Genomic DNA, 53,987 nt, shown 5'->3' with positions numbered 1-53,987 from the left:
GATCTGGGTCGACAGCCGAGCGCCCTTGGTGCCGATCGGGTCCTTGATGACCTGCACCAGCAGCGACTGGCCCTCGAACACCTGCTTCTCGATCGGCACCATGGCGCCGCCGTTGCGATGGTCGCGCTCGGGCGCCTGCGTGCTCGGCCGCGAACCCGGCGTGAAAGGCGCCACGATGTCGGCCACGTGCAGGAAAGCCGTGCGGTCGAGGCCGATGTCGATGAAGGCCGACTGCATGCCCGGCAGCACGCGCGACACCTTGCCCAGGTAGACGTTGCCGACCAGCCCGCGTTCCAGCGTGCGCTCCACATGGAGTTCCTGCACGGCGCCGTGCTCGACCAGCGCGACGCGGGTCTCTTGGGGGGACCAGTTGATCAGGATGTCTTGCATGTTGCTCTAGATCTCGAAGCCGGCCTGGCGCAGCAACGCCGCAGTCTCGAACATCGGGAGTCCCATGATGCCCGAATGCGAGCCGCTGATGTGTTCGATGAAGGCCGCGGCACGGCCCTGGATGGCATAGGCCCCGGCCTTGCCGAGGGGTTCGCCGCCGGCGACATAGGCAGCGATCTGCGCCGGGCCGATCGCCGCGAAGCGGACGTGCGAGACGTTCAGCGCGGCCAGCCGCCGGTCGCCATGCTGCAATGCGATGGCGGTCATCACACGGTGCGTGCGGCCCGCCAGCAGCGCCAGCATGCGCTCGGCATCGGCGCCGTCCTCCGGCTTGCCGAGGATCGTGCGGCCGATCGCCACGGTGGTGTCGGCACACAGGATCGGAGCCGCCAACAGGCCGCGGCGCTCGCGCCGCAACACGGCGGCATCGAGCTTCAAGGCCGTGACGCGCTGCACGTAGGCGGTGGGCGATTCGCCGTGCTGCACGGCCTCGAGCGACTCGGTGTCCTCGTCGGCCATGGCCAGCAGCAGTTCATGCGACACACCGAGTTGCCCGAGCAGCTGGGCGCGGCGCGGACTCTGCGATGCGAGGTAGATGAAACGGAAATCGGCGCTCACGGGAGTACCTTCGTGCTTCGCACTGCGGTGCGAGCGCCTTCGGGCGGCCGGGCGGCGCTCATAAGGCAACCTCCGTGCTGCGCACTGCGGTGCGAGCGCCTTCGGGCGGCCGGGCGGCGCTCATTCGCGGTGGTACGGATGGCCGGCATTGACCGACCACGCGCGGTACAGCTGCTCGACGAGCAGCACGCGCGCCATCGCATGCGGCAGGGTCAGGTCGGACAGCCGGATGCGCTCGTGCGCAACGGCCTTGAACGCGGGATCGAGCCCGTCGGGCCCGCCGATCACCAGCGCGACGTCATCGCCCTCGCCTTGCCAGGCCTGCAGGCGCGCAGCCAGCGCCTTGGTGGTCAGCGCCGTGCCGCGCTCGTCGAGGACGACGATGCGCATGCCCTTGGCGATCGCCGCCTCGATGCGCTCCCGCTCGGCGGCATACAGCGTTTCGAGGGTCTTGGAGCCGCGCGGCTCGGTCTTGACCGCGCGCAGTTCGAGCTTGAGTTCGGGCGGGAAGCGCTTGGCGTAGTCGTCCCAGGCGGTCTGCGCCCAGTCGGGCATGCGTTGCCCGACCGCGACCACCAGCAGCTTCATGACCTCGACGAGGTCGTCTTGCGTGCGGCCTTCTTCGCTGCGGGAGCGGCCTTCTTCGCGGCCGCCTTCTTGGCCGGCGCCTTGTTGACCACCACGGTCTTCACCGGCGTCTTGGCCCCGGCGGTCTTGCGCGCCGCGATCTTCTTGGCCGCGGGCTTCTGCTTCTCGAGCTTGGCGGCCTGCTCGGCGGAGCGGATCGCGGTCTTGGCGGCGCTGGAGCGGCGCAGCGAGGTGGGCGCCTTCTTGGCGGCAGGCGCTTTCTCTTCGCTGGCCTGGACAGCGGCCACCGGCTTGGCGGCGCCGAGCCTGGTGCGCACCGGCTTGTCGCCCCAGATCTCCTCGAGGTGATAGTAGCGGCGGATGGCAGGCTGCATGATGTGCGCCACGGCCGCACCGCAGTCGACGATGATCCACTCGCCGTTGGCCTCACCCTCCACCCGCGGCTTGTGGAAGCCGGCATCGCGCACCGCATCGCGCACGCTGGAGGCCAGCGCCTTGGTCTGGCGGTTGGAGGTGCCCGAAGCGACGATCACGCGTTCGAACAGGGGCGAGAGATGTTCGGTGTCGAAAACCTGGATGTCCTGCGCCTTGACGTCCTCGAGCCCGTCGACGATGGCCCTCTGGAGTTTCTGGATGTCTTTTTTTGCGGCGGCTTCAGTGGTCATCAGGCGGGTCGGTAGAGGTGGTGTCTGTCAATATAGCGTGCAACCGCCGTCGGAACCAGACCACGGAGGTCCTCGCCACGCGCAGCGCGCGCCCGGATATCGGTCGCGCTGGTGTCCATCGGCTGGATTTGGAGTTGCTCGAATCGCGCGCCGGACGGCAGGGGTGCCAGCATTCCGGGATCGAATGGGCCGGAGGGGCCCGTGGCAGTTGCGCGATTTGCTACCGAAATTATAGCGGTCGCGAGAATCGCCTCGAAACCGTGCCAGCGCGGCAGCGACAAGGCCTGGTCGGCCCCCACGATCAGAACCAGTTGAGCGCCGGGCAGGTCCTGCTGCAGTTCCCGCAGCGTGTCCAGCGTGTAGGTCGGGCCGGGACGCAGGATCTCGCGGGCGTCGACCATCACGCCGGGGATGCCGTCGAAAGCCAGTCGCGCCATGGCGAGACGGTCGTCGGCAGCGCTGAGCGTACGTTCCTTGTGCCACGCCTGCCCGGTCGGAAAGATGCGCAGCTCGGCCAGGCCCAGCTGCGCCAGCGCCGCCCGCACCAGGGCCACGTGCGCGTCGTGCGGTGGATCGAAGGCCCCGCCGAAGACACCGACGCGCGGTGGACTCAGAGCCATTCGCGCCGGATGATGAAGTCGCTGTACAGCGACGCCTCGGGGCTGCCCGGCTCGGGCTCCTGGCGATAGGCCCAGCTGGCCAGCGGCGGCATCGACAGCAGGATCGATTCGGTGCGTCCGCGCGACTGCAAGCCGAAGTGCGTGCCGCGGTCCCAGACCAGGTTGAACTCGACATAGCGGCCACGCCGGTAGAGCTGGAAGGCGCGCTCGCGCTCGCCATACGGCATGTCGCGGCGCCGCTCGACGATCGGCAGGTAGGCCGGCAGGAAGGCATCGCCGACCGAGCGCAGCAGCGCGAAGCTCTGTTCGAAGCCTCCCTCGGAAAAATCGTCGAAGAAGATGCCGCCGACACCGCGCTGCTCGTTGCGATGCTTCAAGGTGAAGTAGTCGTCGCACCAGGTCTTGAAGCGCGGGTACTTGTCATCGCCGAAAGGCGCCAGCGCATCGCGGCAGCCGCGATGGAAATGCACCGCGTCTTCCTCGAAGCCGTAGCACGGCGTCAGGTCCATGCCGCCGCCGAACCAGCAGACCGGCGCGGAATCCTTCGGCAGCGCGGCCAGCATGCGGACGTTCATGTGGACGATCGGCACGTAGGGATTGCGCGGATGGAAGACCAGCGACACGCCCATCGCCTCGAACGGTGCGCCGGCGAGTTCGGGCCGGTGCTGGGTCGCCGAGGGCGGCAGGCGCGGCCCGCGCACCTGCGAGAAACCGCAACCGGCCCGCTCGAACAGCGCGCCGCCCTCGAGGATGCAGGTCAGGCCGCTGCCCTGCAGCGGCTCGCCGGCTTCCTTCTGCCAGGGGTCGCGAACGCAGCGGCCGCCATCGGCCGCCTCGATCGCTTCGACGATGCGCTGCTGCAGGCCGCGCAGGTAGGCCGCCACCGCTTCCGGACGGGCCTCACCGGTGTCTGCGCTGCCTGGCATCAGGCCTGGGGGCCGCGTGCGTGGACCGCGCGGTGCCCGATGTCCTTGCGGTACTGGGCGCCGTCGAACTGGATGCGCGCCGCCACCGCGTAGGCGCGCTGCTGCGCCAGCTTGACGCTGTCGGCCAGCACCGTGACGCACAGCACGCGACCGCCGCTGGTGGTGAGCTCGCCGCCATCGAGCGTGGTGCCCGCATGGAACACCACGGCGTCGGGCGCCTCGGGCGGAATGCCGCTGATGCGGTCGCCCTTGCGCGGCGCCAGCGGATAGCCGTGGGCGGCCATCACGACGCCGAGCGCGACACGGCGGTCCCACTCGAGCTCGACCTGGTCGAGCGTGCCGTCGGTCGCGTGCCAGAAGACTTCGAACAGGTCGGACTTGAGGCGCAGCATGATCGGCTGCGTCTCCGGGTCGCCCATGCGGCAGTTGAACTCCAGCGTCTTCGGATGGCCCTTGGCGTCGATCATGAGGCCGGCGTAGAGGAAGCCGGTGTAGGGAATGCCATCCTTCTCCATGCCGCGGATGGTCGGCAGGATGATCTCGCGCATCGCCCGCGCATGGACCTCGGCCGTGACAACCGGCGCCGGCGAGTAAGCGCCCATGCCACCGGTGTTGGGTCCCTCGTCGCCGTCCAGCAGGCGCTTGTGGTCCTGGCTGGTGGCGAGCGCCGTGACGTTCTTGCCGTCGCACAGCACGATGAAGCTGGCCTCCTCGCCCGTGAGGAACTCCTCGATCACGACCCGCGCGCCGCCCTCGTTGTGCGAGACGCCGAACTTGTTGTCGAGCAGCATGAAGTYGATCGCCTCGTGCGCCTCGGCCAGCGTGGTGGCGACCACCACGCCCTTGCCGGCCGCCAGCCCGTCGGCCTTGACCACGATCGGCGCGCCCTTGACGTCGACGTAGGCATGGGCCGCCGCGGCGTCGGTGAAGGCCTCGTATTCGGCGGTCGGAATCGCGTGGCGCTTCATGAAGGCCTTCGAGAAGGCCTTGGAGCTTTCGAGCTGCGCCGCGGCCTGGGTCGGCCCGAAGATGCGCAGGCCGTGGGCGCGGAACTCGTCGACCACGCCGGCCGCCAGCGGCGCCTCGGGGCCGACCACGGTCAAGCCGATTTTTTCCTTCTGGGCCCAGGCCCGGAGCTCGGCCGGCGCCGTGATGTCCACGCATTCGTAGCGCGCGTCGGAACGCGTGCCGCCGTTGCCCGGCGCCACGCAGACCCGGCTGACGCGGTCGGACTGCGCCAGACGCCACGCCAGTGCGTGCTCTCGGCCGCCGCCCCCAATCACCAGTACCTTCATTCGCGGGCTTTCGTTCGCCGGGCCGTCATTCGGACAACGCGGCGTTGTGATAGACGTCCTGCACGTCGTCCAGGTCTTCCAGGACGTCGAGCAGCTTCTGCATGCGGGCGGCTTCTTCGCCCGCGAGCTCGATGGTGTTCTCGGCCCGCATCGTGACCTCGGCCACCTCGGGCTTGAGGCCCGCGGCCTCGAGGGCGTTCTTGACGGCCTCGAAATCAGCGACCGCGGTCAGCACCTCGATCGCGCCGTCGTCGTCGGCGACGACGTCCTCGGCACCGGCCTCGAGCGCCACTTCCATGACCTTGTCCTCGCTGGTGCCGGGCCCGAAGACGAACTGGCCGCAATGCTTGAACTGGAAGGCCACCGAGCCTTCGGTGCCCATGTTGCCGCCATGCTTGGAAAAGGCATGGCGCACTTCGGCGACGGTGCGCACGCGGTTGTCGGTCATGGTGTCGACGATGATGGCGGCGCCTCCGATGCCGTAGCCCTCGTAGCGGATCTCCTCGTAGTTGACGCCTTCGAGGTTGCCGGTGGCCTTGTCGATGTTGCGCTTGATGGTGTCGATCGGCAGGTTGACCGCCTTGGCTTTCTCGACCGCCAGCCGCAGCCGCGGATTGGCGCCCAGGTCGCCGCCGCCGGTGCGCGCGGCGACCATGATTTCACGGATGGCGCGGGTCCAGAGCTTGCCGCGCTTTTCGTCCTGACGGCCCTTCCGGTGCTGAATGTTCGCCCATTTGCTATGTCCGGCCATGGCTCTATCTCTCGCAATATTGTGTTTTCAATCCAGGCAGCGAGTTTACTGTCCGGCGGGCGCAACTGCCGGGTCCGTCCGACAGGAGCGCCGATGCCTTTTTGGGATAATCCCCGCTTGATGCGCCTCCTGCGCGACCCATTTCCCAGCCCACGCGCATGAACAATCCCCCGACGATTCCCGAATCCGCTCTGCCCGCGAGGGAAACTTGCGACGTGCTCGTGATCGGCGGGGGTGCCACCCACCCGCACCCGACCTGCCATGCCTGGCAGCGGCGGCGGCGCAACATCCGAGATCTCGGGCCGCTCGCCGGCGAAAACACCGTCGAGGCCCAATGACCGCACGAATCCCTCTTGGCGCACCGCCGCTGCGCGTGCAGCGCCTCAGCCTGACCGACAGCCTGGCCCTCGCGGCCGGCGCCGTTGCCCCTTTCGGTGCGCTCGGCTACGGCACGCCCCATGGCCTGGCCTGGATGCCGACCGTGAACGCACGCGTACTGACCGGCGGCGCCGCGATGGCCGATGTCTGGCATGCCGGCGAGCACGTCGAGTCGGGCACCACCGGCGTGGTGCGCTGGCGCAGCGACGGCCACTGGACGCTCGGCGCCATCGACCTCGACGAGAGCGTCGAGCGGACCGGCGTCGCTGCGCTGGCGGAGCGCGCTTACCGCGATCTGTTCGCTGCGCTGGATGAAACCGGCTGCAGCCATCTGCTTCGGATCTGGAACTACCTGCCGCAGATCAACGGCGATGGCGGCGGCATGGAGCGCTACCGGCAGTTCAACACCGGCCGGCAGCAGGCCTTCGTCGATGCCGGGCAGTCCGCCTTCGACGGCGCCCCGGCCGCCTGCGCCCTCGGCATCCACCAGGGCGCGCTGAGCATCCGCTTCCTGGCCGGCCATACGGCTGCGCTCGCGGTCGAGAACCCGCGCCAGGTCTCCGCCTACCGCTACCCGCCTGCCTACGGGCCGCGGGCGCCGACCTTCTCGCGCGCAGCACTGGCCGAGATCGGCGGCGGCGATGTCGCGCTCTTCATCTCGGGCACGGCGAGCATCGTCGGCCACGAGACCATGCATGTGGGCGAACTGCTGCCCCAGGTACACGAGACGCTGCGCAACCTTGCCTCCGTGATTGCGGCGGCCAACGCGCGCACCAGCGCCAGCTTCGACCTGGCGGCGCTCGACTGCGTGGTCTACGTGCGCCATGCCGCGGACGCCCCCCGGGTGCGGCAGGCCCTCGAAGAGGCGCTGGGCCCGGCAGCGCACACGGTGAGCCATGCGGTCTACCTCGAAGCCGACATCTGCCGCCAGGACCTGCTGGTGGAGATCGAGGCCCATTCGGTCGCACCCGGCGCACTGCGCGCCTGACGGTCCGGGCCTTTCATGAACCGGCTGCTTCGCCTGGGACTCTCGATCCCGTTCGCGCTGCCGCTGTACGCGCTGCTGCTGCTGCTCGGCGCCATCTCGCTGGTCTGGAACGTTCTTGCAATGCTGCTCTATCCGCTGCTGCCGGAAGCCACCGGCCGCGCACTCGGCCGCAGCGTGATCGCCCGCGCCTACCGGGTCTTCTGGGCCGCCGCCTCGTTCAGCGGCATGATGCGCATCGAGGCCGACTGCCTCGATGCCCTGCGCGACGAGCGCGGGCTGATCTTCGTCGCCAACCATCCGACCATGCTCGATGCCCTGCTGCTGGTGGCGCGCCTGCCGCGCAGCGCCTGCATCATGAAGGCCGACCTGATGCGCAACATCTTCCTCGGCGCGGGCGCCCGGCTGGCGCGCTACATCCGCAACGACTCGGCGCGCACGATGGTGCGGCTGGCGGTCGACGACCTGCGCAGCGGCGGCCAGCTGGTGATCTTCCCCGAGGGCACGCGCACCGTGACGCCGCCGCTGAACACCTTCAGGCCGGGCGTCACGCTGATCGCCAAGCTGGCCCAGGCACCGATCCAGACCGTCTTCATCGACACCGATACGCCGTACCTGGGCAAGGGCTGGCCCCTGTGGCGCGTGCCGCCGCTGCCGATCGTGTTCCGCCTGAGCCTGGGCCAGCGCTTCGCGCCGTCGCAAGACAGCAACGCGCTGCTGCAGCAGATCGAACTCTATTACCGCCAATCCATGGAACAGCGCGCCCCCGAAGCGCGGCCCGCATGCCAGACGTCTCGCGCACCCACCTTGTCCTGATCCCGAGCTACAACACGGGCGAACGCCTGTTCTCCACGGTCAAGGCGGCACGCGCGCAATGGAATCCTGTGTGGGTGGTGGTGGACGGCAGCACCGACGGCACCGGAGAGCGGCTGCAGCGGATGGCCGAGGACGACCCCGGCCTGCGTGTCTGGCTCCTGCCGCACAACCAGGGCAAGGGTGCGGCGGTGCTGCGCGGACTGCGCGAGGCGCAGCAAGCCGGCTACACCCATGCGCTGACGATGGATTCCGATGGCCAGCACCCGGCGGACTTGATCCCGGCCTTCATGCGAGCCTCGCAGGATCGGCCCGAGACGATGGTGCTCGGGCGCCCGGTCTTCGATGCCAGTGCGCCGCTGCTGCGGGTGCGTGGGCGACGCGTCTCCAACGGCTGGACCCAGCTCGAGACGCTGTTCGCGGGCATCGGCGACTCGCTCTACGGCTTCCGCGTGTACCCGGTGGCGGACCTGATCGCGGTCATGGCGCGGCAACCGTGGATGCGGCGCTTCGACTTCGACACCGAGGCTGTCGTGCGCCTGGCCTGGCGCGGCGTCAAGCCGGTCAACATCGATGCGCCGGTGAAGTACCTCACTGCCGAGGAAGGCGGTGTCTCGCACTTTCGCTACGGGCGCGACAACCTGCTGCTGACCTGGATGCACACGCGGCTGATGGTGGAGTTCGTGCTGCGGCTGCCTGGGTTGGTGTTTCGCAAGCTGCGGCGGGCGCCGCCGTTTCAGCGTTGATCTGAACGGCATGGGCGTCGGTGGCGGGCGGTATGCCCTGGGCCGGCCGACGTCACCGCTGGCCCGTACCGCGTGCCGAGCGCGCCGGTCCCCCGAGGACAGCCGCCTAAATCATCCCGCCATTGATAGAAATCACCTGCCCCGTGATGTAGGCCGCCTCGTCACTGGCCAGGAACCCGGCCAGCGACGCAACTTCATCGGGCGTCCCAGCGCGCTTCGCAGGCACCATCTGATTGATCATCGCGGCGTCGAACACCCCATCCGCCATCGGCGAAGCGATGATCCCCGGCGCGATCGCATTGACGGTCACGCCGCGCGCCGCGACTTCGAGCGACAGCGCCTTGGTCGCGCTGTTGAGACCCCCCTTGGCCGCCGCGTAGTTGACCTGCCCGCGATTGCCCGTCAACGACGCCACCGACGAGATGTTCAGGATGCGCCCCCAGCGCGTGCGCAGCATCGGCAGCAGCAACGGCTGCGTCACGCGGAAGAAGCCGTTGAGCGAGACATCGATCACCTTGTGCCATTGCTCGGGCCGCATGCCCGGCAGCACCGCGTCGTCGTGCACGCCGGCGTTGTTGACGATGACCTGCACCGGCCCGCCCTCGAGCAGGCGCTGGCAGGCCGCCTGCGCGGCCTCGTCGCTGCGCAGGTCGAAGACCACGCACTCGGCCTTGCCGCCGGCGGCAGCGATGGTCGCGGCCAGTTGCTCGACCGACTCGGGCCGCGAGTTGGCGTGCAGCAGCACGCTGGCGCCGTCGCGCGCCAGGCGCTGGGCAATCGCCGCGCCCAAGGCGCCGCTGGCGCCGGTGATCAGGGCGCGTTTTCCGATGAGACTCATGCGTTGCTTTCCATGGCGAGCGGGGTGTTCAGGACGACGACGGCGCGGCCTTCGGCCAGGGCGCGGCCGGCGGCATCCCTGACCGCGAATTGATAGAGGATCTGGCTCACATCGCCCGTGAGCCGCTGGGCATGCACGTGCAGTTCGCCGTCGATGTCGTCGATGCGCGCCACGCTCAGCCGCACGTTGCGGGCGCTGGCCAGGAAACCGGCCGAGGGCTCGCTGCCCTCCGGCGCCAGCAAGCCGCCATGCAGCGCCATCGCCTGCGCCGCATATTCGATCAGGTTGGGCGACATCAATCCCGAGGCGGTGCGCAGCGGGTTGTCCGGATGCGCATGCGTGGCGGTCGTGCAATGGATCGCCTGCTCGTCCCACGAGGCGAGCCGATCGAGCAGGCACATGGTGCCGCTGTGGGGAATGCGCCGGGCGATGCCGGCGCGGTCGAGGGTCTGGGGTGCGGTCATTCGGCTTCCTTGATATCGGCCACCAGCAGCACGTTGGCGAAGGGCGTGCCCGCGCTCATCGGAATGCTGCGGACTGTGAATCCCAGGCGCTCCAGCAGCGCCATCCAGGCGTCGAGCGGGCGGCCCCAGGTCGGCGACACGCGATGGCCCCGAATCCGCGTCACCGTGCGGTCGACCCACTGGCTGATCGCGAAGCCGCGGCGGCTGGCGGCATCGCCGACGCGCAGCAGCAGGCGTCCACCCGGCTGCAGGGCCTCGCGCACGCGGCGCAGCACGCCCTCTTGCGCGTCGAGGTCGACGTAGTGAAGCACGTCGAGGATCACGACCAGGTCGCTGGGCGGCAGCTCGGCCCTGCACATGTCGGCACAGAGGAACTCCGGCGCCGGCTGCAGGTGTCCGATCGAGGCCTGGGCGCGCGCCACGTCCTTCGGCATCAGCTCGATGCCGGTGTAGCGGACGGAAGCCGGCGCCGCGGCCCAGGATGCGGGCCATGCGCCGGGCCGCGACTGCATCGTCTCGAGCGTCGCCAGAAGACTCGCGAACAGCCCCTGTCCGCAGCCGATGTCGACCACGCGGCGCCGGTGCACACCGATCAGGCCGCGTTCGATCAGTCCGCGAAAGACCGGATCGCGCCCCAGCTTGCCGCGCGCGAAGTGCCAGGCGAACTTGCCGGCCTGGCGGTACGGCGCGGTCGCGTGCGCGTGGATCTGGCGCCATGCGGCGTCCGTGGACACGGCGCCTGTCATGCGGCCAGGGCCTCGGGCAGCGTCACGGCGCGCAGGCCGTCGGTCCGTAGGCGCGCGAGCAGCGGCGGCAGAACCTCCAGCACCACGGCGCGCCCGTTGTCCGTTCGCGCGGCATGGCCGTCGTGCAGCAGCAGGATGTCGCCGGCCCTCAGGTCCTGCGTGAGTCGCGCCAGCACGGTGGCGGCGCTGCGCTCGCGGGTGTCGAAACCGCGCCGCGTCCAGCTGACCAGGCACAGGCCCAGCCGATGCAGCACCGGCGCCAGGAAGGGGTTGCGCAACCCGGCCGGTGCCCGGAAGCAACTCGGCCGCTCGCCGGTGACGTCGAACAGCAATTGCTGGGCACGCGAGATCTCGGCCTCGAAGCCGCGCGGCCCGAGCAGCGAGAAATTGTGACGATGCCGTGCCGTGTGGTTCTGGATGCTGTGGCCGCGGGCCACGATCTCGCGCGCCAGCGCCGGATGCGCGGCCACGCGCTCGGCGATGCAGAAGAAGGTGGCGCGCTGCCCGTGCGCGTCGAGCAGGTCGAGCACCTGCGGCGTGACCTCCGGATCGGGGCCGTCGTCGATCGTGATCGCGACCTCGCGCCGCGCCTCGGCGGCCGGCGGCAGCCGCGTCAGGTTCGGCCCCAGCAGGCTGCTGCGCGGCGTCAGGCCGGCGGCGGTGATCAGCACGTGGTTCAGCAGCACGGCGCCGATGGCCCAGGGGATGGCACCGGGCACGGTCAAGGCGACTGCGAGGGCCAGCAGGTGCCAGCCGACGCTGGCACGCACCAGCGGCGGCCAGGGCCAGGAGCCGGAACGAAGGGCGGGAACGACGGAAGTCATGGTGCCGATTTTCCCATCAGCGACGGCCTCCTCCGGCCGGTGCCGGGGCACGCGCGAAAGCCGCCGACAGCAGCAGTGCCAGCAGCGCGCCGGGCGCCACCACGCGGCCGATCGAGGACAGGGCCGGGATGTCGGAAATCGCGATCAACGTGAAGGACACCACGGTCGTCAGATTGGCCAGCATCAGCGAAGCCAGCGTGTCCTCGTCGGCGCGGCCGGTTTCGCGCAGCTGGTCGAAGAACAGCGCGTAATTCGACCCGACTGCCACGATCAGCAGCAGTCCGACCAGATGCAGGATGCCGAGCGGCACCTGCAGGGCCGCCATGCCGCCGAGCGTGAGCACCACCGCCACCACCAGCGGCAGGCAGACCGCCAGCAGGCGGCGTCCCGATCGCAGCCAGAGGGCCAGCAGCACCACCACCGCCAGGGCCCCCAGCATGACCTGCATGAAAGCCTCGCGCAGATAGCGCTTGTAGAGCCCGGACAGCTCGTCGCCGACGTTGACCACCTGGACGTCGGACAGGCCGTCGAGCGCTGCGGACAGCCGTTTGGGGTCGAAGCCGGCCCCGGGATGCAGCGAGATCAGCGTCGACCAGCCGCCACCGGCGCGCTCGAACATCAGCGCGCCGACCACCGCGTCCAGCGGCGTTCCCTGCAGGTCGGCGCGCCGGATCGCCGGCTGGGTCTTGGCCGCCTGGACATCGGCGATGAAGGGCTCCAGYCGCGAGGCCGGCAGCGGCAGGCCGTGGGTGGCTTCGACGAGGCGGCCGCGCAGGGTCGCGGCATCGGGCAGGCTCGCGATGCGCGCCGCCTGCGCCGCCTCGCTCGGCAGCACGCGGGTGACGATCTCGAAGCCGGCCAGTTCGCCCTTGTCGACCAATGCATCGAGGCGCTGGCCTGCCGCTTCGGTGCTGCGCAGGCTGGCCTGGACGTCGGCGCCGCGGACCACGATCAGCGTGCCGCCGTCGCTGGCGCCGATGTCCTCGCGCAGCTCGGCGTCGAGCGCCTGCATCGCCTTGGGCACCGGACTCATCGCGCCCAGGTCGGCGCGCCACAGGTAACCGCCCTGCCACAGCACCAGGCCCAGCGCCGCCACGCCGAGGCCCGAGAGCAGCCAGCGCAGGCGCGGCAGCCCGCGCACCAGGAAGCCCGCCAGCAGCGCCATCTGGCGCCGCATACCCATGCCAGTGGCGCCATCCGGCGCCAGCACGGGCAGCACATGGCGCGCCACCAGCGCCGCCGCGATCAGGCCCGCGATCGAGAACACGCCGAGCTGCGCCAGTCCCGGGAAACCCGAAAACACCAGGGCCGCGAAACCGCAGACCGAGGTCAGCAGGCCGAGGCGCACCGTGGGCCAATGGATGTCGCGCCAGCGCTGCCAGCCGGTGCCGGCGACGGCGGCGCCGCGCGCCTGGATCAGGTAGTAGATCGCGTAGTCGACGGTCTCKCCGATCAGCGTGCTGCCGAAGCCCATCGTCAGGCCGTGGACCTCGCCGAAGACCAGGCTCACCGCCGCCGTGCCGCCGACCACGCCGGTGGCCACCGGCAGCAGCGCGATCACCAGCGCCCGCGGCGAGGCGAAGGCCAGCAGCAGCAAGGCGCCCATCACGATCCCGCCGACCACGGCCAGGTGGATGGCCTCGGACTTGATCTGGTCGCGGCTCTGCACCGAGAACACCGGGGCCCCGGTCATCTCGAGCTTCGGGCCGGCGCCGGCCATGTCGCGCGTGGCGGCATCGAAGGCGCCTTGCACCGTTGCAATCGCCTGGGCGATGGCGTCGAGGTCGCTGCCCGCGGCGTGGCTGGTGGCCAGGATCAACGCCCGCGGCGTGCTGCGCGACACCCAGACGCCCTCCTCGCTGCGCGGCGAGCTTGCCGGAATCAGGCCTTCGGCAATGCGCTGCGTCTCGCCGGTCGGATCGCGCTCCAGCAACGGCTTGAGCGCATTGCCCGCCGGCGTGCCGAGCATCGACAGGCTGTCGACGATCGCGTCGCGCAGGCCGTTGGCGGTGAAGCGCTCGGGGGTCAGCTCGGGCGACAACAGATAGCGGTGGTCGAAGACCCAGGGGCCGGTGTCCTTCCAGTCGCTGGCGTCACCGTTCTGGACCAGGTCGAACAGCCTGCTCCGGCGCATCGCGCCGGCCACCGCCCGCGACACCGCCGCGCGCTGCGCCGCATCGCGGCCGCCCTCGATGCCGATGAAGATCGTGCGCGAGGCGATGCCGCTTTGGAGCTGCTCGATCAGCACCTGCTGGCGCGCGTCGGGGCTGGCCGGGAGAAAGGCCGACAGGTCGGCGCTGAAGTGCGTGCGGGCGATCAGCGCGATGCCGGCGGCCAGCGCCAGCAGCCAGAGGCCGAGGGTCAGCGCAACGCGGCGGCGACCGGGTGCGGCGGCGCCTCGGGTCACGGGGCGGAGCGGGTGGACGTCGAGGCGGCAGCGCCGGCGCCGCGTTCGGGCGTGATGCGCATCACCGAGCGATCGCCGCCGATGAACTCCATGTCGATCCCCAGCACCTCGCCGCCGCGGCCGCTGAGGCGCATCGAGCGCACCTGGGCTGCCAGGCGCGGGTCGATCGGCTCCAGGTCCAGGGTCCAGCCGCCGGCGGAGCCCGACAGCGTGCTGCGGAAATAGCGCTGCAGGCCCTGGGCGTTGCCGCTGAGGGTGCCGCGCAGGGCTTCGACCATGCCGAGCAGCTCGGGCATGCTGTCCAGGGCCAGCGTGCGGGTGCGGCCGCTGCGCGACAGGGTCAGCGTGTTGCCTTCGACGCTCATCGTCTCCGGCCGCGGCGACAGCGTGCGGCGCATCAGCCGATCCGGAGCGGTGAAGCTCAGCACGCCGCTGGCGTCCAGCGGGCCCTCGAGGCCGCGAACGAAACGCTGTTCAGTGAATCGCGCCTCGCCGCTCTTCTGCTGCGCCAGCAGGCCCATCAGTTCAGGCAGGTCGAAGGCCCAGGCGGACGCATTGAGGAAGGCACCCAGCGCCAGGGCCGCGAGCATCGCCCTGCCCCAGCGTTCAATGCGGATCTTCGAGCCAGAAATCATGAAAGTTGAACCAGTTGTACGGGTAGGCGCGGCACAGGGCCTCGAGCCGCGCCACATAGGCTTCGAGCGCAGCGCGGATACGCCGTTCCCGCTCGGCGGGGTCGCTCACGCGCTCGCTGAAGTCGGCCAGCGGCTCGAACAGCACATCGTAGCGGGCGCCGCCCACGTACAGGCCCGCCATGAAGAAGACCTTGCGTCGCAGCAAGGCGGCCAGCCGGAAAGGCCCGTCGTTGAACAGCGCCGGCTGGCCTAGGAAGGAGACCTCGATGCTGCTGCCGCGCTGCTGGCCCGCTTCTTCGGGCCCGGCCAGCGTGCGGTCGGCCAGCAGCCCCGCGAGGCCACCGCCATCGAGCCAGTCGCGCAGCGCCAGCATCGAGTGCGGCCGGCCGAGGGCGATGACGTGCGGCCGAAGCTCGGGCAGGCTGATGGCATTCAGCACGGCGTTGATCTGCTGCGCGTTGTCGGGGTACATGAGCATCGCCGGCCGCAGGTCGGCCGGATCGGGGGCGCGGTGCTTGCAGGCCCCCAGCGCCTCGAAGCTGCCGACGTGCGCGCCGAGCAGGAAGGCGCCGCGGCCGGCTTTCACCTCGACCTCGACCGGCGTGTTGCCGTAAACGCGGATGTCGAACAGGTCCATCCGCCCGCGAAGGAAGTAGAGCCGGTCGAGCACGGTAGAGGCGAAGGCATGCAGCAGTCGATAGCCGTCGGCCCAGCCGGCCTTGGGGCCGATGGCCCGGAACAGGTAGCGCTTGATGTGTCGCCGCGGGGTCGGCGAGAACAACAGGAAGTAGAGCGAGATCGGGTGCAGGATCAGTCGCGTCAGCGGCCGCCCGCACAGGATCGCGATCGCACAGATGATGCGCAGCGCCAGCAGGTTGCTGCGCTCCGGCGCGCGCGACCAGTCGGCTCTTCGGCTCATGAGGCAAGCTCCGTGCTTCGCACCGCGGTATTCGCCTTGGGAGCGGCCCTCATGAACCCGCGCCAGGCACCCAGCGTCCACTGACCGCCACCATGTCGCCGCAGCGGACCTCGAATTTCAGGCCGCGCGAGGCGCCGGTCTCCGGCAGCAGGTCGATCACGAGGCTGCTGCCCGGGCGCACGGGCGCCAGGAACTTGGCCGCGGCCAGCGTCGGCTCGGCGCCGATGCGCGCCGCCAGCGCCGGCACGCCGCGCACGGCTTCCAGCACTTCCGACAGCAGCAGCGCGCCCGGCAGCAGCGGCTGGCCGGGAAAGTGGCCGGCAAAGGCCGGGTGGTCGGCCGGCACCTCGCGCGTGACCTGCACCGGCGTGCCGTCGGCAGCCAGCTGCGCCAAGGCGAACTCGCGCAACGCGCGCGCCGTCAGCTTGCCCGTGCCCTCGCGCGGGAAGGCCGCCACGTGAACCACGCGGCGCGGCACGAACACCGCCTCGACCCGTTCGCGAAGCGCCGCGATGATGGCGTGGGCATCCAGCTGGGGGGCCACCACGAAGGCCACCGGCCGCACGACGCCGTCGGCCACCTCGTCGGGCAGCCAGAAGGCGCCGTCCTCGACGCCGGGGATGCTGTTGAGGTGATGGTTCAGGTAGCCCAGCGAACTGCGCCGCCCAGCGACGTGGATCAGGTCGTTGGCACGGCCGAGCAGGCGAAAGCGCCGGTCGTCCACCAGTTCCAGAATGTCGGCCATGGGCGTCGGTTCCGGGATGAAATCACCCGAGAAGACAAAGCGCTCGGCGCCGCCCGCGTCATGCTCCGCATGCACGCGGATCTCGCCGAAGGTCTCCCAGACCTCGCCCTGCGTCGGCCGGCGGGTGGCGACCTGGCCCGATTCGGTGCTGCCGTAGATCTCGATCAGCACGCCCCCCATGGCCTGCTCGGCCTGGGCCGCCAACTGCGGCGACAGCGGCGCGGTGGCCGACAGGATCAGGTCCACCGGCGGCAGCGCGATGCCCGACAGCAACAGCGTCTTGAGATGGAAGGGCGTGGTCACGAGCGCCCGCGGCTGCGGCACCGAGGCCAGCGCCTCGGCCACGTCGGCGGGGAAGAAGGGCCGGCCGCTGTCGAAGGCGGCGCCGCCCAGCAGCGCCAGCAGCACCGAGGATTCGATCCCGTAACTGTGCTGCACCGGCACCGTGGCGACCAGCGTCAGGCCGGCCAGCGTGGGCCGATCGAGCAGAGCGGCCAGCCGATCGACCGCGGCCTTGACGTCGCCGACCAGGGTGCCCCAGGTCTTGGCGTGCGGCTGCGGCGCACCGGTCGAGCCCGAGGTCAGCAGGCTCACCGCGTGCATGCCGGCAGCGATGGCCGGCAGAGACGGCTCGGGCCCACCGGCAACGGGCGGACGGTCCTCGATCAGAACGCGCGGCAGGCCCGGGGTCTCGAGCTTCGGGTCGTCGATCACCGCATAGGCCGGATCACCCGCCTCGTGCAGCCGCGCCAGCGTGTCGGGACGCGCATCCGGGGGCAGCAGGCTCGCTTCGCCGCGCACCAGGGCCGCCGCCAGCCCGACCGCGAAGGCATAGCGGTCGACGCACAGGTTGACGACCGGGCCGCCGGGCAGCAGCTCAGGGGCGAAACGCGCCACGTCGGCGAGGAACTCGCGCGCGCTCACCGGTGTTCCGGCACGCCATGCGAGGGGCTGGTCGAGATCGCGTTGGGCCAGCAGCGGCAGGAAGGATTCGAGGCTCAAGGGATTCGTCAATTCAGCGCCGCGCGGTGTGATCCGCCGACGCACCATAGAAGGCGCGCACCGCATCGATCAGGCGGGTGCGCTCGAATTCGGGATGCAGCCGATAGCGCAGCAGGTACTCGCCGACGAACAGGCCGGCCACCATGAGCGGCGTCAGCAGGTTGGCCAGCACCGACCAGGCGGCGAACGAGAAGCGGGCATAGACCGCGATCGAGGCCACCACCATCAAGGCGAAATAGAGTGTCCAGACCCATGTGACCTGGGCGGTATAGACGCGCATGGCCGGCGACAGCGGATGCACGCGCTGGGCGAACTGGCCGATCAGCGACAGCCGGTCGCCGCGCAGCGTGCCGCCGAACCAGCCGCACAGCAACGCGTTGATGCCGGCATGCTGCAGCACGTAGAGTCGATTCGGATCGCCGGCCTCGCCAAGCAGCACCAGCGCGAACACCGCCACGCCGGCCAGTCCGGCCAGCGACAGCCCCCAGCTGCCGAAGCGGCTGCCTGCGAGACCCAGCGCGGTCAGCCACAGCGGTCCGAGCAGCACCACCACGGCCCAGGGCTCGGCCGCGTGGTAGAGCATCATCCAGTGCGAGACACAGGCATAGCCGACACCCGCCAGCAGCAGGAGCGCCATGCGCCAACGCGACATCGGTCAGGAAGTGCCGCGGTGCGCCGCGACATGCGCCGCCAGACTGCGCAGCGACTCGAAGATCTGCTGGTTGCGCTCGTCGTCGGAGCGCAGCTGGAAGCCGTACTTGCGAGACACCTCCAGCGCGACTTCCAGGATGTCGATCGAATCGAGCCCGAGCCCTTCGCCGTACAGCGGTGCCGTCGGCACGATGTCGGCCGGCGCCACCTCGAGGTTGAGCGACTCGACCAGGAGGACAGCCAATTCATTCTCGAGGGGTGACTGTTCGGAGGCGTCGCCAGCGGCGGGAACGGGGGATTGGGCAGTCGATGACAAAGGAGAACTCCGGGGTGCTTGTGGGAATTGTCGCAAGGGGTAAGCAAAAGATCCCCGGGGGGACCGGAGGAAGCTTCGCATGGGGTCGCGATTATAGGAGGCCGGCTTCGATAGACTGAGCCCCTTCGAACGACCGGAAACTCCCATGGCCGACCCTCTTCTCATCGCCCGCCACGGCAGCATCGACTGCAGCTTGCTGCCGGGGCTGACCAACCGACACGGGCTGATCACCGGCGCCACCGGCACCGGCAAGACCGTCACCCTCCAGACCATCGCCGAGAAGCTCTCGTCGATCGGCGTACCGGTGTTCATGGCCGACGTCAAGGGCGACCTCACCGGCACCAGCCAGCCGGGCAGCATCGGCGCGAAGATGGGCGCCACGCTGAAGGAGCGCGGGCTCGACCTGCCGCCGCCCCTGGCCTGCCCCGTCACGCTGTGGGACGTGTTCGGCGAGCAGGGCCACCCGGTGCGCGCTACCGTGTCCGACATGGGCCCGCTGCTGCTGGGCCGGATGCTCAACCTGAACGAAACGCAGTCGGGCGTGCTGAACCTGGTGTTCAAGATCGCCGACGACAACGGCCTGCTGCTGCTCGATCTCAAGGACCTGCGCGCGATGCTGCAGCACGTCGGCGAGAACGCCAGCCAGTTCACGACCGAGTACGGCAACATCAGCGCCGCCAGCGTCGGCGCGATCCAGCGCGGCCTGTTGTCGATCGAAAGCCAGGGCGGCGACAAGTTCTTCGGCGAGCCGATGCTCAACATCGCCGACTTCATGCAGTCCGTGGACGGCAAGGGGGTGATCAACATCCTGGCGGCCGACAAGCTGATGAACTCGCCGCGGCTCTACGCCACCTTCCTGCTGTGGATGCTGTCCGAGCTGTTCGAGCAGCTGCCGGAAATCGGCGACCCGGAGCAACCCAAGCTGGTGTTCTTCTTCGACGAGGCCCATCTGCTCTTCAACGAAGCGCCCAAGGCGCTGGTCGAACGCATCGAACTGGTGGTGCGGCTGGTGCGCTCCAAGGGCGTGGGCGTGTTCTTCGTCACCCAGAACCCGCTGGACATCCCGGATTCGGTGCTGGCCCAGCTCGGCAACAGGGTGCAACATGCGTTGCGGGCCTTCACGCCGCGCGACCAGAAGGCGGTCAAGTCGACCGCGACGACGATGCGGCAGAAGCCCGGGCTGGACATCGAGGCGGCGATCACCGAGCTCGCGGTCGGCGAGGCGCTGGTGAGCTTCCTCGACGACAAGGGCCGGCCCAGCGTCACCGAGCGGGTTTACGTGCTGCCGCCTGGCAGCCAGATCGGGCCGATCACGCCGGCCCAGCGGCAGGCGCTGATCGCGAATTCGCTGGTGGCCGGCGTCTACGAGAAATCGGTCGACCGCGAGTCGGCCTACGAGAAGCTCAAGGGCCGTGCCGCGACCGCCCCCGACGCACCGGCCGCCGCGGGCAAGCCCGGCGCTGCGGCGCCGCAGGAATCCGGCGGCGTGATGGGCAGCCTCAACGAGATCCTGTTCGGCTCGACCGGCCCGCGCGGCGGCAAGCACGACGGCCTCGCCCAGACGATGGCGAAGTCGGCCGTGCGGACCATGGGCACCACGGTCGGGCGCGAGATCCTGCGCGGCGTGCTCGGCGGCATCTTCGGATCGAAGACTCGACGCTAGCCAGACTGCCGCCAACGGCTCACCATCGCAGCAGCCGGGGCCCGATCAGGGCACCGGCCACCACCGGCAGTGCGATGCCGGCCACGTACCAGATCGCGATGTAGGGCGCCGCCAGCTCGGGGCAATGGAAGGCGTAGACCATCGCGCCGGCACCACCGGCCAGCGCGCCGGCCGCCGCGCCCGCCAGCGCCGGCCGGGTCGGCGCCAACCCCTTCAGCGCCCACAGCAAGCCCGCGAACATCGGCAGCGAAACCGCGGCGATGTCGAGGGCACAGGTGCGCCACGTTTGTCCCCAGACCAGCGCCGCACGGTCCTGCGCCGGCGCCGAGAGCAGCGCCAGCAGGGCCAGCACCCAGATCACGAGCACCGGCGCCGCGAGCCCCAGCCAGGCGCCCCGCACCCGCGCACCGGGACGCGCCAGCCGCTGCAAGACCACGAAGCCGGCCAGCGCGATGCCGGTGCCGAACAGCAGCCGGACCCAGAACATCGGCCAGAACATGGCCTCGATCAGGTCGCGCCGCACACCGTACGCCAGCAGCATCCAGCCGACGGACAAGGGCAGGCAGATCGCCAGCGCCACCAGCAGCCGGCGCGAGACCGCGCGCCGCGGCACCGGCGCGGCGTCCGCGGCCAGCAGGGCCACCAGTTGGTCGGTCTTCATCGCGCCTCCCTGATCTTCTGCGCCAGCGCCTTCAGGCCGCGATGGACGCCGACCTTGACCGCCGATTCCGACATGCCGGTGAGGCGCGCCGTCTCGGCCACCGACAGCCCTTCGAGCTTGGTGTGAACGATCGGCAGGCGGTGGCGGTCCGGCAGCGTGGCCAGCAGGCCGGCCAGGTCGCGCCGGGCGTCGCTGGCCTCGGTGTCCGAGGCGGCGAACACCGCCAGTTCGTCGTCCAGCGGATCGTGCAGCGCCTCGCGGCCGGCGCGGGCGCGCAGCAGGTCGATCATCTTGTAGCGCGCGATCGCATGCACCCAGGCGGTCAGGGGCTGGTCGGGCTGGTAGGTGTGGCGCTGGTTGTGCATGGCAAGAAGGCATTCCTGGACCAGGTCCTCGACCTCGTCGGGCCAGCCGAACAGGCGCCGGCCCAGGAACGCGCGCAAGTGCGAGGCGAGTTGCTCCAGAAAGCTGCGATAGGCGGCGGCGTCGCCGGCGAGCCCGCGCACGAACAGCGCGTGCAGCCGCAGCTCCGCTTCGCTTTTCGCCATCGGGCTTTCCTTGCTCATTCGTGCGCCGGCAGCGACCGGTTACAGGCGCCGCCAAAAAAAGAAAACCGCCGGATTGTGCCGTGATGGCGAAGCCGGACCGCAGGCGGCGGCGCTTTACGGCAAATGGCGCATGCGCCGGCTTGCCAGTTCCGGGAGCCATCGGTACATTGTGTTTTTTGAGGGCCCGCAATGTCCGTAGACACCGTTCCGATTCCGTCTTCCTCTTCCGATCCAGCCGTTTCCCCGCCCTCCCCCGCCGCCGCGCCGCCCGAGCCGGCTTCGCTCTCCCCGGTCCCGACATCTCCGCAGCGCAGCCACATCCGCCTGACCTCGCACGCCGGCGGTTTCGGCGCCCTGCCGATCCAATGGGGCGCCGCGACGGCGGCCGAGCGCGGCCCGGTGGTCGGTACCACCACCAAACGCGCGCATCGCAACGTCATCGGCACCCACAGCGGCTCCTACAGCGTGTACCGCGCACTGGCCGTGGCCGCCGGGGCACTCTCGCCACACCACAAGGCCGACCTCACCAACACCTCGCCGACCGACGTCATCGGCCCCTACCCGCAGTGGAGCGAACCCGGCAAGATCGTCTCGCTCGATCCCTGGGGCGCGGTGGTGGCCGATGCCTTCGCCACCGAACTCGCGGCCGGCTACGACATTCGCCCGACCATCGCGATCACCAAGGCCCACGTGATCCTGCCCGAGGTGATCGAGGCCCTGCAGAGCGGCCGCCTGAAGGCCGACGGCAAGTTCCTGACCGCCGGCGGCGCCGCCATGGTCACCAAGGCGGCGATCGAGCCGGTCTGGTTCCTGCCCGCGGTGGCCCAGCGCTTCGGCTGCTCCGAGACGGAATTGCGCCGGGTACTGTTCGAGGAAACCGGCGGCATGTACCCCGAACTCGTCACGCGCTCCGACCTCGAGGTGTTCCTGCCGCCGATCGGCGGCCAGACGCTCTACATCTTCGGCAACGCCCGCGACCTCGCCAACCCCGAGGTCGAGCTCACCGCGCGGATCCACGACGAGTGCAACGGCTCGGACGTATTCGGCTCCGACATCTGCACCTGCCGGCCCTACCTGACGCACGCCATCGAGGAATGCATCCAGGGCGCGCAACGCGGCGGCGTCGGCCTGATCGCCTATTCGCGCAAGGAAGGCCGGGCGCTCGGCGAGGTCACCAAGTTCCTGGTCTACAACGCGCGCAAGCGCCAGGTCGGCGGCGACACCGCCGACCAGTATTTCGCCCGCACCGAGTGCGTGGCCGGCGTCCAGGACATGCGCTTCCAGGAGCTGATGCCCGACGTCTTCCACTGGCTCGGCATCCGCAAGATCCACCGCCTGGTGTCCATGAGCAACATGAAGTTCGACGCCATCACGGGCTCGGGCATCGAGATCGGCACCCGGGTCAACATCCCCGACGCGCTGATCCCGGCCGATGCCCGGGTCGAGATGGACGCCAAGATGGCGGCCGGCTATTTCACGCCCGGGGCGGTGCCGGACGCCGAGGAACTCAAGAAGGCCAAGGGCCGGGGGCTCGACCAATGAGCCGCCCGGCCGCTCCGAAGGCGAATACCGAAGCGCTGCCGCGCGAAGGTTATCCAATGAGCGCCGCGCCGGGCCGCCCCAAGCAAGCTCGCACCGCAGCGCGCAGCACGGAGGTCGCCTTATGAGCGGCAACAACTACGGGATGGACCCCGAGCGCCCGACCGCCAACCCCGCGGTGCGCAGCGCCGACGCCGAGGGCCATGTCGACCCGGCGCTCKAATTCGTCGGCGACACGGCCCATCCCGCCGGCGCCGCGGCCTTCCTGCGCACCACCCAGGCCGTGCGCAGCCGTGCCAGGGCGCTGCTGGCCCGGGCCCGCGCCGGCGAATCCGAATGGTTCACGATCGGCGACGACGATGCCCTCGAGGACACGGCCCGCACGGTGGCCGAAGTCACGCGCGACCGCTACGCCTGGGGCCCGATCCCCTACCACAGCCGCTGGCGCCATTTCGAGGCCGGCGGCGTGAACCGGGTGGCTGCGCTCGACCAGTTGCTCGGCGACGTCGATGCCACGCAACGCGCCCATACGCACCTCGACCTGGTGCTGGTCAGCGTGCTGCTCGACGCCGGCGCCGGCCCCGACTGGCACTACTTCGAAGCCGGCAGCGGCCAGCGCTTCACGCGTTCCGAGGGCCTGGGCGTGGCCAGCTTCCACGCCTTCACGACCGGGCTGTTCTCGTCCGACCCCGACCGTCCGCTGCAGGCCGACGCCGCCGGCCTGCGCGCGCTGGTCACCGACCGGCTCGGCGACGCCTTCCAGGTCAGCAGCGTCAACCCGCTGGTCGGGCTGGCCGGCCGCGCCACGCTGCTGCGCCGGCTCGGAGAAGCCATGAGCGAGCGGCCCGAAGTGTTCGGCGACGACGGCCGGCCCGGCGGATTGTTCGATGCGCTGGTCGGGCCCTACGGCCCCGCCGCGCCGCCGACCGCAGAGACCACGGCCCACGAGATCCTGTCGCTGCTGCTCGAATCGCTGTCGGGCATCTGGCCCGCCTCCAATGCCATCGACAGCATCGCGGCCGACGGCAGCGATGCGCCCGGCGCCCTCCGCTCGGGCGACCCGGCGCTGGCACTGGGCGACTGCTGGCGCCACAGCGCGGTGCGCGGACCCGGCCTCACCAACGGCTGGATGCCTTTCCACAAGCTGTCGCAATGGCTGACCTACTCCATGCTCGAGCCCTTCGAATGGGCTGGCGTCAAGGTGCGCCATGTCGAGGCGCTCACCGCCCTGCCCGAATACCGCAACGGCGGCCTGCTGATCGACAGCGGCCTGATCGTGCCGCGCAGCCCCGCGCTGCTCGAGCGTTCATGGAAGGTCGGCGACGAGTTCATCGTCGAGTGGCGCGCGTTGACCGTCGCGCTGCTCGACGAGGTCGCGGCGCGGGTGCGCAAGGTGATGGAGCGCAGCGAGGAAGAGATGCCCCTGGCGCGCGTGCTCGAGGGCGGCACCTGGGCTGCGGGCCGCGTCATGGCACAGCGCTTGCGTGACGGTGCCCCCCCCCTGCGCATCGAGAGCGACGGCACGGTCTTCTAGACTTCACCCCCTTTCTTCACAACGACAAGAACGCATCCGCGCTTCCTCCACGCCATGAGCAACGTCCACCTCGTCGACCATCCCCTCGTCCAGCACAAGCTCACGCTGATGCGCCGCAAGGAAGCCAGCACCAACAGCTTCCGGCGCCTTCTCAACGAGATCAGCATGCTGATGGCCTACGAGGTCACGCGCGACATGCCGATGCAGGACATCGAGATCGAGACCCCGCTCGAGACCATGCACGCCAAGGTGATCGACGGCAAGAAGCTGGTGCTGGTGTCGATCCTGCGCGCCGGCACCGGCATCCTCGACGGCATGCTGAGCGTGGTGCCCGGCGCCCGCGTCGGCCACATCGGCCTGTACCGCGACCCGAAGACGCTGACCGCCGTCGAGTACTACTTCAAGATGCCCGGCGGCATGGAGGAGCGCGATGCGATCGTGGTCGACCCGATGCTGGCCACCGGCAACTCGGCGGTGGCAGCGGTCGAGCGGCTCAAGGAACTGAACCCGAAGTCGATCAAGTTCGTCTGCCTGCTGACCTGCCCCGAAGGCGTCAAGACCTTCCAGGAGGCGCATCCCGACGTGCCGATCTACACCGCCGCCATCGACCGCGAGCTCAACAGCCACGGCTACATCCTGCCGGGCCTGGGCGATGCGGGCGACCGCATCTTCGGCACGAAGTGACGCTCGCCCCCAGGTTGCCCGGCACTTCGTGTCCGGGCGCCCACCCCCTGCCGGGGGCGACACCACCGGCCCGGCGAAGCCGGTTCCGCGGTGTCTCACGAACAAACGGGGAGCGTGTGGGCAGTCGGTTGTTTTCTTAACTCGAGGAGAAGTGCAGTGAACGTTCGCCGTCAAATGATCATCCGTTCGGTCGCCATTGCAGCCGCGCTTGCGGCGGGGGCGCCGGGGCTGGCGCTCGCGCAGGCCAAGCTGAAGGTGGCGGCGGTGTACACCGTGCCCTTCGAGCAGCAATGGGTCGGGCGCATCCACAAGGCGCTGAAGGCGGCCGAGGCGCGCGGCGAGATCGAGTACACGGCGACCGAGAACGTCGCCAATGCCGACTACGAACGCGTGATGCGCGAGTACGCCACGGCCGGCAACCAGCTGATCCTCGGCGAGGTCTTCGGCGTCGAGGCGGCGGCGCGCAAGGTCGCCAAGGACTTTCCCAAGACGGCCTTCCTGATGGGCTCCTCGCTCAAGCCGCAGGCACCGAATTTCTCGGTCTTCGACAACTACATCCAGGAGCCGGCCTACCTGTCGGGCATGGTCGCGGGCGGCATGACCAAGACCCACAAGATCGGCATGGTCGGCGGCTTCCCGATCCCAGAGGTGAACCGCCTGATGAATGCCTTCATGGCCGGCGCCAGGGAAACCAATCCGAAGGTCGAGTTCAGCGTCAGCTTCATCAACAGCTGGTTCGATCCGCCGAAGGCCAAGGAAGCCGCCTTCGCGATGATCGACAAGGGCGCCGACGTGATGTACGCCGAGCGCTTCGGCGTCAGCGATGCGGCCAAGGAAAAGGGCAAGCTCGCGATCGGCAACGTGATCAACACCCAGGACAAGTACCCCGACACCGTGGTCGCGTCCGCGTTGTGGAACTTCGAGCCTTCGGCCGACCGCGCGATCAAGCTCGTGAAGGAAGGCAAGTTCGCGGCCGAGGACTACGGCCCCTATTCGATGATGAAGTACAAGGGCTCCGAACTCGCGCCGCTCGGCACCTTCGAGACCAAGGTGCCGGCCGATATCGTCGCCAAGGTCAAGGCCAAGCAGGCCGACATACTCGCCGGCAAGACCACCATCAAGGTGGACGACAGCCAACCGAAGTCGACCGGGAAATGACGCTCACCCCCAGGTTGGCCCACTTCGTGTGGCCGCCCACCCCCTTGCAGGGGGCAACACCAGCGGCCCGGCAAAGCCGGTTCCGCGGTGTTTCCCGAATGAAGAGTCCGTTGTCTCGGAGTCTGTGTGCTTTGGCGCTCGGCGCAGCGCTGGCGGGCTGCGCGGCGGTCGCACCCGACACGCATTCGGGGAGGCTCGACGAGACGCCCCGCATGGCGGTGATCTCGGCCTTCCAGCCCGAACTCACGCTGCTGCAGGCCCGCCTGCAGGACCCGCGCAAGCACAGCGTCAACGGCGTCGAGTTCAGCACCGGCACGCTCGAAGGCCGGCCGGTGGTGCTGTTCCTGTCGGGGATCAGCATGACCAATGCGACGATGAACACGCAACTGGTGCTCGATCGCTTCAAGATCACGCACGTTGTGTTCAGCGGCATCGCCGGCGGCGTCAATCCGCAATTGCACATCGGCGACGTCACAGTGCCCGCGCAATGGGGCCAGTACCTCGAAGTGCTGATGGCGCGCGAATCCTCGCCGGGCCAGTACAGCGTGCCGGCCTGGATGAAGGACGCCACGCTGCCGGCCTTCGGCATGATGCATCCGCGGCCGGTCGAGGTGCGCTCGGCGGCGAATCCGTCAATCTCGAAGAAGTTCTGGTTCGAAGCCGACCCGAAGATGCTCGAGGTGGCGCGCAGCGTCCGCAACGTCGACCTGGCGGACTGCAAAGCGGCCAGGTGCCTGAGCCGCAAGCCGCAGCTGGTGGTCGGCGGCAATGGGGTCTCGGGGCAGGCCTTCATGGACAACAAGGCCTTGCGCGAATACACCTTCAAGACCTTCCAGGCCAACGTGCTCGACATGGAGACGGCCGCGGTCGGAATGGTCGCCTACAGCAACGGCGTGCCCTTCATCGCCTTCCGTTCGCTCAGCGACCTGGCGGGAGGCGGCGAGGGCGAGAACGAGATGGGCACCTTCATGGGCATCGCGGCCGACAACTCGGCCAAGGTGCTGCTGGCCTTCCTCTCGCGCTGGAAGTAGACCGCTTGTCCGCTGTTCTCGCGCTTCGCGGCATCACCAAGCGCTTCGGGGCGCTGGTGGCCAACGACGCCATCTCGCTCGACCTGCAGGCCGGCGAGGTGCTCGCGCTGCTGGGCGAGAACGGCGCCGGCAAGTCGACGCTGATGTCGATCCTGTTCGGCCACTACGTGGCCGACGAAGGCAGCATCGAGGTGTTCGGCCAGCCGCTGGCGCCGGGCAATCCGAAGGCCGCGCTGGCCGCCGGCATCGGCATGGTGCACCAGCACTTCACGCTGGCCGACAACCTCAGCGTGCTCGACAACGTGATGATGGGCACCGAGCCGCTCTGGCAGCCCTTCTCGCGCCGCGGCGCAGCGCGCGCCAGGCTGCTGGACGTGGCGCAACGCTTCGGCCTGCCCGTGCAGCCGGAGGCGACGGTCGGCAGCCTGTCGGTCGGCGAGCGCCAGCGGGTCGAGATCCTCAAGGCGCTGGTCCGCGATGCGCGGATCCTGATCCTCGACGAGCCGACGGCGGTGCTGACGCCGCAGGAGAGCGAGGCACTGTTCGACACGCTGGGACAGATGGTGGCCCAGGGCCTGTCGATCATCTTCATCAGCCACAAGTTGCCCGAGGTGCTGCGCGTGTCGCATCGCATCGTGGTGCTGCGCGGCGGCAAGCGCGTGGCCGAAGCCCGTGCCGGCGACACCACGCAGGCGCAGCTGGCGCTGTGGATGGTCGGCCATGCGATCGAGAACACGGTCCGGCGCCCGGCCCGTCAGGTCGGCGATGCGGTCTGCGTGCTCGACCACGTGCGCACCGCGGGCAGCGGGAACGACCGCCTGCAGGACGTGAGCCTCACGCTCAGGGCCGGCGAGATCGTCGCGGTCGCAGGCGTTTCGGGCAACGGGCAGGTGGCGCTGGCGGAGTTGCTGAGCGGCACGCGGCGAGCCGTCGCGGGCACCGTCCGCCTGATGGGCCGCGAGCTGCCGTCTTCGCCGGCCCGGCTGGTTCAGCGCGGCGTGGCGCGCATCCCTGAAGACCGGCATGCGGTCGGGGTCGTCGGCGATCTGCCCGTGTGGGAGAACGCGGTGTCCGAACGCTTGCGCAGCCGGGCCTTCTCGCGCTGGCTCTGGGTCCGGCGCGGCGCCGCCAGGGCCCATGCACGCAGCGTCGAGACCGCCTACGACGTGCGCGGCGCCGGTCTCGATTCACCGGCCCGGACCCTCTCGGGCGGCAACATGCAGAAGCTGATCCTCGGCCGCGCGTTGATGGCGCCGGCATCGGCCGGCGGGCAGCAGCGGACGCCCCGGCTGATCATCGCCCACCAGCCGAGCTGGGGCCTGGACATCGGCGCCGTCGCCTATGTGCAGCAGCAGTTGATCGCGGCCCGCGACGCCGGTGCGGCGGTACTGCTGATCTCCGACGATCTCGACGAGGTACTGACCCTGGGCGACCGGGTCGCCGTGATGCATGGCGGCCAGCTCGGCGAACCACGGCCAGCCGCCGCCTGGACGCGCGAGGCGATCGGCCTGGCGATGGCGGGTTCATGAGCGCAGTCCCCGCATGAGACTCGAACGTCGCCATCGCGCATCGCGCGCCGCGCTCGTGCTGGCGCCTGTCGGTGCCGTCGCCTTCACCCTGCTGGTCAGCGCCCTGCTCGTTCTCTGGGCCGGCGCGCCGGTCGGGCGCACCTACGCGCTGCTGCTGCAAGGCGGCTTCGGCTCGGTCTTCGCCTGGAGCGAAACCCTGACCCGGGCCGTCCCGCTGATCCTCACGGGCCTGGCCGCCACGGTCGCCTTCAAGGCCCGGCTCTTCAACATCGGCGCCGAGGGCCAGCTCTATGCCGGCGCGCTGGCCGCGGTGGCGGTCGGCGGCCTGCACGGCGGCGCCGGCTTCGCGCTGCCGACCTGGCTGCTGTTCCCGCTGACGATGGCGGCCGCGGCGCTGGCCGGCGCGCTGCTGCTGCTGGGCCCGGCGCTGATGAAGAACAGGCTCGGCGTCGACGAGGTCGTGACCACGCTGCTGATCAACTTCATCGTGCTGCTCGGCGTCTCGGCGATGCTCGACGGCCCCATGAAGGACCCGACCGCGATGGGCTGGCCGCAGAGCGTCTCGCTGCAGTCGGAGCTCGAGCTTGCCAAGCTGGTCGCCCAGACGCGCATCCACACCGGCTTGCTGTGGGCCGGCGGCTTGGCCGTCCTGGTGTGGCTGCTGTTCAAGTACACCGTGATCGGCTTCGACATCCGCGCCGTCGGCGCGAACGCGCGCGCCGCCGCCTTCGCCGGCGTGCCGGTCACGCGCACCGTGGTGTGGGTCGCACTGCTGTCGGGCGCGCTGGCCGGCCTCGCCGGCGCGATCGAGGTCGCGGGGCGCACCAGCTACGTGACCCTCGACATGTCGCCGGGCTACGGCTACAGCGGCATCGTGATCGCCATGCTGGCCGGGCTGCATCCGCTCGGCGTGCTGGCGGCCGGCGTGTTCGTGGCCGGCGTGCTGGTCGGTGCCGACACCATGAGCCGGGCGATCGGCGTTCCGACCTACATCGCCGACGTGATCGTGGCGGCTTCGCTGATCGCGGTGCTGGTCGCCACCTTGCTGACGCAATACCGCGTGCGCTGGAAATGACCGACATCGCCGACATCCTTTCCAACGCCTCCTTCTGGGTCGCGGTGCTGCGCATCGCGACGCCGTTGATCTTCGGCACCCTGGGCGTGCTGCTGTGCGAGCGCGCCGGCGTGCTGAACCTCGGCATCGAGGGCATCATGGTCGCCGGCGCCTTCACCGGCTGGATCGCGGTCTATGCCGGGGCACCGCTGTGGGTCGGGGTCGGGGTCGCCGCGCTCACGGGTGCCGTGTTCGGCCTGCTGCACGCGTTCCTGACGGTCGGCCTGGCGCTGTCCCAGCATGTGTCGGGGCTGGGCATCACGCTRCTCGCCACCGCGCTGAGCTACTACGGCTACCGCGTGAGCTTCCCGAAGGTCAACACGCCGCCGACCGTCACGCCCTTCGCATCGATGGACTGGCTGCATGTCCCGGTGCTCGAGTCGCAGACACCCCTCACGCTGCTGGCCCTGCTGCTGGTCCCGCTGGTCGCCTGGGTGTTGTACCGGACGCCCGCCGGCCTGGCGGTGCGCATGGTCGGCGAGAACCCTCAGGCGGCCGAGGGCCAGGGCGTATCGGTCGCCGCCACGCGCACCGGCGCGATCGTCGCCGGCTCGGCGCTGATGGGCGTGGCCGGTTCCTTTCTCACGCTGTCCGCCTTCAACGCCTTCTTCTTCAACATGATCAACGGCCGCGGCTGGATCTGCGTGGCACTGGTAGTGTTCGCATCCTGGCGGCCCGGCAAGGCGCTGCTCGGCGCGCTGCTGTTCGCCTTCTTCGATGCGCTGCAGTTGCGGCTGCAGCAATCGGGCAATGCCGTCCTGCCCTACCAGCTCTACCTGATGCTGCCCTACCTGCTGTCGATCCTGGCGCTGGTGCTGGTGGCGCGCAAGGCGAGCTATCCGCAGGCACTGATGAAACCCTACCGAAAAGGAGAACGCTGATGCTCGACCTCCTGGTCCAGAACGCCTCGCTGCCCGACGGCCGCAGCGGCATGTCGATCGCGGTCGAGGGCGGCCGCATCACCGAAGTGACGGCCGGCCTGGCCGCGCCCGCCCACCAAACGCTCGACGCCGCCGGCCTGCTCCTGGCGCCGTCCTTCGTCGACCCGCACTTCCACATGGACGCGACGCTGAGCTACGGCCTGCCGCGCGTCAACCAGAGCGGGACGCTGCTCGAAGGCATCGCGCTGTGGGGTGAACTCAAGCCGCTGCTCACGGCCGACGCCCTGATCGAGCGCGCGCTGGCCTATTGCGACTGGGCCGTGGCCAAGGGCCTGCTCGCGATCCGCAGCCATGTGGACACCAGCGACGCCAGCCTCCTCGCGGTCGACGCGCTGCTGGAGGTCAAGCGCCTCGTCGCGCCCTATCTCGACCTGCAGCTGGTCGCCTTTCCCCAGGACGGCGTGCTGCGCTCGCCCGGCGGCGTCGACAACCTGAAGCGCGCGCTCGACAAGGGCGTCGACGTGGTCGGCGGCATTCCGCACTTCGAGCGCACGATGGCCGATGGGGCGGCCAGCGTGAAGCTGCTCTGCGAAATCGCGGCCGAGCGCGGCAAGCTGGTCGACATGCACTGCGACGAGTCCGACGACCCGCTCTCGCGCCACATCGAGACCCTGGCCTTCGAGAGCCAGCGCCTCGGGCTGCAGGGCCGGGTCACGGGCTCGCACTGCACATCGATGCACTCGATGGACAACTACTATGTCAGCAAGCTGCTGCCGTTGATCGCCGAGAGCGGTGTTGCAGTGATCTCGAATCCGCTCATCAACATCACGCTGCAGGGCCGCCACGACAGCTACCCCAAGCGCCGCGGCATGACCCGCGTGCCCGAACTGATGGCCGCCGGCGTCAACGTCGCCTTCGGCCACGACTGCGTGATGGACCCGTGGTACGGAATGGGCTCGGGCGACATGCTGGAGGTCGCGCACATGGGCCTGCACGTGGCCCAGATGACCAGCCAGGCCGGGATCCGCGATTGCTTCGACGCCGTGACCGTCAACGCCGCCAAGGTGATGCACCTCGAAGGCTACGGGCTCGAGGCCGGCTGCGATGCGAGCTTCGTGCTGCTGCAGGCACGCAACCCGGTGGAGGCGATCCGGCTGCGCGCCACCCGGCTCAAGGTCTACCGCAAGGGGCGCCTGCTGGCCGAGACACCGGCCGCGACCGCCGCGCTGCGCCTGCCCGGGCGCGACGCAGAGACCCGTTGGATGCTGCCGCGCGCCTGAGCCGCCTGCATTCTCAGTCGAGCGGGGCGACGGCGCGCCACATGTGGACCTTCGAGAGAAAGGCGGTTCCCAGCGCCACCGCGTAGGGCTCCACGCCGAAGACCGTGAAGCCGCAGCGCTCGTAGAGCGATCGGGCCGCGCGGTTGCCTTCGGTCACGGTCAGTTGGACCAGCCGGACGCCGTCCCGGGCCGCGGCCAGCGCCAGCGAAGCCTCCACCAGCCGTCGTCCGAAACCGCCCTGGCGTGCCTGCGCCGCGACATACATGCCGAACAGCTGCGCCTTGTGGCGCGCCTTCTCCCGCCTTTCGAACTCCAGCCCGGCAGCCCCCACCAGCCGGTCGCCATCGAAGGCGCCGAGCACCACTTGCGCTGCCGTGGGCGACCCGTCGAGCCGGGCGCCCCACCACGACAACGGGAGCGCCGCCCGCTCGGCCGCGCTCGACGTGAACGCATCCGGGTGCTGCGCATAGGCGGCCAGCATCAGCGCCCGGTAGGTTGCGGCGTCAGCAGGTTCAAGTCGCCGAATGGTCATCTTCGATGCCTCACACGGTCGGCGCGATCGCCTCGGCATACTCGTACAACGCACCGAGGATTTCTTCGGCACGCGCGTCCGCCGTCTCGGCCAGCGTGTCGATCTCGGCGAACAGCGCGTCGACGTTGCGTGCGCCGCCCTCGCCTTCGAGCAGCCGCGCCACGCGGTGCGCCTCCCATCGTTCGGCCTCTTCCTCGCTGAGCGTGTCGACGAAATTGCGGGCACGGTAGCGAAACAGCAGTTCCTCGAGCCGGGGGTCGTCGAAACCGGTCCGCGAGCGCGCGAGCTCGGCCGGCGACAGGCTCCGCAGTTCGTTGAGCCGGCGCCGGTCGCCGTTGCCGACGAAGCCGCCGTAGAGATCCTCGTCGACATCCGGCGTCCCTTCGCGGGGCCGCTCGTAGACCCGCGGCCAGATCGCGCTCATGTCGGGCAAGGCCGCGGCGATCGCCGCATGGCGCAGAGCGGCCTCGAGGTCGATGCCCCAGCGCGCCGCCATCGCCGGCGCCAGCGTCTTGAGATTGCCGACCACCATCGGCGACTTGTTCAGGTGAATGCCCTTGAGCGGCAGCCGCTGCACGCCCTCGGGCAGCTCGGCGCTGCGCGTGAACAACCGCAGCCGCAGCGTCTCGACATCGAGATCGCGCAGCTCGCTCGGGTCATGCGCCAGGTCCCAGGCCAGCAGCTCGTTCTTGTTGGTCGGGTGGCTGGCCAGCGGCCACATCACGGCCAGGCAGCCGCGCTCGGCCGGGAACATGCCCGACACGTGCAGGAAGGGCCGCGCGGTCTCGCGCGTGGCCGGCAGGCCGAGTTCGGCCGCGACCCGGTCCTTGCGGTGCAGCCCGAACGCGAAGTCGAACAGCTTGGGCTGCTTCTCGCGGATCAGGCGAGCCAGCGCGATCGTGGCGCGAACGTCCGACAGCGCATCGTGCGCCGCTTCATGCAGCAGCCCGTTGGCACGCGCCAGATCCTCGAGCTTGAAGCTCTGGCTGCCATCGGCCTTCCTGGGCCATTCGATGCCGTCGGGACGCAGCGCATAGGTCAGCCGCACGACGTCCAGCAGATCCCAGCGGCCACAGTCGTTCTGCCACTCGCGCGCATAGGGATCGATCAGGTTGCGCCAGAACAGGAAGCGCGTCACCTCGTCGTCGAAGCGGATCGTGTTGTAGCCCACGCCGATGGTGCCGGGCTGGGAGAACGCGCGTTCGATCCGGGCTGCGAATTGATGCTCGGGAATGCCGCGCTCCAGACACTGCTGCGGCGTGATCCCGGTGATCAGGCAGGCCTCGGGGCTCGGCAGGTAGTCGGGCGCGGGCTGGCAGTAGATCATCAGCGGCTCGCCGACCTCGTTGAGCCCGGCATCGGTCCGGATGGCGGCGAACTGTGAAGGACGGTCGCGGCGCGGCACCGCACCGAAGGTTTCGTAGTCGTGCCAGAGGAAGGTGTGAGAGGCCATGGATCAAAGCAAAGGGGAAAAAAGGCGGGCGAACGAATCGCCCAGGCGGCGCACGAAAGGCTGATGGCGGTTGGCCCGCACCGGGGACGCATTGCGCAAGTCGGTCTCGAACTGCGCCTCCAGCGGCTTGGCCAGCGTCGTCCCGTAGATCACGGCGCAAACCTCGAAATTCAGGCGGAAGCTGCGGTTGTCGAAGTTCGCCGTGCCGATCATGGCGCAGTTGTCGTCCACCACCAGCGTCTTCGAGTGCAGCATGCGCGCCTTGTACTCCCACACCTTGACGCCGGCCGCGATCAGCTCGTCGTAGTAGGAACGCGCCGCCGCGCTCACGACCAGCGAATCGCTGCGCCGCGGCACCAGCAGCCGGACATCGACGCCGCGCAGCGCTGCGCTGGTCAGCGCCATCAGCGCGGGCTCGCCCGGGACGAAGTACGGCGTCGTGAGCCAGGCGCGATGCACCGRCGACTGGATCGCCGCCAGGTGCATGCGATGGATGGCCTCGAGCGGGCTGTCCGGCCCGCTGGTGATGATCTGCACCGGAATGTCGCGCGCACCGCCCCGGGGCGGAAGGGGCGGCAGCAGGTGCGCCATGGCCGTGTTGTCCAGCTGCCGCGGGTCCTCGCCGGTCGCATAGGTCCAGTCCTCGAGAAAGGTGGTCTGCAACCAGCGCACTGCACTGCCTTCGATGCGCAGGTGGACATCGTGATAGGCATCGGCGCGGGTGCGACCGTCTTCGTCGTCGGTGATGTTGACGCCGCCGGTGAAGCCCACGCGGCCATCGCAGACGACGATCTTGCGGTGCGTCCGGTAGTTGGTCACCGGCCGCAGCCGGCGGCCGATGCGGGTCTCGTGAAACAGCGCGACGTGGACGCCGGCCGCACGCATCGGCGCCATGAACTTGCGGTCGATGCGCTTGGAACCCAGCGCGTCGAGCAGCAGCCGCACCGTGACGCCGGCCCGGGCGCGCTCGATCAGCAGATCGCGCAGCGCGGTACCGATCCGGTCGGGCTCGAAGATGTAGTACTCGAGATGGACGTGGTCGCGCGCCTCGCGAACGGCCTCGAAGATCGCGTCGAAGGTGCACGCACCGCCCGACAACAGCCTGGCAGAGGTCGCGCTCGACACCGGCAGTCCACAGGCCGCCATGCCGAGCGCGGCCATCTGGCGCAAGGCCGGCGGCGCCTGCTCCCTGGCTTCGCGCAGCATCGCCACATCGGACGGGGCCAGCGCGCCGGCGCGGCTGCGAAGCCGCCGCAGGCGCTGCTTCCTGAGCCGCTGCGGCCCGAGGAAATAGTAGATCAGGAAGCCCGCGAACGGCAGCAGCGCCAGCGACAGAATCCAGCCCATCGTCGACACCGGCGCACGCTTCTGCATCACGATCCAGATGGACAGGACCGCGATGTAGCCGCTCCACGCGAGGGAGAGGCCGGTCTTCCATTCCTGGCTGAGCTCGGGGACGATCAAGGGCAAAGAATCTCGGGTGAAACGAAAAAGGCCGGTAGCAATGCTACCGGCCTTCTGATCGGACGATTCCGCCGCTGTGGCGGAAGTGGCTCAACCTGCCGCCGCTTCTTCGGCTTCGGGCTTGGCCYKGCCTTCCTTCTTCGGCAGCGGCTGGATGTCGAGCTGCACTTCTTCCTTGTCGTCCAGGTCGACGGTCAGGCGACCGCCGTCCTGCAGGCGACCGAACAGCAGCTCGTCGGCCAGGGCACGACGGATCGTATCCTGGATCAGGCGCTGCATCGGGCGTGCGCCCATCAGCGGATCGAAGCCCTTCTTCGCCAGGTGCTTGCGCAGCGCGTCGGTGAAGGTGACGTCGACCTTCTTCTCGGCCAGCTGGGTCTCGAGCTGCAGCAGGAACTTGTCGACCACGCGCAGGATGATCTGCTCGTCGAGCGCCTTGAAGCTCACGATCGCGTCCAGACGGTTGCGGAACTCCGGCGTGAACAGGCGCTTGATGTCGGCCATCTCGTCACCCGCCTGGCGCGGGTTGGTGAAGCCGATGGTCGCCTTGTTCATGGTCTCGGCCCCCGCATTGGTGGTCATCACGATGATCACGTTGCGGAAGTCGGCCTTGCGTCCGTTGTTGTCGGTCAAGGTGCCGTGGTCCATGACCTGCAGCAGCACGTTGAAGATGTCCGGGTGCGCCTTCTCGATTTCGTCGAGCAGCAGCACCGCGTGCGGCTTCTTCGTGATGGCCTCGGTCAGCAGGCCGCCCTGGTCGAAACCGACATAGCCCGGAGGCGCGCCGATCAGGCGGCTCACCGCATGGCGCTCCATGTACTCCGACATGTCGAAGCGGATCAGCTCGATGCCCATGATGTAGGCCAGCTGCTTCGCTGCTTCGGTCTTGCCGACGCCGGTGGGGCCGCTGAACAGGAACGAGCCGATCGGCTTGTCGTCGCGGCCCAGGCCCGAACGTGCCATCTTGACGGCAGAAGCCAGCACTTCAAGCGCCTTGTCCTGGCCGAACACCACGCTCTTGAGGTCGCGCTCGATGGTCTGCAGCTTGCCACGGTCGTCGTTCGAGACGTTGGCCGGGGGGATGCGCGCGATCTTGGCGACGATCTCCTCGACCTCGGTCTTGCTGATGGTCTTCTTGCGCTTGTTCGCGGGCAGGATGCGCTGGGCCGCACCGGCTTCGTCGATCACGTCGATCGCCTTGTCGGGCAGGTGACGGTCGTTGATGTACTTGGCGCTCAGTTCGGCGGCGGCCTGCAATGCGGCCACGCCGTACTTGACGCCATGGTGCTCCTCGAAGCGCGACTTCAGGCCCTTCAGGATGTCGACGGTTTCCTGCACCGTCGGCTCGACCACGTCGACCTTCTGGAAGCGACGCGACAGGGCCGCATCCTTCTCGAAGATGCCGCGGTATTCGGTGAACGTCGTCGCGCCGATGCACTTGAGCTGGCCGCTCGACAGCGCCGGCTTGAGCAGGTTGGATGCGTCGAGCGTGCCGCCCGATGCCGCACCGGCGCCGATCAGCGTGTGGATCTCGTCGATGAACAGGATCGCGTTCGGCTTGTCCTTGAGCGACTTGAGCACGCCCTTGAGGCGCTGTTCGAAGTCGCCGCGGTACTTGGTGCCGGCCAGCAGCGCGCCCATGTCGAGCGAATACACGTTCGATTCGGCCAGGATTTCCGGCACGTCGTTCTGCGTGATGCGCCAGGCCAGGCCCTCGGCGATCGCGGTCTTGCCGACGCCGGCTTCGCCCACCAGCAGCGGGTTGTTCTTGCGCCGGCGGCACAGGATCTGGATCACGCGCTCGACCTCGTATTCGCGGCCGATCAGCGGATCGATCTTGCCTTCCTTGGCAAGCTGGTTGAGGTTCTGCGTGAACTGCTCGAGCGGAGAGGACTTCTCGTTCTTCTCGCCGCCGCCTTCCTCGCCATCACCCGACGAAGCGTCGCTGCTGCCCTTGGCGGCTTCCGGCGGATCGCTCTTCTTGATGCCGTGGGCGATGAAGTTCACCACGTCGAGGCGCGTCACGCCCTGCTGGTGCAGGTAGTAGACCGCATGCGAATCCTTCTCGCCGAAGATCGCGACCAGCACATTGGCGCCGGTGACTTCCTTCTTGCCGTTGCCGGTGGACTGCACATGCATGATGGCGCGCTGGATCACGCGCTGGAAACCCAGCGTCGGCTGGGTGTCGACATCGTCGGTACCCGCCACCTGGGGCGTGTTGTCCTTGATGAAGTTGGTGAGCGACGCCCGGAGGTCGTCGACATTGGCCGAACAGGCGCGCAGAACCTCCGCGGCACTCGGGTTGTCCAGCAAAGCGAGCAGCAGGTGCTCCACCGTGATGAACTCGTGGCGCTGCTGCCTGGCTTCTACAAAAGCCATGTGCAGGCTGACTTCCAGTTCCTGGGCAATCATGTGATTTCCTTTTGCCTTGCTGTAAATAATTTCTCAGATGGGTTGGAGCGCGCTCAATTCAACAGGTTCACTCGACCGGTTCGCTGACGCATTGCAGCGGGTGCCCGGCCTGATGCGCCGCTTCCATCACCTGATTGACCTTGGTGGCCGCCATGTCGCGGGAGTACACCCCGCAGACACCCCGGCCATCGAGGTGGATCTTGAGCATGATCTGGGTCGCGGTCTCCCGGTCCTTGCTGAAGAACTCCTGGATCACGACGATGACGAATTCCATCGGCGTGTAGTCGTCGTTCAGCATCACGACCTGGAACATCTGGGGCGGCGCGGTCTTCTGCGGTCGCCGCTCGAGCACGACCGCATCGCCATCGTCCCGCCTCGGCTTCACGGCCGGCGGCGTCTTGGGGGTCGAAGGGATTCTGGTAGCCATGAAATTCATTTTATAGAGCCGCCGCCGGTTGCACTCGACGATGTGACACAACTGGTGGCGGCTTTGTGACATTCAAGGCGAATGCGGCCAGGAGAGCACGTTTCAACGGATGCAAGCAGCATGCCCCGACGGCGCAAAGGCCTGCTGCCCGAGGGTTTTTACGGCCATGAAAAAGCCCCGGCGCCTGTCGGCCCGGGGCTCGGGAGCGAAGCGTCCGAGCGGACGCTTCGGCCACTTTTTACATGTTGTCGATCATCACCTGCCCGAAGCCCGAGCAGCTGACCTGGGTGGCGCCTTCCATGAGCCTTGCGAAGTCGTAGGTGACCTTCTTGCTGGCGATCGACTTCTCCATCGAGCGGATGACCAGGTCGGCGGCTTCGGTCCAGCCCATGTGGCGCAGCATCATTTCGGCCGAGAGGATCTCGGAACCCGGRTTCACGTAGTCCTTGCCCGCGTACTTCGGCGCCGTGCCATGGGTGGCTTCGAACATCGCGACCGTGTCGCTGAGATTGGCGCCGGGAGCGATGCCGATGCCGCCGACCTGGGCCGCCAGAGCGTCGGAAATGTAGTCGCCGTTCAGGTTGAGGGTCGCGATCACGCTGTATTCGGCCGGCCGCAGCAGAATCTGTTGCAGGAAAGCGTCAGCGATCGAATCCTTGACGGTTATTTCTTTGCCGCTTTTCGGGCTCTTGAGCTTCATCCACGGGCCGCCGTCGACCAGTTCCGCACCGAATTCCTTGGCCGCCAGACCATAGGCCCAGTCGCGGAAACCGCCTTCGGTGAACTTCATGATGTTGCCCTTGTGCACGATCGTGACACTGGGCTTGTCGTTGTCGATGGCGTACTGGATCGCCTTGCGAACCAGGCGTTCGGTGCCCTCGCGCGACACCGGCTTGATGCCGATGCCGGAGGTATTCGGAAAGCGGATCTTCTTGACGCCGAACTCCTCCTGCAGGATCTTGATGAGCTTCTTCGCCTTGTCGCTCTCGGCTTCGAATTCGATGCCGGCATAGATGTCTTCGGAGTTCTCGCGGAAGATCACCATGTTGGTTTTCTGGGGCTCCTTGACCGGGCTCGGAACGCCTTCGAAATACTGGATCGGCCGCAGGCAGACGTACAGGTCCAGCTCCTGGCGCAACGCGACGTTCAGCGAGCGGATGCCCCCGCCCACCGGGGTGGTCAGCGGGCCCTTGATCGACACCACGTAGTCGCGCACGGCGTCCAGGGTTTCCTCGGGCAGCCAGACGTCGGGACCGTAGATCCGGGTCGATTTCTCGCCGGCGTAGACCTCCATCCACTGGATCTTCCGCTTGCCGCCGTAGGCCTTGGCCACGGCCGCATCGACCACCTTGAGCATGACCGGCGTGATATCCAGTCCGGTGCCGTCGCCTTCGATGAATGGAATGATCGGCTGATCGGGCACATTGAGCGAATTGTCGGCGTTGACCGTGATCTTCTGGCCTTCGGTCGGGACTTTGATGTGCTGATAGTTGGACATGAGACAAGACTCCGGATGAGATGAAGGCCGGAACACAGCGGGTTTCCAGTCGCCTGAATACCCTTAGAATTTTAGACGCAACCGGAGGAGCCCGAAGGATGTGTCAACCACCGCCGTGCCGGCTCCGTTGTTGGCAGACCTTCTGCCGGCCGGGAGGCGTTTTCAAACCATTTCCATTGAGGAATCCGTAATGAGCAAAGTTCTCGCAGTCATGATGGCCGGCCTGTTCGCAGCTGGTGCCTATGCGCAAAATCCGGCCGGCGCCTCGTCGGAACAACAGCCGATCACCAACTCCAAGCCCCAGCAGCGAGCCGTCGAGCGCCGCGCCTCGAAGCCGCAAGGGGAAGTGCGTCCTCAAGCTGGCGACGCCCCCAAGACCGCTGAGGGCAGCGGCGGCCTAGCCCCGAGCGGTGCAGCAACGGCCGGCCAGGCACGCGCCGAGACCCGCAGCGACCGTCGCCGCAACAAGGACGGCAGCGTTCGCAAGATGAACCCGCAAGGCGGCACGCCGCAGTAATCGGATTCGTCCGGTCATTGAAAAGGCGCTCCACGGAGCGCTTTTTTTTGCCCGGACGAACCGACCCTGTTCTTTTGGGTCAGGCAATCCTGGCCAATAGGAGGTAAGCTTTGCGCTCAATCGATCATGCCCGCCTCAGCGGGCATTCTTGTTTGCGTTGCCGTCCCCGAAAGTCGACCATGTTCATGCGTTTTTTCAGTCTTCTCGCGCTGTCTGTTTCATTGACGGCTATTTCCAATGCCCAGGAACCGCAAAGCCAATTGCCGCGGACCCGCATATCAGCCGGCATGTACCAGATCGACGCCCAGGTGGCGCAGTCGCCCCGGGAACGCGAAATCGGCCTGATGTTCCGCAAGGAAATGCCGCCGACCGAGGGCATGGTGTTTGTCTTCGAACAGTCCGCCACCCAGTGCTTCTGGATGAAGAACACCCTGCTGCCGCTGACCGCCGCCTTCGTCGCCGACGACGGCCGCATCGTGAACCTGGCCGACATGCAGCCGATGACCGAGGATTCGCACTGCTCCAAGGAACCGGTCCGCTTCGTGCTCGAGATGAACCAGGGCTGGTTCGCGAAGAAGAACATCAAGGCCGGGTCCAAGCTCGGCGGCGAGCTGTTCGCCAACCGCCGCTGATCCGGCCGCCCGACCAGCAAAAAGCCGACCCGCGGGTCGGCTTCCTTTCGGTCCTCGAAAATGGGGAATCAGCCGAAGTTCTTGGCGACGAAGTCCCAGTTCACCAGCTTCGCGAGGAAGGTCTCGACATACTTGGGGCGCAGGTTGCGGTAGTCGATGTAGTAGGCGTGCTCCCAGACGTCGACCGTCAGCAGCGCCTTGTCGGCGGTGGTCAGGGGCGTCCCGGCGGCGCCGGTATTGACGATGTCCACCGAGCCGTCGGCCTTCTTCACCAGCCAGGTCCAGCCGGAGCCGAAGTTGCCGACCGCCGACTTCACGAAGGCTTCCTTGAAGGCCGCGTAGCTGCCCCACTTGGCGTCGATCGCCTTGGCCAGGGCGCCGCTGGGTTCGCCGCCGCCGGCCGGCTTCATGCAGTTCCAGAAGAAGGTGTGGTTCCAGATCTGGGCCGCGTTGTTGTAGATGCCGCCGCTGGACTTCTTGACGATTTCCTCGAGCGTCATGCTCTCGAACTCGGTGCCCTTCTGGAGGTTGTTCAGGTTCACGACATACGCATTGTGGTGCTTGCCGTAGTGGTATTCCATCGTTTCCTTCGAATACTCGGGCGCCAGGGCGTCGAGCGGATACGGCAGAGGAGGAAGAACGTGTTCCATGTTTTTTTCTCGCGGGTTGGTTGAGGGAATCGGAGATTCTAGGAAGGATTCGTGCAACGGACGTCGGACGTCGCCGCGATGTCCCTGTTGCGGCCCTTATTGCACCACTTTCAGGTCCACCGCGCCGTCGGCCAGCTGCGCTCTGACCGGGTCGCCCGGCGCCAGATCGGCGGCCCGCGTGACCGCTCGGCCATCGGCGTCCGTCAGCCAGGCATAGCCCCGCTGCAGCACCAGCGCGGGATCGAGCAACTGCAGGCGCAGCGCGGCACGCTCGAGCCGTTCGTGGTGGCGGGCGAGCGTACTGCGCAGTCCGAGCGGCGCCCTCGCCTGCAAGGCCTGATGCGCCTGCGCGAAGCGGCCGGTCCGGGAGAGCACCGCGTAGTGCAGGCGCTGCGCTTGGTGGGCGAGGCCCAGGCGCTGGCGCGCCACCAGCGTCGACGGGCGCCCGAGGCGGCTCGTCGCGACATCGAGGCGCTGGCCCAGGACGTCGAGGCGGCTCGAGATGGCGTCGCGCAGCCGATCCTCGAGCAGGCCGAGCGCCCCGAGCCACAGCTCGCGCGGTGCCGCGACCAGCTCGGCGGCGGCGGTCGGGGTGGGTGCGCGCACGTCGGCGCAGAAGTCCGCAATGGTGAAGTCGGTCTCGTGGCCGACACCGCTGACCACCGGCACCGGACTCTGCACGATGGTGCGCGCCAGGGTCTCGTCATTGAAGGCCCACAAGTCCTCGATCGAGCCGCCGCCGCGCACCAGCAGGATGACGTCGACCTTCGGCTCGAGCGCATAGAGGGACTGGAGCGAGCGCACCAGTTCCGCCGGCGCGCCGGCGCCCTGCACCGCCGCCGGCGCCAGCACGACCGGAATGTGCGGCACCCGGCGCCGCAATGCGGTGACGACGTCGTGCAGCGCCGCGGCACCGAGCGAGGTCACCAGCCCGATGGCGCGCGGCAGGATGGGCAGTTCCCGCTTGCGCGCGGGATCGAACAGCCCTTCGGCCTCGAGCCGGGCCTTGCGCTGCAGGAACTGCTCGAACAAGGCGCCCTGCCCGGCGCGGCGCAGGCTCTCGACCACCAGTTGCAGGTCGCCGCGCGGCTCGTAGACCGCGAGCCGTCCGCGCACTTCGACCTGGTCGCCGTCGCGCGGCGCGAAATCGAGCAGGCTCGCGGCGCGCCGGAACATGGCGCAGCGAAGCTGGCCGGATTCGTCCTTCAGCGAGAAGTAGCAGTGGCCACTGGCGGCCCGCGAGAAACCCGAGATTTCGCCGCGCACGCTGACCGGGTTGAAGCGCGCATCCAGCGCATCGGCGACCGCCCGGCACAAGGCGCCAACGGCCCACACTCTCACGCCAGACGAGGGCGGTTGCTCACGTTCAATCATCATTTGCCGCTGTCACAAGCCTGAGTCGTCCACAAGGCGGACTGCTCTCCCCCCAAAAATCGGGGTACCGCTACCACAGGCACAGGTTGCCGTGCAAGCTATTGATTTCATTGGAAAAAGTGCTGCTCAATTTTCAGTCGATCTGTGGAAACGCCCAGCCGGCGCGGCCCTGGACAGGTTGCTCTGCGTGTTAGTCACAAAGTTATCCACATATTCTGTGCGACGGCGCCGACACGAATACTTCTCGTAACAACGCGCCGCGCGGGTGGATAATCGCCGCGCATTGACAGTCCATGGGCCGGAGGAATCCTTGTTTTCCATCATAGTTGCTGCGGGTTGGCCGATCTGGCCATTGCTCGCTTGTTCGGTGATCGGCATGGCGCTCGTCATCGAGCGATTCACCAGTCTCAAGACCTCCAGGGTCCTGCCGCCCAAGCTGCTCGACGAAGCGATCACGGTCTCGCGGGCGTCGATTCCGGGCCCCGACGTGGTCACCAAGCTGGAACAGAACTCCGGCCTCGGTGAAGTGCTGGCCGCCGGCTTCCGCGCCCTCAACACCAATCCGATGGCGACCGAGGACGACCTGCGCGTGTCGATGGAATCGGCCGGCCGCGTGGTGGCGCACAGCCTCGAGCGCTACCTGCCCGCTCTCGCCACCATCGCGTCGGCGGCGCCGCTGCTCGGCCTGCTCGGGACCGTGATCGGGATGATCGAGATCTTCGGCTCGCAATCGCCGGCCAACGGCGCGGTGGGCTCGGGCAATCCGGCGCAACTGGCGCACGGCATCTCCATTGCGCTCTACAACACCGCCTTCGGCCTCATCATCGCCATTCCGGCGCTGATCTTCTGGCGCTACTTCCGCAGCCGGGTCGACGAATACCTGCTCAACCTCGAACTGGCCGGCGAGCGCTTCGCCCGCCACCTGGACACGCTGCGCCGATGAGAATGCACTTCCGCCACGGCTCGCGCGAGGAGCCCGAGATCAACCTGATCCCGTTCATCGACGTGCTGCTGGTCGTGCTGATCTTCCTGATGCTGTCGACCACCTACAGCAAGTTCACCGAGATGCAGCTCCGGCTGCCGGTGGCCGACGTCGAGGCCCAGCGCGACTATCCGAAAGAAGTGATCGTCGCCGTGTCGGCCGACGGCCGTTATTCGATCAACAAGACGGTGCTGCCGGACCGCAACGTCGAGACCGTGACCGCAGCCCTGACGGCCGCCGCCGGCGGCGCCAAGGACAACGTCGTGATCATCAGCGCCGACGCCAGCGCGGCCCATCAATCGGTCATCACGGTGATGGAAGCGGCGCGCCGGGCCGGACTGATGCAGATCACCTTCGCCACCCAGTCGGCCACTCAGGCGGGGCGCTAGTTGCGGGACGCCTGGCTGCGACGCGGCGTGCAGGCCCGCTTGTTGTGGCCGCTGTCGCTGCTGTTCGGCGGGCTGGCAGCGCTCCGGAGAACCCTCTATCGGCGGGGCGTACTGCGCACCGAAGGTGCCGGCGTGCCGGTCGTCATCGTCGGCAACGTGATCGCCGGCGGCTCCGGCAAGACGCCGGTGGTGATGGCGATCGTGCGGCACCTGGCGGCCCGCGGCCTGCGCGTCGGCGTCGTCTCGCGCGGCTATGGCCGCAGCACGCAGGATTGCCGAGAGGTGCTGGACGACAGCGATCCGGCGGCGGTCGGCGACGAACCGGCGCTGATCCGCCGCTCGACCGGTGTGCCGGTGTTCGTGGCCCGGCGTCGCATCGAGGCGGTCCGTGCCCTGCTCGCCCGCCATCCGTCGACCCAGGTGATCGTGAGCGACGACGGCCTGCAGCATCTCGCCCTGGCCCGCGACGTCGAGATCTGCGTCTTCGACGACCGCGGTATCGGCAATGGCTGGCTGCTTCCGGCGGGCCTGTTGCGCGAGCCCTGGCCGCGCCATTGCGACCTGGTCCTCCATACCGGCGAGCAGCCCGCGTTTGCCGGCTTCAGGGCCCGGCGCACGCTCGCGGACCACGCGCTGCAGCGCGACGGAAGCCACGTGCCGCTGGCCTCGTTGGCCGGACGCCCGCTGGTCGCGGTCGCGGCGATCGCCAAGCCCGAGGGCTTCTTCGACATGCTGCGCGCGCGGGGTGTGCTGCCGGCGCAATGCATCGCGCTGCCCGACCATGACGATTTCAGCCACTGGAGCCCGCCCGGAGGCTCCGGCCAGCTTCTGCTGTGCACCGAGAAGGACGCCGTGAAACTGTGGCGCAAGGCCCCGGCCGCGCTGGCCGTTCCGCTGGTCTTCGAACCCGAGCCCGGCTTCTTCGCCGCACTCGACGCAAAGCTATCATCGAGCGATGGACACCAAGCTGCTTGAACTGCTCGTCTGCCCCGTCACCAAGGGCCCCCTGACCTGGAACGCCGAGAAGCAGGAACTGGTCTCGCGCAGCGCCCGCCTCGCCTACCCCGTGCGCGACGGCATTCCGGTGCTGCTCGAAAACGAGGCGCGCACCCTTTCCGACGAAGAGTTGGGGCTGTGAGCACCGCACCGGGCCGCTCCCAAGCGAGCTCGCACCGCAGTGCGCAGCACGGAGCTTCCCCTTGAACACCGCATTCACCGTCCTGATCCCGGCTCGACTGGCGTCGACGCGGCTGCCGGACAAGCCGCTGGCCGACATCGCCGGCCTGCCGATGGTGGTTCGCGTCGCCCAGCAGGCCGCCCGTTCGGGCGCCGCCAGCGTAGTGGTGGCGGCGGACGATGCCCGCATCGTCGATGCCTGCAGCGCGCACGGCGTTCGCGCCCTGCTGACACGCACAGATCACGCGAGCGGCAGCGACCGGCTGGCCGAAGCCTGCGCACAGCTCGGCCTGGCCGACGACGCGATCGTCGTCAACGTCCAGGGCGACGAGCCGCTGATCGAGCCGGGCCTGATCGACGCCGTGGCCGAGATGCTGGCGATGCATCCCGGCGCCGCGATGAGCACCGCGGCGCATGCGATCGATTCGCTGGAGGATTTCGTCAATCCGAACGTGGTCAAGACCGTGCTCGATGCCGCGGGCAATGCGCTCTATTTCAGCCGCGCGCCGATCCCCTGGTGGCGTGACGGCTTCGCCGCCAGCGGCCCGACCGCGCTGCCGGCCGCGCCGGCGCCGCTTCGCCACATCGGCATCTACGCCTACCGGGCCGGCTTCGTGCGCGGCTTCCCCGACCTGCCGCCGGCGCCGGTCGAGGCGACCGAGGCCCTCGAACAACTGCGCGCGCTGTGGCACGGCCACCGAATTGCGGTTCATGTCAGCGCGCATGCGCCGGGTCCGGGCATCGACACGCCGGAGGACCTGGCGCGGGTCCGCGCCCTCTTCAGCGCCTAGAAGCGAGCGCCTGCGGGCCGGACCGGGCCCGCACCCCATGCTATCCTCGAAGCAAACTCCGCCCTGGACCGTGCTTCATGCACACCGTGGCGCGACAGAAATCAAAGAACCTTCCGAGGACACCATGAGACTGATTTTGTTGGGCGCCCCCGGGGCAGGAAAAGGCACGCAAGCGGCCTTCATTTGCCAGAAGTACGGCATCCCCCAGATCTCCACTGGCGACATGCTGCGGGCCGCCGTCAAGGCCGGCACGCCGCTGGGCCTCCAGGCCCAGGCCGTCATGGCATCGGGCGCGCTGGTGAGCGACGATCTGATCATCAACCTGGTCAAGGAGCGCATCGCGCTGCCGGACTGCGCGCAGGGCTTTCTCTTCGACGGCTTCCCGCGCACCATCCCCCAGGCCGAAGCGATGCGCGCGGCCGGCGTCAAGCTCGACTACGTGCTCGAGATCGACGTGCCCTTCTCGGACATCGTCGAGCGCATGAGCGGGCGCCGCTCGCATCCCGCCTCGGGACGCATCTACCACCTGAAGTTCAACCCGCCGAAGACCGAAGGCAAGGACGACCTCACCGGCGAGGACCTGATCCAGCGCGAGGACGACAAGGAAGAGACCGTGCGCAAGCGGCTCGAGGTCTACAGCCAGCAGACACGTCCGCTGGTCGACTATTACTCGAACTGGGCCAAGGTCGAACCGGCAGCCGCGCCGAAGTACCGCGCGATCAGCGGCGTCGGCAGCGTCGACGACATCACCCAGCGCGCGCTCGCCGCCCTGTCCAGCTGATTCAGGCCGGGCTGGAACGCAGCCCGTAGGCCTTGCCGTCGGCGAACAGGTATTCGACTCGAAGCACGGCATCGCCCTTTTCGTCCTTGGTGGCGAAACCGACGACGGAGATCGTGCTGCCGGGCTGGATTTCGCGCACCTTCCAGGCCTCCATCCTCGTCAGCGGTGCCAGTTCGAGCTCCCACTGGCGGTCCTTGCGGCGCGGAACCGTCGCCTTGGCGAGCAGGCCCGGGCCGTCGACCGGCGCGCTCTGCGCCGGCAAGGCGCGCTGCGACAGGTCGGCGGGCACCTTGAGGTCGGCCGGCACCTCGATCGTCAGTTCGGCATGCGGGTTCTGCCAGCGCGAACTCAACACCTTGCCTTCGAGGTAGAGCGGCCGGTCCTGGTCGAAACTGCTCCATCCATGGTGGGCCCACGCGAAGGGCATGGCGCCGGGGAGCGTGACGGCGGCGAACATGAGGCTGCGACGTTTCATGCGGGAAGCTCCTTTCGGACTGAAGGCGCTCAATAGGCGATCCAGCGGCCGCAGAACACGACCGCCAGCCAAATCGCAGTGGACGACAACATCTGTACCCGCGCCAGCAGGTCAAGTTTGGCCAGCGAACGGCGGCCATGGAACCACAGTGCATTGCCGCCGGCCAGCACCAGCAACCCCATCTTGACCTGGAACGCACGGTTGGCGAGCAGTTCGGCCGGCTGCGTGGCGAACATCAGCGATCCGCTGAGCGCCACCAATGCGAAGCCGGTCAGCACGATGCTCAGCGAGAGCCTTGCCAGGCCCGCCACCGGCAAGGTCGCGGCGCGACCGAAGACACGCGCCTCGAGCGCCACCAGGTTGCCGAGCAGCAGCGCGATGCCGACGATGTGCACCGCCTCCAGCGCCGGATAGGCCCAAGGGGTCGATCGCAGCGCGTCGAGCATCGCGTCAGTGGGCGGCACCGCCGGCGAGCAGTTCCAGCATCAGCGCGATCCGCGCCTTGACCGGCGTCAGCGCGCCGGCGTCACGCAGGCTCTGGTTCGGCTTCGGCAGGATCCGCCCCTCGGCGCAGCGCGTCGCCCGCAGCACCGCCACACCTTCGGCCTGCGCCCTGAGGGCCGCCGCCTCGAGCGCCTGATGCAGCGTTCCATTGCCGGTCGCGGCCAGCACGATCCCCTGCACCGGCTCGGCCACGCCGCGGCGGCGCTCGTCGAGCAGCAAGTCGACGAGGGTTCCCCTCGCTTCGGCATGGCTCGCCAGGATCTCGACGCGCGGCCAGGCCGTCGAGGCCGCGATGCGATCGTAGGACGCCCGTGCGGCCGGATCGGTCGCCGGCCAGTCCCTGAGCTGTCGCACCGCCGCTTCCTCGACGTAGGCCAACGGTCCGGCATCGCCGGAATCGAAGGCATCGAGCCGATAGGTGTGGACCTTTTGCACCTCGAAAGCGCTGTGGACGGTGCCGGCACACACCGCGACCACGCCGCGCGCCCCCGGCGTGGCGGCGACGCTGATCGCGTCGCGCAGATTCTGCGGCCCGTCAGGCGCCAGGGCGCTTGCAGGCCGCATCGCGCAAGTCAGGACCACCGGCTTCGAGGGCGCCAGCACCGACTGCAGGAAGAAGGCAGTCTCCTCGAGCGTGTCGGTCCCGTGGGTGATGACCACGCCCGCCACATCCGGCTCGGCGAGCCAGTGCGCACAACGATGCGCCAGCGTCCGCCAAATGGCGAAGCCCATGTCCTTGCTGTCGACCTGAGCCACCTGCTCGGTCTCGAGCGAAACGCCGGACGGCGCGTCGATGCCCTGCAGCAGATCGCCGACGCAAACTTCGCCCGCGGTGTAGCCGATGTTGTCGTTCGCCGCACCGGCACGGCCGGAGATGGTCCCGCCGGTACCGAGGACGATCACGCGGCGTCTGTCACGGATGGAGATTTCGTCCATTGCTTGCCAACTTTTGAAAACTGGTTAAAAATACAGGTACTGGACGTTTAGCCAGTGCCTCGTCAGGAGCCATCATGCAGTTCGCCGTCAAGCTTACAGCCCGCCAGCAGCAGATCCTCGATTTGATCCAGAGCGCCATCGCACGCACTGGCGCCCCGCCCACGCGGGCCGAAATCGCCGCCGAGCTGGGCTTCAAATCGGCCAATGCGGCCGAAGAGCACTTGCAGGCGCTGGCGCGCAAGGGCGTCATCGAACTCGTGAGCGGCACGTCGCGCGGCATCCGCCTCAAGGGCGACGCCCTGCGCTCCCTCAACGAATCCCGCAACAACCAGTTCTCGCTCTCGCTGCCCGGCATGGCCCAACTGGCGCTGCCCCTGATCGGCCGCGTGGCCGCCGGCTCGCCCATCCTGGCCCAGGAACACATCGACCAGACCTACTACGTCGAGAACACCCTCTTCCAGCGCCAACCCGACTACCTCCTCAAGGTGCGCGGCATGTCCATGCGCGACGCCGGCATCATGGACGGCGATCTGCTGGCGGTCCAGTCCACCAAGGAAGCCCGCAACGGCCAGATCGTGGTGGCGCGGCTGGGCGACGAAGTCACGGTCAAGCGCCTCAAGCGCAACAAGCAGGTCATCGAGCTTCACGCCGAAAACCCCGACTACCCCACCATCGTGGTCCAGCCCGGCGAACCCTTCGAAATCGAGGGGCTCGCGGTCGGCCTGATCCGCAACACGATGCTGATGTAACCCGAGCTTCATCGCGCGTGCGGTCAGCATGCGCACCCGATCCGGCCGCGACAGGTGGCGGGCGTATGGCCAAGAGCCATCACCCTGTCGAGGCCGATGAAAGCAATCCTGCCTGTGTCCAACCTCTGACTTTTCTGGAGTTCACATGGGAATCGCTCTCCTCAGCATTGCTGATCTTCTGACGCCACTGCAATCGCTGGCCGACCGCTGGATGCCGCGTCGCCGCTCGGGCCGGGCCATGTCCTCGGGCCTGCGCTACGTCGGGATCCGTCCGAGCTGCGCAATGCGACAAGGCGCAACCGGTGGCACCGCCGCCGCAAGTGCGGCGCCGGTGCGTCCCCTGCGCGTGGTCCGCATGGTCGATGCGCATCAACCGGGCCGCCCCGCCGGCCGCATGGTGATCTCGGGTCGAATGGCGGACGTATGCGCAGAACTCGATCGCCTGGTCGCGCTCGAAGCCGCCGAGGCCCTACCACGGCCCGTCCACTTGCACTGAGAGTCCGACACAAAGTCGACCGACCGTCACAGCATGCCGTTCGTGCAAGGCACAATGGCATGCCATGAACATTGTGATCCTCGACGACTATCAGGACGCCGTGCGCAAGCTGAATTGCGCCTCGAAGCTCGACGCCTATGCGGCCAAGGTCTATACCAACACGGTCAAGGGCATCGGACAGCTCTCGGTTCGACTCAAGGACGCAGACGTCATCGTTCTGATCCGCGAACGTACCCAGATCTCCCGCCAGCTGATCGAGAAGCTGCCCAAGCTCAAGCTGATCTCGCAGACCGGCCGGGCCGGAGGGCACATCGACATCAATGCCTGCACCGAACAGGGCGTCGCGGTGGCCGAGGGATCGGGCTCGCCGCTRGCGCCCGCTGAACTCACCTGGGCACTGATCATGGCCGCGATGCGCCGCCTGCCCCAGTACATCAGCAACCTGAAGCACGGCGCCTGGCAGCAGGCCGGCCTCAAGTCGGCCTCGATGCCACCGAACTTCGGCCTGGGCTCAGTGCTCAAGGGCAAGACCCTGTGCATCTGGGGCTATGGACGCATCGGTCAGCTGGTGGCGCGCTATGGCCAGGCCTTCGGCATGCAGGTCGTGATCTGGGGCCGCGAGCAAAGCTGCGCCAAGGCACGCTCCGATGGTTTCCAGGTGGCGCCCAACCGCGAGGCCTTCTTTGCCGCGGCCGATGTGCTGTCGATCCACCTGCGGCTGAGCGACGAGACCCGCAGCCTGGTGACGCTCGAGGATCTTTCGCGCATGAAGYCGACCGCGCTGTTCGTCAACACCTCGCGCGCCGAGCTGGTCGAGCAGGATGCACTGCTGGCGGCACTGAACCGCGGACGGCCCGGGCTGGCCGCGATCGATGTCTTCGAAAGCGAACCCCCCTTGCAGGGCCACGCGCTGCTGCGGCTCGAAAACTGCATCTGCACGCCGCACATCGGCTATGTGGAGCAGGAGAGCTACGAGATGTACTTCGGCCAGGCTTTCGACAACGTCGTGAGCTTCATCAAGGGCAATCCGACCAACATCGTCAACCCCGGCGCGCTGCAGGTCCGCCGTTGAAGCGCCCTGCGCTGCCGGCGGCCCTGTGGGCCCTGCTGGCAGGCAATTTCGTCATCGGCACCGGCGTGATGGTGGTGCCCGGCACGCTCAACGAACTCAGCCAGTCGCTGCAGGTCAGCGCCGCCACGGCCGGCCAGCTGATCACCGCGGGCGCGATCGTGATGTGCCTCGGCGCCCCCTTGCTGGCAGCGCTGGTCGCGGGCTGGGACCGCCGGCTGCTGCTCGCCTGGACCATGCTCTGGTACGCCGCCGGCCACCTGCTCTCCCTATTGATGCCGAGCTTCGGCGGCTTGTTGCCGGTTCGCATGCTGACCGTGGTCGCACCTGCCGTCTTCACCGCGCAGGCAGCCGCCTGTGCCGGCTTGCTGGTGGCGACCGAGCAGCGCGGCCGGGCCGTCACCTTCGTCTTCCTCGGCTGGTCCATGGCCTCGGTGCTGGGGCTGCCGATCGGTGCGTTGGTCGGTGGGCACTTCGGCTGGCGGGCGGCCTTCGGCGTCATCGCCCTGCTCTCGCTCGCCAGCGCGGCGTGGATCTGGCTCAAGCTGCCCCCGGGCATCCGCCCTCCCGCGCTGTCACGCTCGGCTTGGGGCAGCGTCCTGAAGAGCCCGTTGCTGATGGGCGTGGTTTCCGTCACCGCGCTGCAGGGCGCCGGCCAGTTCGTGCTGTTCAGCTACTTCGCGCCGGTCGTGCGGCAGGGCCTCGGCGCAGACGCGACCCAGCTGGGCCTGCTGTGGGCCTGGTTCGGCGCCTGCGGCCTGCTGGGCAACATGGTCGTGAGCCGCTACATCGACCGCATCGGCGCCGCGCGCATGGTGCTTGTCACCAGCGGGCTGATTGCGCTGAGCCTGCTGTTGTGGCCGCTGGCCATCACCTTCGCCACGCTGGCGCTGATCCTGGTGCCCTGGGGCCTGGGTTGCTTCGCCACCAATTCGGCCCAGCAGGCACGATTGGTCTCGCTGTCGCCGACGCTCGCACCGGGCTCGGTGGCGCTGAACAGCTCGGGCATCTACGTCGGCCAGGCGGTGGGAGCGGCGGCCGGCGGCTGGCTGCTGGCCCACGACGCCATCGCCTGGATGAACTGGGTCGGCCTGGCCACCGTGCTGCTCGCCATTGCACTGAGCGTCACGGTGGGGCGGGCGCAGCGTCGCGCGCTCGCCGTCAGCGCTTGATCGGGCGCGGAGCGATTTCCGCCTCGGTGCTCGGATCGAAGAGGTCGAAATCGATCACGTGCGGATCGTTGGAAGGCGTCGGCGGCCTGACCGGCTCGAGCGGCGTCGGCATCGTCTCGTAGGCCGTCTTGTCGAAGGCGCCCAGGTCCATCTCGAGATCGGGCAGCTGCGGCGGCGGGTCGGCCGGGGGCGGAACCGCCGATGGCGGTCGGAGCTCCGGGTCCATCACCGTTTCGTGCTGCATGCCCTGATCGATCGAACCGTAGATCGAAGGCGGCAGCACCGGCCCGTCTCCCAGCGTCCGAGGCGGAGTCTCGGCCTCCATCGGTGCAGAGGCCGTCGGCGCAAAGTCGCGCGCCACGGGCGCGACGAAGGCATGGGGCTCGAAGGCGGCGGGCGACGCGTTGGCGGGATCGATGACTTCCTTGGCCACCGAATAGAGCAGCAGAAGCTCCTGGTAGGCGGCCAGATCGAAGGCCCCGTCATCGTGGCGTCCGGGCTTACGGAACACCAGCTCCTCGATCAGGGCCAGCGTGCCCGGCGCCGGCCACAGCGACTCGATGCGAGCGAGCGTGCTGGGGTAGTACTCGAGCCCCTTGCCCGTGTCGCTGAAGTGCTCGAATGACGGTACATCGGCATTGAAGGCGCGCTCGAACTCCTCGGCCAGCCGCGCGTAGTCGTCCCGGCGATCGAGAGAATGGAAGATCCGCAACAGATCGAGATAGGCCAACGCGCTGGTGCCGGGATTGGCGGCAATATGCTCGCGCAGCACGGCGATGGCCTGGTCGTGCTGTCCCAGCGACAGGAAGAAGTCGGACTGCTGCTGCACATCGAACAGCTCTTCGGTGTTGACCGAGCGCACCGGTGCGCCCTCGGCCAGTTGCGCCGGATGGGGCAGCGGCGCGTGCGGACCGCTGTCGAGCCCGTCCTCGTCGTCGTCCGCATCGAGTCGAGCAAACGGTGTCGGACCGAAGGTCCTGGGCGGAGCGCCGCGGCGGGCCCGCGGCGGTTCGGTATCGAGGTCCAAGTCGTCGTCGAGCAGGCCGCCGTCCGGACGCGGCCGGCGCGGGTCGCCGGCCCCCGCCGCGGCATCGCCCCACCACGCCGGCGCCGTCGCCCGGCGCGCCAGCCGCCAGAGCATCAACAGGCCTATCAGTGCCAGCAGCAGCAGCGCCACCAGCGCATAGACCAGGGGATTGAAGTAGCGGCTCTCGCGCGCCTGGGCCAGTTCGCTGCGTACTTCGAGCAGGGTCCGCTGGTTCTGCGCCGCCTGCTCGCGCAGTGCGGCCAGCGTGGCCTCCATGTCCTTGACGCGCTTGGCCTCCCGTCGCGATTCCTCGGCGGCGGGATCGAGGGCACTCCAGAGTGCCGCCGCAGCGGCGCGGCGGACCGGGTCCGGCGCATCGGGCAGGTTCAGCTCCGGCGTGGCCTTGAGATTGCCGGCCAGCGCCGGTGCCGGCTCCAGCGCCTCAACCTGCAGCCGAGGCCGGCCGGCGCCGGGGTCCCGCGGGGCTTCGGGCGCGGCCGGCTGCGCTGGCGGCCTGGCTGCGACGCGCGCGGCAGG

Annotated in this window: 57 protein-coding genes and 1 pseudogene; 26 read left to right on the top strand and 32 right to left on the bottom strand. The window is 68.7% G+C overall.

All coding sequences use genetic code 11. From position 1 onward, the window contains the following. The 8 genes and pseudogenes from AC1D2E_RS15520 to AC1D2E_RS15485 form a co-directional block, all read right to left on the bottom strand. Nucleotides 1-390: pseudogene (locus AC1D2E_RS15520) on the bottom strand (ribonuclease E/G); the annotation flags it as partial. 6 nt (nucleotides 391-396) lie between these two features. After that, a complete protein-coding gene (locus AC1D2E_RS15515) occupies nucleotides 397-1,008 on the bottom strand; it encodes a Maf family protein (RefSeq protein WP_478198202.1) in 612 nt (203 codons plus the stop codon). Nucleotides 1,009-1,128: 120 nt separating this feature from the next. Further along, nucleotides 1,129-1,596 carry a 23S rRNA (pseudouridine(1915)-N(3))-methyltransferase RlmH gene (gene rlmH / locus AC1D2E_RS15510; RefSeq protein WP_478198201.1) on the bottom strand — a complete coding sequence of 156 codons (468 nt, stop codon included), beginning with the start codon at nucleotides 1,594-1,596 and terminating at the stop codon, nucleotides 1,129-1,131. Further along, the gene (gene rsfS / locus AC1D2E_RS15505) at nucleotides 1,593-2,261 is read right to left on the bottom strand and encodes a ribosome silencing factor (RefSeq protein ID WP_478198200.1); all 669 of its coding nucleotides are present in this window, start codon (nucleotides 2,259-2,261) and stop codon (nucleotides 1,593-1,595) included. The genes rlmH and rsfS overlap by 4 nt, the downstream gene beginning before the upstream one ends. Next, nucleotides 2,261-2,881, bottom strand: coding sequence for a nicotinate (nicotinamide) nucleotide adenylyltransferase (gene nadD, locus AC1D2E_RS15500; RefSeq protein WP_478198199.1), 621 nt, complete (start codon nucleotides 2,879-2,881; stop codon nucleotides 2,261-2,263). Before nadD ends, rsfS begins: the two co-directional genes overlap by 1 nt. Beyond that, nucleotides 2,872-3,807 carry an oxygen-dependent coproporphyrinogen oxidase gene (gene hemF, locus AC1D2E_RS15495; RefSeq protein WP_478198198.1) on the bottom strand — a complete coding sequence of 312 codons (936 nt, stop codon included), beginning with the start codon at nucleotides 3,805-3,807 and terminating at the stop codon, nucleotides 2,872-2,874. The genes nadD and hemF overlap by 10 nt, the downstream gene beginning before the upstream one ends. Then, nucleotides 3,807-5,102: a phosphoribosylamine--glycine ligase gene (gene purD / locus AC1D2E_RS15490; RefSeq protein ID WP_478198197.1), complete on the bottom strand. Its 1,296-nt coding sequence runs from the start codon at nucleotides 5,100-5,102 to the stop codon at nucleotides 3,807-3,809. The genes hemF and purD overlap by 1 nt, the downstream gene beginning before the upstream one ends. A 25-nt stretch (nucleotides 5,103-5,127) precedes the next feature. Next, nucleotides 5,128-5,853 (bottom strand): YebC/PmpR family DNA-binding transcriptional regulator, encoded by a 726-nt coding sequence (locus AC1D2E_RS15485; RefSeq protein ID WP_478174175.1) that lies wholly within the window; start codon nucleotides 5,851-5,853, stop codon nucleotides 5,128-5,130. Nucleotides 5,854-6,011: 158 nt separating this feature from the next. Here AC1D2E_RS15485 and AC1D2E_RS15480 point away from each other — a divergent pair, with 158 nt between their 5' ends. From AC1D2E_RS15480 to AC1D2E_RS15465, 4 genes are read left to right on the top strand one after another with little or no spacing between them, the layout of a single operon-like run. Continuing rightward, nucleotides 6,012-6,191 carry a hypothetical protein gene (locus tag AC1D2E_RS15480; RefSeq protein ID WP_478198196.1) on the top strand — a complete coding sequence of 60 codons (180 nt, stop codon included), beginning with the start codon at nucleotides 6,012-6,014 and terminating at the stop codon, nucleotides 6,189-6,191. After that, the gene (locus AC1D2E_RS15475; protein WP_478198195.1) at nucleotides 6,188-7,219 is read left to right on the top strand and encodes a chorismate transformation FkbO/Hyg5 family protein; all 1,032 of its coding nucleotides are present in this window, start codon (nucleotides 6,188-6,190) and stop codon (nucleotides 7,217-7,219) included. The genes AC1D2E_RS15480 and AC1D2E_RS15475 overlap by 4 nt, the downstream gene beginning before the upstream one ends. A 15-nt stretch (nucleotides 7,220-7,234) precedes the next feature. Beyond that, nucleotides 7,235-8,032 carry a lysophospholipid acyltransferase family protein gene (locus AC1D2E_RS15470; RefSeq protein WP_478174178.1) on the top strand — a complete coding sequence of 266 codons (798 nt, stop codon included), beginning with the start codon at nucleotides 7,235-7,237 and terminating at the stop codon, nucleotides 8,030-8,032. Continuing rightward, a complete protein-coding gene (locus AC1D2E_RS15465; protein ID WP_478198194.1) occupies nucleotides 7,999-8,775 on the top strand; it encodes a glycosyltransferase family 2 protein in 777 nt (258 codons plus the stop codon). The genes AC1D2E_RS15470 and AC1D2E_RS15465 overlap by 34 nt, the downstream gene beginning before the upstream one ends. 106 nt (nucleotides 8,776-8,881) lie before the next feature. On the opposite strand, the gene fabG is transcribed toward AC1D2E_RS15465, so the two are convergent. Genes fabG through AC1D2E_RS15415 form a run of 10 tightly spaced genes read right to left on the bottom strand, consistent with a single transcriptional unit; the run spans nucleotide 8,882 to nucleotide 18,322 of the window. After that, nucleotides 8,882-9,613 (bottom strand): 3-oxoacyl-ACP reductase FabG, encoded by a 732-nt coding sequence (gene fabG, locus AC1D2E_RS15460; RefSeq protein ID WP_478198193.1) that lies wholly within the window; start codon nucleotides 9,611-9,613, stop codon nucleotides 8,882-8,884. Next, nucleotides 9,610-10,077 carry a hotdog family protein gene (locus tag AC1D2E_RS15455; protein ID WP_478198192.1) on the bottom strand — a complete coding sequence of 156 codons (468 nt, stop codon included), beginning with the start codon at nucleotides 10,075-10,077 and terminating at the stop codon, nucleotides 9,610-9,612. Before AC1D2E_RS15455 ends, fabG begins: the two co-directional genes overlap by 4 nt. After that, complete coding sequence (locus tag AC1D2E_RS15450) at nucleotides 10,074-10,823, bottom strand: class I SAM-dependent methyltransferase (RefSeq protein WP_478198191.1); 750 nt, start codon at nucleotides 10,821-10,823, stop codon at nucleotides 10,074-10,076. Before AC1D2E_RS15450 ends, AC1D2E_RS15455 begins: the two co-directional genes overlap by 4 nt. Next, nucleotides 10,820-11,647 carry a polysaccharide deacetylase family protein gene (locus tag AC1D2E_RS15445; protein WP_478198190.1) on the bottom strand — a complete coding sequence of 276 codons (828 nt, stop codon included), beginning with the start codon at nucleotides 11,645-11,647 and terminating at the stop codon, nucleotides 10,820-10,822. Before AC1D2E_RS15445 ends, AC1D2E_RS15450 begins: the two co-directional genes overlap by 4 nt. A 16-nt stretch (nucleotides 11,648-11,663) precedes the next feature. Beyond that, nucleotides 11,664-14,054, bottom strand: a complete 2,391-nt coding sequence (locus AC1D2E_RS15440; RefSeq protein WP_478198189.1) for an MMPL family transporter — start codon at nucleotides 14,052-14,054, stop codon at nucleotides 11,664-11,666. Continuing rightward, on the bottom strand, nucleotides 14,051-14,689 hold the full coding sequence (locus AC1D2E_RS15435) for a LolA-related protein (protein WP_478198188.1): 639 nt from the start codon (nucleotides 14,687-14,689) through the stop codon (nucleotides 14,051-14,053). Before AC1D2E_RS15435 ends, AC1D2E_RS15440 begins: the two co-directional genes overlap by 4 nt. After that, complete coding sequence (locus AC1D2E_RS15430) at nucleotides 14,661-15,608, bottom strand: acyl-CoA synthetase (protein ID WP_478174186.1); 948 nt, start codon at nucleotides 15,606-15,608, stop codon at nucleotides 14,661-14,663. Before AC1D2E_RS15430 ends, AC1D2E_RS15435 begins: the two co-directional genes overlap by 29 nt. Before the next feature lie 49 nt (nucleotides 15,609-15,657). After that, on the bottom strand, nucleotides 15,658-17,355 hold the full coding sequence (locus tag AC1D2E_RS15425; RefSeq protein ID WP_478198187.1) for an AMP-binding protein: 1,698 nt from the start codon (nucleotides 17,353-17,355) through the stop codon (nucleotides 15,658-15,660). A gap of 13 nt (nucleotides 17,356-17,368) precedes the next feature. Further along, nucleotides 17,369-18,007, bottom strand: coding sequence for a COG4648 family protein (locus AC1D2E_RS15420; RefSeq protein WP_478198186.1), 639 nt, complete (start codon nucleotides 18,005-18,007; stop codon nucleotides 17,369-17,371). 3 nt (nucleotides 18,008-18,010) lie between these two features. After that, nucleotides 18,011-18,322 carry a phosphopantetheine-binding protein gene (locus AC1D2E_RS15415; protein ID WP_286504364.1) on the bottom strand — a complete coding sequence of 104 codons (312 nt, stop codon included), beginning with the start codon at nucleotides 18,320-18,322 and terminating at the stop codon, nucleotides 18,011-18,013. 145 nt (nucleotides 18,323-18,467) lie between these two features. Here AC1D2E_RS15415 and AC1D2E_RS15410 point away from each other — a divergent pair, with 145 nt between their 5' ends. Then, nucleotides 18,468-19,985, top strand: a complete 1,518-nt coding sequence (locus AC1D2E_RS15410) for a helicase HerA-like domain-containing protein (protein ID WP_478174189.1) — start codon at nucleotides 18,468-18,470, stop codon at nucleotides 19,983-19,985. A gap of 19 nt (nucleotides 19,986-20,004) precedes the next feature. On the opposite strand, the gene AC1D2E_RS15405 is transcribed toward AC1D2E_RS15410, so the two are convergent. Further along, nucleotides 20,005-20,646 carry a DUF1109 domain-containing protein gene (locus AC1D2E_RS15405; protein ID WP_478198185.1) on the bottom strand — a complete coding sequence of 214 codons (642 nt, stop codon included), beginning with the start codon at nucleotides 20,644-20,646 and terminating at the stop codon, nucleotides 20,005-20,007. Further along, the gene (locus tag AC1D2E_RS15400) at nucleotides 20,643-21,194 is read right to left on the bottom strand and encodes a sigma-70 family RNA polymerase sigma factor (RefSeq protein ID WP_478198184.1); all 552 of its coding nucleotides are present in this window, start codon (nucleotides 21,192-21,194) and stop codon (nucleotides 20,643-20,645) included. Before AC1D2E_RS15400 ends, AC1D2E_RS15405 begins: the two co-directional genes overlap by 4 nt. Nucleotides 21,195-21,383: 189 nt before the next feature. Here AC1D2E_RS15400 and AC1D2E_RS15395 point away from each other — a divergent pair, with 189 nt between their 5' ends. The 9 genes from AC1D2E_RS15395 to AC1D2E_RS15355 all read left to right on the top strand — a co-directional run bounded on the left by AC1D2E_RS15395 (nucleotide 21,384) and on the right by AC1D2E_RS15355 (nucleotide 31,944). Beyond that, the gene (locus tag AC1D2E_RS15395; RefSeq protein WP_478174192.1) at nucleotides 21,384-22,736 is read left to right on the top strand and encodes a GTP cyclohydrolase II; all 1,353 of its coding nucleotides are present in this window, start codon (nucleotides 21,384-21,386) and stop codon (nucleotides 22,734-22,736) included. A 142-nt stretch (nucleotides 22,737-22,878) separates the two neighbouring features. Continuing rightward, nucleotides 22,879-24,267, top strand: coding sequence for a DUF1688 family protein (locus tag AC1D2E_RS15390; RefSeq protein ID WP_478198206.1), 1,389 nt, complete (start codon nucleotides 22,879-22,881; stop codon nucleotides 24,265-24,267). A 54-nt stretch (nucleotides 24,268-24,321) separates the two neighbouring features. Beyond that, entirely contained in the window at nucleotides 24,322-24,951 is a 630-nt protein-coding gene (gene upp / locus AC1D2E_RS15385) for a uracil phosphoribosyltransferase (protein ID WP_478174193.1), read from the top strand. A 174-nt stretch (nucleotides 24,952-25,125) separates the two neighbouring features. Then, a complete protein-coding gene (locus tag AC1D2E_RS15380; protein WP_478198205.1) occupies nucleotides 25,126-26,109 on the top strand; it encodes a BMP family protein in 984 nt (327 codons plus the stop codon). Nucleotides 26,110-26,207: 98 nt separating this feature from the next. After that, on the top strand, nucleotides 26,208-27,140 hold the full coding sequence (locus tag AC1D2E_RS15375; RefSeq protein WP_478198183.1) for a 5'-methylthioadenosine/S-adenosylhomocysteine nucleosidase: 933 nt from the start codon (nucleotides 26,208-26,210) through the stop codon (nucleotides 27,138-27,140). A 5-nt stretch (nucleotides 27,141-27,145) separates the two neighbouring features. Continuing rightward, nucleotides 27,146-28,669 carry an ABC transporter ATP-binding protein gene (locus tag AC1D2E_RS15370; protein WP_478198182.1) on the top strand — a complete coding sequence of 508 codons (1,524 nt, stop codon included), beginning with the start codon at nucleotides 27,146-27,148 and terminating at the stop codon, nucleotides 28,667-28,669. Between the two features lie 13 nt (nucleotides 28,670-28,682). Further along, nucleotides 28,683-29,744 (top strand): ABC transporter permease, encoded by a 1,062-nt coding sequence (locus AC1D2E_RS15365; RefSeq protein WP_478198181.1) that lies wholly within the window; start codon nucleotides 28,683-28,685, stop codon nucleotides 29,742-29,744. Next, nucleotides 29,741-30,664, top strand: a complete 924-nt coding sequence (locus AC1D2E_RS15360) for an ABC transporter permease (RefSeq protein WP_478198180.1) — start codon at nucleotides 29,741-29,743, stop codon at nucleotides 30,662-30,664. Before AC1D2E_RS15365 ends, AC1D2E_RS15360 begins: the two co-directional genes overlap by 4 nt. Beyond that, nucleotides 30,664-31,944 (top strand): amidohydrolase family protein, encoded by a 1,281-nt coding sequence (locus AC1D2E_RS15355; RefSeq protein ID WP_478198179.1) that lies wholly within the window; start codon nucleotides 30,664-30,666, stop codon nucleotides 31,942-31,944. Before AC1D2E_RS15360 ends, AC1D2E_RS15355 begins: the two co-directional genes overlap by 1 nt. A 13-nt stretch (nucleotides 31,945-31,957) precedes the next feature. Here the strand turns inward: AC1D2E_RS15355 and AC1D2E_RS15350 are convergent, their stop codons facing one another. The 6 genes from AC1D2E_RS15350 to icd form a co-directional block, all read right to left on the bottom strand. Next, entirely contained in the window at nucleotides 31,958-32,476 is a 519-nt protein-coding gene (locus AC1D2E_RS15350; RefSeq protein ID WP_478198178.1) for an N-acetyltransferase family protein, read from the bottom strand. A gap of 10 nt (nucleotides 32,477-32,486) precedes the next feature. Next, nucleotides 32,487-33,929 (bottom strand): exodeoxyribonuclease I, encoded by a 1,443-nt coding sequence (sbcB, locus tag AC1D2E_RS15345; protein WP_478198177.1) that lies wholly within the window; start codon nucleotides 33,927-33,929, stop codon nucleotides 32,487-32,489. Between the two features lie 3 nt (nucleotides 33,930-33,932). Continuing rightward, the gene (cls, locus tag AC1D2E_RS15340) at nucleotides 33,933-35,393 is read right to left on the bottom strand and encodes a cardiolipin synthase (RefSeq protein ID WP_478198176.1); all 1,461 of its coding nucleotides are present in this window, start codon (nucleotides 35,391-35,393) and stop codon (nucleotides 33,933-33,935) included. Between the two features lie 90 nt (nucleotides 35,394-35,483). Then, nucleotides 35,484-37,805 (bottom strand): ATP-dependent Clp protease ATP-binding subunit ClpA, encoded by a 2,322-nt coding sequence (gene clpA, locus AC1D2E_RS15335; protein ID WP_478198175.1) that lies wholly within the window; start codon nucleotides 37,803-37,805, stop codon nucleotides 35,484-35,486. 67 nt (nucleotides 37,806-37,872) lie between these two features. After that, nucleotides 37,873-38,232: an ATP-dependent Clp protease adapter ClpS gene (gene clpS / locus AC1D2E_RS15330; RefSeq protein ID WP_478174203.1), complete on the bottom strand. Its 360-nt coding sequence runs from the start codon at nucleotides 38,230-38,232 to the stop codon at nucleotides 37,873-37,875. A 238-nt stretch (nucleotides 38,233-38,470) separates the two neighbouring features. Continuing rightward, on the bottom strand, nucleotides 38,471-39,730 hold the full coding sequence (gene icd, locus AC1D2E_RS15325; RefSeq protein ID WP_478174204.1) for an NADP-dependent isocitrate dehydrogenase: 1,260 nt from the start codon (nucleotides 39,728-39,730) through the stop codon (nucleotides 38,471-38,473). 190 nt (nucleotides 39,731-39,920) lie between these two features. Between icd and AC1D2E_RS15320 the strand changes: the two genes are divergently transcribed. Together AC1D2E_RS15320 and AC1D2E_RS15315 are read left to right on the top strand one after the other, a co-directional pair. Next, nucleotides 39,921-40,247, top strand: coding sequence for a cell envelope biogenesis protein TolA (locus AC1D2E_RS15320; protein ID WP_478174205.1), 327 nt, complete (start codon nucleotides 39,921-39,923; stop codon nucleotides 40,245-40,247). Nucleotides 40,248-40,426: 179 nt separating this feature from the next. Next, nucleotides 40,427-40,879 carry a DUF192 domain-containing protein gene (locus AC1D2E_RS15315; protein ID WP_478198174.1) on the top strand — a complete coding sequence of 151 codons (453 nt, stop codon included), beginning with the start codon at nucleotides 40,427-40,429 and terminating at the stop codon, nucleotides 40,877-40,879. Between the two features lie 68 nt (nucleotides 40,880-40,947). On the opposite strand, the gene AC1D2E_RS15310 is transcribed toward AC1D2E_RS15315, so the two are convergent. After that, nucleotides 40,948-41,529 (bottom strand): superoxide dismutase, encoded by a 582-nt coding sequence (locus AC1D2E_RS15310; protein WP_478198173.1) that lies wholly within the window; start codon nucleotides 41,527-41,529, stop codon nucleotides 40,948-40,950. A 96-nt stretch (nucleotides 41,530-41,625) separates the two neighbouring features. Continuing rightward, complete coding sequence (xseA, locus tag AC1D2E_RS15305) at nucleotides 41,626-42,903, bottom strand: exodeoxyribonuclease VII large subunit (protein ID WP_478198204.1); 1,278 nt, start codon at nucleotides 42,901-42,903, stop codon at nucleotides 41,626-41,628. A 310-nt stretch (nucleotides 42,904-43,213) separates the two neighbouring features. Here xseA and AC1D2E_RS15300 point away from each other — a divergent pair, with 310 nt between their 5' ends. The 6 genes from AC1D2E_RS15300 to adk all read left to right on the top strand — a co-directional run bounded on the left by AC1D2E_RS15300 (nucleotide 43,214) and on the right by adk (nucleotide 47,022). Continuing rightward, nucleotides 43,214-43,846: a MotA/TolQ/ExbB proton channel family protein gene (locus AC1D2E_RS15300; protein ID WP_478198172.1), complete on the top strand. Its 633-nt coding sequence runs from the start codon at nucleotides 43,214-43,216 to the stop codon at nucleotides 43,844-43,846. A gap of 2 nt (nucleotides 43,847-43,848) precedes the next feature. Beyond that, on the top strand, nucleotides 43,849-44,274 hold the full coding sequence (locus AC1D2E_RS15295; RefSeq protein WP_478174224.1) for an ExbD/TolR family protein: 426 nt from the start codon (nucleotides 43,849-43,851) through the stop codon (nucleotides 44,272-44,274). Further along, complete coding sequence (gene lpxK / locus AC1D2E_RS15290; RefSeq protein ID WP_478198171.1) at nucleotides 44,275-45,249, top strand: tetraacyldisaccharide 4'-kinase; 975 nt, start codon at nucleotides 44,275-44,277, stop codon at nucleotides 45,247-45,249. After that, a complete protein-coding gene (locus AC1D2E_RS15285) occupies nucleotides 45,230-45,412 on the top strand; it encodes a Trm112 family protein (RefSeq protein WP_478174210.1) in 183 nt (60 codons plus the stop codon). The genes lpxK and AC1D2E_RS15285 overlap by 20 nt, the downstream gene beginning before the upstream one ends. A 61-nt stretch (nucleotides 45,413-45,473) precedes the next feature. Next, complete coding sequence (gene kdsB, locus AC1D2E_RS15280) at nucleotides 45,474-46,241, top strand: 3-deoxy-manno-octulosonate cytidylyltransferase (protein ID WP_478198170.1); 768 nt, start codon at nucleotides 45,474-45,476, stop codon at nucleotides 46,239-46,241. Nucleotides 46,242-46,365: 124 nt separating this feature from the next. Then, the gene (gene adk, locus AC1D2E_RS15275) at nucleotides 46,366-47,022 is read left to right on the top strand and encodes an adenylate kinase (RefSeq protein ID WP_478198169.1); all 657 of its coding nucleotides are present in this window, start codon (nucleotides 46,366-46,368) and stop codon (nucleotides 47,020-47,022) included. Nucleotide 47,023: 1 nt separating this feature from the next. Here adk and AC1D2E_RS15270 read toward each other — a convergent pair whose 3' ends face one another. From AC1D2E_RS15270 to AC1D2E_RS15260, 3 genes are read right to left on the bottom strand one after another with little or no spacing between them, the layout of a single operon-like run. After that, nucleotides 47,024-47,497 (bottom strand): DUF6152 family protein, encoded by a 474-nt coding sequence (locus tag AC1D2E_RS15270; protein WP_478198168.1) that lies wholly within the window; start codon nucleotides 47,495-47,497, stop codon nucleotides 47,024-47,026. 29 nt (nucleotides 47,498-47,526) lie between these two features. Then, nucleotides 47,527-47,943, bottom strand: a complete 417-nt coding sequence (locus AC1D2E_RS15265) for a hypothetical protein (protein ID WP_478198203.1) — start codon at nucleotides 47,941-47,943, stop codon at nucleotides 47,527-47,529. A 4-nt stretch (nucleotides 47,944-47,947) separates the two neighbouring features. After that, the gene (locus tag AC1D2E_RS15260) at nucleotides 47,948-48,937 is read right to left on the bottom strand and encodes an asparaginase (RefSeq protein ID WP_478198167.1); all 990 of its coding nucleotides are present in this window, start codon (nucleotides 48,935-48,937) and stop codon (nucleotides 47,948-47,950) included. A 74-nt stretch (nucleotides 48,938-49,011) separates the two neighbouring features. Here AC1D2E_RS15260 and lexA point away from each other — a divergent pair, with 74 nt between their 5' ends. The 4 genes from lexA to AC1D2E_RS15240 all read left to right on the top strand — a co-directional run bounded on the left by lexA (nucleotide 49,012) and on the right by AC1D2E_RS15240 (nucleotide 52,423). Further along, nucleotides 49,012-49,686 (top strand): transcriptional repressor LexA, encoded by a 675-nt coding sequence (lexA, locus tag AC1D2E_RS15255; protein WP_286367640.1) that lies wholly within the window; start codon nucleotides 49,012-49,014, stop codon nucleotides 49,684-49,686. Between the two features lie 145 nt (nucleotides 49,687-49,831). Continuing rightward, complete coding sequence (locus tag AC1D2E_RS15250) at nucleotides 49,832-50,182, top strand: hypothetical protein (protein ID WP_478198166.1); 351 nt, start codon at nucleotides 49,832-49,834, stop codon at nucleotides 50,180-50,182. 64 nt (nucleotides 50,183-50,246) lie between these two features. Beyond that, on the top strand, nucleotides 50,247-51,254 hold the full coding sequence (locus tag AC1D2E_RS15245; protein WP_478198165.1) for a D-2-hydroxyacid dehydrogenase family protein: 1,008 nt from the start codon (nucleotides 50,247-50,249) through the stop codon (nucleotides 51,252-51,254). Continuing rightward, nucleotides 51,251-52,423: an MFS transporter gene (locus AC1D2E_RS15240; protein WP_478198164.1), complete on the top strand. Its 1,173-nt coding sequence runs from the start codon at nucleotides 51,251-51,253 to the stop codon at nucleotides 52,421-52,423. Before AC1D2E_RS15245 ends, AC1D2E_RS15240 begins: the two co-directional genes overlap by 4 nt. On the opposite strand, the gene AC1D2E_RS15235 is transcribed toward AC1D2E_RS15240, so the two are convergent. After that, on the bottom strand, nucleotides 52,413-53,987 hold a 1,575-nt coding region (locus AC1D2E_RS15235), incomplete at its 5' end, for a hypothetical protein (RefSeq protein WP_478198163.1). The two genes, AC1D2E_RS15240 and AC1D2E_RS15235, sit on opposite strands and share 11 nt — an antisense overlap.

Source organism: Variovorax sp. P1_H2, from assembly GCF_056405295.1.
The sequence above is the reverse complement of the archived record's forward strand: the minus strand, read 5'-3'. Positions and strand labels throughout refer to the sequence as shown.

Coding starts and splice junctions, on each gene's coding strand:
- AC1D2E_RS15260 (WP_478198167.1), bottom strand. CDS start 48,937: ATGGACGAAATCTCCATCCGTGACAGACGCCGCGTGATCGTCCTCGGT.
- AC1D2E_RS15465 (WP_478198194.1), top strand. CDS start 7,999: ATGCCAGACGTCTCGCGCACCCACCTTGTCCTGATCCCGAGCTACAAC.
- AC1D2E_RS15405 (WP_478198185.1), bottom strand. CDS start 20,646: ATGAAGACCGACCAACTGGTGGCCCTGCTGGCCGCGGACGCCGCGCCG.
- AC1D2E_RS15265 (WP_478198203.1), bottom strand. CDS start 47,943: ATGCTCGACGCGCTGCGATCGACCCCTTGGGCCTATCCGGCGCTGGAG.
- AC1D2E_RS15470 (WP_478174178.1), top strand. CDS start 7,235: ATGAACCGGCTGCTTCGCCTGGGACTCTCGATCCCGTTCGCGCTGCCG.
- AC1D2E_RS15410 (WP_478174189.1), top strand. CDS start 18,468: ATGGCCGACCCTCTTCTCATCGCCCGCCACGGCAGCATCGACTGCAGC.
- xseA (WP_478198204.1), bottom strand. CDS start 42,903: ATGATTGAACGTGAGCAACCGCCCTCGTCTGGCGTGAGAGTGTGGGCC.
- AC1D2E_RS15445 (WP_478198190.1), bottom strand. CDS start 11,647: ATGACTTCCGTCGTTCCCGCCCTTCGTTCCGGCTCCTGGCCCTGGCCG.
- AC1D2E_RS15320 (WP_478174205.1), top strand. CDS start 39,921: ATGAGCAAAGTTCTCGCAGTCATGATGGCCGGCCTGTTCGCAGCTGGT.
- AC1D2E_RS15350 (WP_478198178.1), bottom strand. CDS start 32,476: ATGACCATTCGGCGACTTGAACCTGCTGACGCCGCAACCTACCGGGCG.
- AC1D2E_RS15310 (WP_478198173.1), bottom strand. CDS start 41,529: ATGGAACACGTTCTTCCTCCTCTGCCGTATCCGCTCGACGCCCTGGCG.
- AC1D2E_RS15355 (WP_478198179.1), top strand. CDS start 30,664: ATGCTCGACCTCCTGGTCCAGAACGCCTCGCTGCCCGACGGCCGCAGC.
- adk (WP_478198169.1), top strand. CDS start 46,366: ATGAGACTGATTTTGTTGGGCGCCCCCGGGGCAGGAAAAGGCACGCAA.
- AC1D2E_RS15475 (WP_478198195.1), top strand. CDS start 6,188: ATGACCGCACGAATCCCTCTTGGCGCACCGCCGCTGCGCGTGCAGCGC.
- fabG (WP_478198193.1), bottom strand. CDS start 9,613: ATGAGTCTCATCGGAAAACGCGCCCTGATCACCGGCGCCAGCGGCGCC.
- AC1D2E_RS15315 (WP_478198174.1), top strand. CDS start 40,427: ATGTTCATGCGTTTTTTCAGTCTTCTCGCGCTGTCTGTTTCATTGACG.
- AC1D2E_RS15395 (WP_478174192.1), top strand. CDS start 21,384: ATGTCCGTAGACACCGTTCCGATTCCGTCTTCCTCTTCCGATCCAGCC.
- AC1D2E_RS15250 (WP_478198166.1), top strand. CDS start 49,832: ATGGGAATCGCTCTCCTCAGCATTGCTGATCTTCTGACGCCACTGCAA.
- AC1D2E_RS15485 (WP_478174175.1), bottom strand. CDS start 5,853: ATGGCCGGACATAGCAAATGGGCGAACATTCAGCACCGGAAGGGCCGT.
- AC1D2E_RS15295 (WP_478174224.1), top strand. CDS start 43,849: ATGCACTTCCGCCACGGCTCGCGCGAGGAGCCCGAGATCAACCTGATC.
- AC1D2E_RS15455 (WP_478198192.1), bottom strand. CDS start 10,077: ATGACCGCACCCCAGACCCTCGACCGCGCCGGCATCGCCCGGCGCATT.
- nadD (WP_478198199.1), bottom strand. CDS start 2,881: ATGGCTCTGAGTCCACCGCGCGTCGGTGTCTTCGGCGGGGCCTTCGAT.
- AC1D2E_RS15270 (WP_478198168.1), bottom strand. CDS start 47,497: ATGAAACGTCGCAGCCTCATGTTCGCCGCCGTCACGCTCCCCGGCGCC.
- rlmH (WP_478198201.1), bottom strand. CDS start 1,596: ATGAAGCTGCTGGTGGTCGCGGTCGGGCAACGCATGCCCGACTGGGCG.
- upp (WP_478174193.1), top strand. CDS start 24,322: ATGAGCAACGTCCACCTCGTCGACCATCCCCTCGTCCAGCACAAGCTC.
- hemF (WP_478198198.1), bottom strand. CDS start 3,807: ATGCCAGGCAGCGCAGACACCGGTGAGGCCCGTCCGGAAGCGGTGGCG.
- AC1D2E_RS15430 (WP_478174186.1), bottom strand. CDS start 15,608: ATGAGCCGAAGAGCCGACTGGTCGCGCGCGCCGGAGCGCAGCAACCTG.
- AC1D2E_RS15285 (WP_478174210.1), top strand. CDS start 45,230: ATGGACACCAAGCTGCTTGAACTGCTCGTCTGCCCCGTCACCAAGGGC.
- AC1D2E_RS15365 (WP_478198181.1), top strand. CDS start 28,683: ATGAGACTCGAACGTCGCCATCGCGCATCGCGCGCCGCGCTCGTGCTG.
- AC1D2E_RS15380 (WP_478198205.1), top strand. CDS start 25,126: ATGATCATCCGTTCGGTCGCCATTGCAGCCGCGCTTGCGGCGGGGGCG.
- AC1D2E_RS15450 (WP_478198191.1), bottom strand. CDS start 10,823: ATGACAGGCGCCGTGTCCACGGACGCCGCATGGCGCCAGATCCACGCG.
- rsfS (WP_478198200.1), bottom strand. CDS start 2,261: ATGACCACTGAAGCCGCCGCAAAAAAAGACATCCAGAAACTCCAGAGG.
- AC1D2E_RS15480 (WP_478198196.1), top strand. CDS start 6,012: ATGAACAATCCCCCGACGATTCCCGAATCCGCTCTGCCCGCGAGGGAA.
- AC1D2E_RS15420 (WP_478198186.1), bottom strand. CDS start 18,007: ATGTCGCGTTGGCGCATGGCGCTCCTGCTGCTGGCGGGTGTCGGCTAT.
- AC1D2E_RS15400 (WP_478198184.1), bottom strand. CDS start 21,194: ATGGCGAAAAGCGAAGCGGAGCTGCGGCTGCACGCGCTGTTCGTGCGC.
- sbcB (WP_478198177.1), bottom strand. CDS start 33,929: ATGGCCTCTCACACCTTCCTCTGGCACGACTACGAAACCTTCGGTGCG.
- AC1D2E_RS15435 (WP_478198188.1), bottom strand. CDS start 14,689: ATGATTTCTGGCTCGAAGATCCGCATTGAACGCTGGGGCAGGGCGATG.
- AC1D2E_RS15375 (WP_478198183.1), top strand. CDS start 26,208: ATGAAGAGTCCGTTGTCTCGGAGTCTGTGTGCTTTGGCGCTCGGCGCA.
- clpS (WP_478174203.1), bottom strand. CDS start 38,232: ATGGCTACCAGAATCCCTTCGACCCCCAAGACGCCGCCGGCCGTGAAG.
- lexA (WP_286367640.1), top strand. CDS start 49,012: ATGCAGTTCGCCGTCAAGCTTACAGCCCGCCAGCAGCAGATCCTCGAT.